Here is a 57,160-nt window from a genome sequence, read left to right as displayed (position 1 = left end):
TGTTGCCGTTGGCGTACGCGGGCAGGCCGAGGCTGCCGACCTGGGCCTTGGCGACCTCGGCCGTGGTGCCCTTGGGCAGCTTCAGCTTGTCGTCGATCTTGACGTAGGTGGCGGCGGCCGTCAGCCCCTCCTGGATGATCAGCTTCTCGCCGCCGTTCGCCTCCACGAGGCTGGTGACGGCGGCCTCGGCCGACATCTCGCGGGGCAGGGTGTAGGTGCCCGGCTGGATGGTGGTGCACTTCGGGTTCTTGTCGCACGCGTTGGTGAAGGCCTCGACGCTCTTCACCACGCCGGCCGCCTTGAGCGCGGCGCCCATCTGCGAGCCCACGGCGCCCTGCTTGATCTCCACCGCCGTCGAGCCGCTGCCCTGGCCGACGAAGTCCGGCGCCGGGCCGAAGTTGTCCTTGTAGAAGCCGTAGCCCCACCAGCCGGCGCCGCCCATGGCGCCGAGCAGCACCAGCGCGACCACCAGGCAGGCGCCGCCGTTGCGGCGCCCGGACTTCTTGCCCTTCTCCTTGCGCTTCTTCTTCGCCTCGCGGGACTGGTCCTCCTCGCCGAGGAAGCCGTCCTGGTCGTCGAAGGTCTCCTCGCCGCCCTCGGAGTACTCCTCCTCGTGGCCGTCCCACTCGTCCTCGGCGTGCTCGGGCGCGGCCTCCGCCCGGTCGGCGCCGGCTTCCAGCGCGGCGGCCTCGGCCTCCCAGTCGATGCCGTCCGGGCCCGGACCTGAGGCCTGCGCGGCGGCGGGCGCCTTCTGCCGGCGCGACCCGGCCTGCGGTGCCCCGCCCTGCGGTGCCCCGCCCTGCTGCGGCACGGGCTGCTGCTGCGGCGCGCCCTGGGGCATCTGCTGCTGCGGGTAACCCTGCTGGCCGCCACCGAACTGCTGCTGCCCCTGCGGGAAACCCTGCTGCGGGTACCCCTGCTGGTGCTCCTGCTGCGGGTAGCCCTGCTGGCCCTGGCCCATCCCCTGCTGGCCCATGCCCTGCTGCTGGCCGCCCATACCGGGCTGCCCCTGCTGCTGCGGGTAGCCCTGCTGCGGCATGCCCTGGGGCATCTGCTGCTGCGGGTAGCCCTGCTGGCCGCCACCGAACTGCTGCTGCCCCTGCGGGAAACCCTGCTGCGGGTACCCCTGCTGGTGCTCCTGCTGCGGGTAACCCTGCTGGCCCTGGCCCATCCCCTGCTGGCCCATGCCCTGCTGCTGGCCGCCCATACCGGGCTGCATCTGCTGCTGCGGGTAGCCCTGCTCACCGCCGCCGTACTGCGCCTGCTGGGGGTGCTGCTGCCACTGCCCGTCCTGCTGGCCGGGGACCGGCTGCTGACCGCCGTACCCGGGATCGCCCGGATTCCACGGCTCGGAGCCCTGGGGGCCGTAGCCCCGACCCAGATCGGTCATTGATCCCCTTATACCGACGGAGACGACCGGAGGATCGGCCCGGCCGTCCGGGACGGTGTCCCGGCTGATTCTCGAACCGGCGTGCTAGCGCAACACCTGGACGGAGACGCTACCGTACCGCAGACGGTCTCCCGGCCGGGCCCTCGGTCGCCCGCCGGGCCCTCCGTACGCGGCCGGTGCACCGCGGGCCGACGCCCGCGGGGCGGCCGCCCCGCCCGCCCGGCGGACCCGCACCGGACCCCCGCCGGACGATCACCCGACCACCGCCGGACCGTCACCGCCCCACCACCCGGCCGGCACCCCGGGGCCGCCGCGGACCGCCCGCAGACCGCCCCCCGGGCCGCCCGCGGACCGCCCGTCAGTGCCCGGCCTCCCCCGACGGCGCCGAAGCGCCCGCCGAAGCCGGAGCCGAAGCCGAGGAGGACTCGGACGCGGAGGCCGACGGGCTCGCCGACACCTGGGTGGCGTTGAACTCCGCCACGTTCTTCTGCTGCACCTCGAAGCTGTCGGTGAACCGGGTGTCCCCGGGCTTCACGGTGACGAAGTAGAGCCAGTCCCCCGCCACCGGGTCGACCGCCGCCATGATCGCCTGCCGCCCCGGGTTGGAGATCGGCGTCGGCGGCAGCCCGGTGTGCCGGTAGGTGTTGTACGGGGAGTCGAGCCGCGTGTCGGTGACGCTGGTGTTCAGCGTGGACCGCCCGAGCGCGTAGTTGATCGTCGAGTCCAGCTGGAGCGGCATGCCCTTCGCAAGCCGGTTGTAGATGACCCGGGACACCTTGCCCATGTCCTCGGTGTTGTCGGCCTCGCCCTGGATCATGCTCGCGATGGTCACCAGCCCGTACAGGCTCTGCCCGAGGTTCTGCGCCACGACCTCCGCGTCGTCCCGGGCGAACTCCTTGCCGGCCCGCTCGACCATCTGCTTCAGCAGGTCGACCGCGGTGGTGTCCTCGGTCACGCTGTACGTCGCGGGGAAGAGGTAGCCCTCGGGGCTGCCGTTGGCGAACTCCGGCAGGCCCAGCTCGGCGGCCTGCTCCTGCGCGGCCTTCTCGGTGCTCCCCTCGGGCAGCTGGAGCTTGCGGTCGATCGCCGCGTAGATCTGGCTGCCCCGCCACCCCTCGGGGATGGTCAGGCCGTTGGCGTTGGACGGGTCGACCAGCACGGCCAGCGCGGCGGCCGCCGACATCTTCTGCCGCAGCGTGTAGGTGCCGGGCTGGATCCGCCCGGCGGCGGCCGCGCTGCCCTTGGCCGCCCGGGTGAAGGCGATCGAGCTGGCGACCACGCCGTTGCGCACCAGGGCCGAGGCGATCTGGCTGAGCCCGGCGCCCTCCGGCACCGAGACCTGGACCGAGCCGGAGCCGCCGCCCGCGTAGTCCGCGGCGGCCGGCGGCTTGCGCTGGCCCTGGACCCAGCTGAACCCTGCCAGCCCGGCCCCGCCGAACACCGCGATCAGCGAGAGCGCGGTGAGCAGGCAGGCCAGCCCGTTGCGCCGGCGGTGCGGGTCCGGCGGCTCGGGGCGCCGGCGGTGCGCGCCCGGCGGGCGGCCCTCCGGTTCGACGGCCGGCGCACCGAGATGGCCGGGGGTGAGTCCGGGCGTGAAGTCCAGGTCGGTCACTGCGCCCCCTCTGCGGGTCCGCGCGGAAAGCGGCACGACGGCAACGGCAGAGGGGCCCGTGCGGACGCGTCCGCACGGGCCCCTCACCGGGACGTTAGATCAGGCCGGTCAGCCGGCCGCCTCGACGCTCTCACCGGGCGGGCGTCCGCTCACCCGTTCGGACTCAAGGGCCGTCTGCAGGATCACCACGGCCGCCGCCTGGTCGACCACCGAGCGGCCCTTCTTCGCCTTGACCCCGGAGGCACGCAGCCCGTGGGTCGCGGTGACGGTCGACATCCGCTCGTCCACCAGCCGCACCGGCACCGGCCAGAGCCGGTTGGCCAGCCGGGCCGCGTACCCGCGGACCTTCTCCGCCGCCGGGCCCTCCTTGCCGCTGAGCGAGCGCGGCAGCCCGACGATCACCTCGATCGCGCCGTACTCCTCGGCGATCGCGGCGATCCGGGCCTGCGACTTCACCCCGGCGGGGACGGTCTCGACCGGTGTGGCGAGCACCCCGTCGGGGTCGCAGGACGCGACCCCGATCCGGGCGTCCCCGACGTCGACGGCGATCCGCCGTCCACGTCGGAAGGGCCGTTCCTCGACCTGCTCGTCCATCAGGAGGCGCGCTCCGCGACCAGGCCGCGCACCGCGGCGATGGCCTCGTCGACCGCGGCCGGGTTGCTGCCGCCGCCCTGGGCGACGTCGTCCTTGCCGCCACCGCCGCCGCCGAGGGTCTTGGCGGCGGTGCGGACCAGCTCGCCGGCCTTGATGCCGCGCCCGCGCGCGTCCTCGTTGGTGGCGATCACGGTCAGCGGGCGGTCGTTCGCGACGGTGAAGGCGGCGACCACGGCCGGACGCGAGCCCAGCCGGCCGCGCACGTCCAGGACCAGCTTGCGCAGCTCGTCCGCGCCGGTGCCGTCGGCGACCCGGGCGGCCACCACGGCGATGCCGCGCACGTCCTCGGCCGAGTCGGCGAGACCCGCGGCGGCCGCGAGCACCTTCTCGGCGCGGAAGCGCTCGATCTCCTTCTCGGCGTCCTTGAGCTTGGCGAGCATGCCGGAGATCTTCTCGGGCAGCTCCTCCGGGCGGCCCTTGACCAGCTCGGTGAGCTGGGCGACCACGGTGTGCTCGCGGGCCAGGAAGCGGTACGCGTCGGCGCCGACCAGCGCCTCGACCCGGCGCACGCCGGAGCCGATCGAGGACTCGCCGAGCAGCTTCACCAGGCCCAGCTGGGCGGTGTTGCCGACGTGCGTGCCACCGCACAGCTCCTTGGAGAAGTCACCGATGGTGACGACCCGGACCTCGTCGCCGTACTTCTCGCCGAACATGGCGATGGCGCCGGCCTTGCGGGCCTGGTCCATCGTCATGACCTCGGCGGTGACCTCCAGCTCGCGGGTCAGCACGTCGTTGATCTTCTGCTCGACGTCGACCAGCACGCTGCCGGGCACGGCGGCGGGCGAGCCGAAGTCGAAGCGGAAGCGGCCCGGCGCGTTCTCCGAACCGGCCTGGGCGGCCGTCGGGCCGAGCGCGTCGCGCAGCGCCTGGTGGGTCAGGTGGGTGGCCGAGTGGGCCCGGGCGATCGCCCGGCGGCGCTCCACGTCGATCGTGGCGTACGCGGACGAGCCGAGCACGACCTCGCCGAACAGCACGCCGCCGGAGTGCACGATGACACCCGGGACGGGCTGCTGCACGTCGCGGATCTCCACGACGGCGCCGGAGTCCAGCCGGAGCCGGCCGTGGTCGGCGAGCTGGCCGCCGCCCTCGGCGTAGAACGGGGTGCGGTCGAGGATGATCTCGACCTCGTCGCCCTCGGACGCGGCCGGCGACGGCACGCCGTCGACCAGCAGGCCGACCACGGTGGCCTCGCCCTCGGTGAGGGTGTAGCCGGTGAAGACGCTGGCGCCGGAGCCGTCGGCGACCTCGCGGTACGCGGCGACGTCGGCGTGGCCCATCTTCTTCGCCTTGGCGTCCGCCTTGGCGCGGTCCCGCTGCTCCTGCATCAGGCGGCGGAAGCCGGCCTCGTCGACCTGGAGGCCCTGCTCCTCGGCCATCTCCAGGGTGAGGTCGATCGGGAAGCCGTAGGTGTCGTGCAGCTTGAAGGCCTGGTCGCCGGAGAGGACGGCGCCGCCGGCCTGCTTGGTCTCGGTGACGGCGGTGTCCAGCAGGCTGGTGCCGGCCTTCAGGGTCTGCAGGAAGGCCGCCTCCTCGCCGGTGACGACCGTCTCGATGCGCTTGCGGTCGCTCTCCAGCTCCGGGTACTGCGGGGCCATCGCCTTGATGGCGGTGTCGGTGAGGTCCTTGGCGACCACGCCGGTGGCACCCAGCAGGCGCATGTTGCGGATGGCGCGGCGCAGGATGCGGCGCAGCACGTAGCCGCGGCCCTCGTTGCCGGGGGTGACGCCGTCGCCGATCAGCATCAGCGCGGTGCGGATGTGGTCGGTGACCACGCGCAGCGAGACGTCCGACTTGTGGTCGGCGCCGTAGGTGTGGCCGGTCAGCTCGGCGGCCCGGTCCAGGATCATCCGGCTGGTGTCGATCTCGAAGAGGTTGTCGACGCCCTGCAGGATGGCGGCGAGGCGCTCCAGGCCGAGGCCGGTGTCGATGTTCTTGCTCGGCAGGTCGCCGAGGATCTCGAAACCGTCCTTGCCGTCACCGTGGCCGCGCTCGTACTGCATGAAGACCAGGTTCCAGATCTCCAGGTAGCGCTCGCCGTTGACGGCCGGGCCGCCCTCCTCGCCGTAGGCGGGGCCGCGGTCGTAGTTGATCTCCGAGCACGGGCCGCACGGGCCGGGGACGCCCATCGACCAGAAGTTGTCCTTCATGCCGAGGCGCTGGATGCGCTCCGAGGGGACGCCGATGACGTCCCGCCAGATCTGCTCGGCCTCGTCGTCGTCCTGGTAGACGGTGATCCAGAGCTTCTCCTTCTCCAGGCCGTAGCCGCCGTCCGCGACGGAGCTGGTGAGCAGCTCCCAGGCGAACTTGATGGCGCCTTCCTTGAAGTAGTCGCCGAAGGAGAAGTTGCCGCACATCTGGAAGAAGGAGCCGTGCCGGGTGGTCTTCCCGACCTCCTCGATGTCCAGGGTGCGGACGCACTTCTGCACGCTGGTGGCGCGCGAGAACTGCGGCTTGACCTCACCCAGGAAGTACGGCTTGAACGGCACCATGCCGGCGTTGACCAGCAGCAGGGTGGGGTCGTCGGCGACCAGGGACGCCGACGGAACGACGGTGTGGCCGCGCTCCTCGAAGAAGCGCAGCCAGCGGCGGCGGATCTCAGCCGACTCCATTAGTGGTCCTTCCGGTTCGTACCGCCCCGCGGCGGAAGCGCACGACGGGGCGTCTTTTCGATGGCTTGGGGGGTTGTGCGGGCACCGTCGGACGATGCGCGGGCACTGCTGGACGGAGGCAGGGCGGCGGCCGGGCTGCCGGGCGCCGCCGAGATAGCTCGGTACTCGGGCTCGCCGCGCAGGACCCGGCGGCGGCGGGGCTCCACGACGGCGGTGCCGTCCAGCCCGAGGTCCTCGCGCAGCTGCTCCTCGCGCTCGGCCATGCCGGCCTTCACGTCCTGCGCGAACCGCTTCGCGGCGTCGCCCAGGTTGAGCGCACCGCGCGCGGCGGTGCCGGAGATGCTGTCGGGGGTGAGCCGGTGGACCGCCTCGTTGGCCTTGTTCATGGCCCACACGGTGGCGCCGGCGCCGACCGCCATCCAGAAGATGCGTCGCACCATGCCGTCAGCTCCTCACCGCGCGCCGGACCCGGGCGAGCAGGCCGCTCTTCTGCACGGTCGCCGCGCGAACCTCGGCCCGGATCAACCGGGCCAGCTCCTCGCGCTCGGACGGCTGGGTGGGCAGCACCGGACCGCCCTGCTGCTTGGCGACGGCCTTGCGCACGCCGTAGCTGAAGGCCGCGACCTTGACCAGCGGCCCGCCCAGGGTGGCCGCGACGGTGGAGGAGAGCGCGTTGGCGTTGGCGGCGGCGTCCTGCACGTTGGCGGTGATCTCGTCCACCCGCTCCAGCTGCTCGTTGGCGCTGCGCACGGCCGCGCCGGCGTCGGTCAGCAGCGGCACAGCCTGCTCGGTGACGGCGGAGACCAGGACGGTGGCCTCCTTGAGCACCCGCGAGAGCCGGACCAGGACGACCGCGAGCAGGGTGACCAGGACCGCCCAGAACACGGCGACGAGCAGACCGGCCAGCTCTCCCACGGACACTTTTACGCGCTCCCTCGCCTTGCTGTTCTCCAGGGGAACCCTATCGCGACCACGACAGGTTTCCGGACCGGGTTATCCGGACAGTCCCGCCCGGCGATCCGGTCGGGTGTGCGATCCGCGCGCGTAACCTACCCGCCGGTCACCTCGTTCTGCCAGGCAGGCCGCCACCCACGCGGCCCGACGGACGCCCGGACCGCAGGCCCGGGCCGGGACACGGGGAGCAGCGCTTGGACGGGGAATCCACACCGCAGCCCGGAGGGGCGGCGCCGGGGCGGCTCCCGGCGGAGGTCACCAGCTTCGTCGGCCGGCAGCGGGAGCTGACCGAGCTGGCCCGGTTGCTGGCCGGGCAGCGGCTGGTGACGGTGACCGGCCCGGGCGGGGTCGGCAAGAGCCGGCTGGCGCTGCGCGCGGCGGCCCGGGCGGCCGGCGCGTTCCCGGACGGCACCTGGCTGGTCGAGGTCGCGCCCGTGCAGGACCGGCAGCTGCTCGGGCACGCGGTCCTGGAGGCGCTGCGGCTGACCGACGGCACGGCCCGGCCGCCGCTGGACGTCCTGGCCGAGCAGCTGGCCGGCCGCCGGCTGCTGCTGGTGCTGGACGGCTGCGAGCACCTCGCGGAGGCCTGCGCGGAGCTGGTCCGGGCGCTGCTGCGGGCACTGCCGGGCCTGCGGGTGCTGACCACCAGCCGGGAGGCGCTGCGGACGGCCGGCGAGCACCTGCTGACCCTGGCGCCGCTGCCGGTCGGCCCGGTGCGCCCGGGGGTGCTGCCGGACGCGGTGCGGCTGTTCACGGACCGGGCCCGGGCGGTGCTGCCGTCCTTCGAGGTGACGGCCGAGGGCGCGGAGGTGATCGCCCAGCTCTGCCGGCGGCTGGACGGCATCCCGCTGGCGGTGGAGCTGGCCGCCGGGCGGCTGCGGGCGCTGTCGGTGGCGCAGATCAGCGCCCGGCTGGACGACCGGTTCCGGCTGTTGACCGGGGGCGACCGGACGGCCCTGCCGCGCCACCAGACCCTGCGCACGACGATCGGCTGGAGTCACGAGCTCTGCACAGTGCAGGAACGTTTACTCTGGGCCCGCCTCTCGGTCTTCGCCGGGGGTTTCGACCTGGACGCCGCCGAGTACGTGTGCGCCGGTCAGGGTGTCGACCCGGACGAACTGCTCGACCTGCTGACCGAGCTGGTCGCCAAGTCCGTGGTGCTGCGCGAGGACTGCGCCTTCGATGTCCGGTTCCGGCTGCTGGACACCGTCCGCGAGTACGGGCTGCAGTGGCTGCGCGCGGCCGGCGAGGAGCACCGACTGCTGCGCCGGCACCGCGACTGGTACCTGGGCGTGGCCACCTGGGGCGAGGTCGAGTGGTTCGGCCCCCGGCAGGCGGAGACCGCCGCGCGCACCGAGCTGGTGCACGCCAACCTGCGGGCCGCGCTGGAGTTCTGCCTCGCCGAACCCGGCGAGGAGCAGCTCGCGCTGCTGCTGGCCGGCACGCTCTGGTTCTACTGGGTCGGCTGCGGCCACCTCGGCGAGGGGCGGCACTGGCTGGACCGGGCGCTGGCGCTCGACCAGGAGCCGACCGAGGCCAGGGCCAAGGCGCTCTGGGTGACCGGCTACATGGCCACCCTCCAGGGGGACCTGGTCGCCGCCCGGCCGGCGCTGGAGGAGTGCCGCCGCCAGGCGCTGGCCACCGGCGACGACCGGGCGCTCGCCTACGCCGTGCACCGGCAGGGCTGCGCGGCCCTGATCGGCGACGAGCCGGCCCGCGCCGCCGAGCTGTTCGAGGAGGCGCTCTGGCACTACCGGACCATCGGCGAGCTGAACAGCAACGTGCTGATGGCGATGTTCGAGCTCGGCATCGCGCACCTCTTCCAGGGCGACCAGGAGAGCGGCGAGCTCTGGCTCGGGCAGGTCCGCGAGCTGTGCGAGGAGCACGGCGAGCAGTGGGCGTACGCGTACGCGCTGTACGCCCTCGCGTACGCGCACTGGCTGGACGGCGAGGTGCGGCCGGCCCGGGCGCTGGCCCGGGAGAGCGTGCGGCTCAACCACCTGTTCAACGACCTGCTCGGGATCGTGCTGGCGATCGACCTGCTGGCGCTGCTGGAGACGGAGCCGGCCGGCCCGGGCGAGCCCGGCGACCTGCGGGAGGCCCGCGTGCTGCAGGGCGCGGCGCACCGGATCTGGCGGACGGTGGGCAAGCCGTTCTTCGGCTCCCGGACCTTCAACGGTCCGCACCGGGCCTGCGCGGAGCGGGCCGGGGCGGGGCTGACCGAGCAGGAGTTCACCGACTTCTTCGCCACCGGCGCCCGGCTCGACCTGGACGCGGCCGTGCACCGGGCGCTCGGCGGCGGGGAGCGCCCGGACGGCCCGGCTCCCGGGGCCGGGCCCGGGCCGGTGCCGCCGACGCCGCAGCCGTCCCCCGTCTGGCGCTGAGCAGACGCCCGGCACCGAGCCGGCGCCCGGCACCGAGCAGACGAAGGCCGCCCCGGACCCGCCGGGATCCGCACCGGGAATAGTTGAAACTTGTCCATTGCTGGAGCGGCCAGAGACACCCGGCCCGTACGGAAGGAGCACCCCGTGGCCACCCACACCGCCGACGAGTACCGCATGGCGACGTTCTACTTCGAGTCCAAGGCGTACACCGACGCCGCCCGGATGCTGGAGGGCGTGCTCGCCGAGGAGCCGGCCAACCTCTCGGTCCGGCTGCTGCTCGCCCGCAGCTACTTCCACTCCGCCCAGCTCTCCCGGGCCGAGGCCGAGCTGCGCCGGGTGCTGGAGGCCGACCCGGCCGAGGACTACGCCCGGCTGATGCTCGGCCGCACCCTGCAGCGCCAGGGCCGCGCCGAGGAGGCCCGCCCGCACCTGCGGCTCGTCGCCGCGATGACCGGCGAGGAGTACTGAGCCGGCGGGGGTGACCCCGGCACCGCACCGGGAAAAGGGGCGAGCCCCCGCCGCCACGAGGGCGACGGGGGCTCGCTGGGTACGGCAGGCGTACCGCTCGCGGGTCAGCGCGAGTAGTACTCGACGACGAGCTGCTCGTCGCAGATCACCGGGACCTCCTTGCGCTGCGGCGCGCGGTCCAGGCGGAAGGCCAGGGCCTTCAGGTTGACCTCGAGGTACTTCGGGGTCTGGCCCTCGCCCGCGTAGCCACCCTCACGGGCGACCTGGAACGGGACCTTCTCCTTGCTGCGCTCGCGGACGGTGACCACGAAGCCCGGCTTCATCTGGTACGACGGCTTGTTGACCTTGCCGCCGTTGACCTCGATGTGACCGTGGACGACCATCTGGCGGGCCTGGTAGATGGTGCGGGCAATGCCCGAACGCAGCACCAGGGAGTCCAGGCGGGTCTCCAGCTCGGCGACGAGCGCCTCACCGGTCTTGCCCTCGGCCTTCTTCGCGCGGTCGAACGCGCGCGCCATCTGCTTCTCGCTCAGGTCGTACTGGGCGCGCAGACGCTGCTTCTCGAGCAGACGGACCTTGTAGTCCGAGTTCTGCTTGCGACCACGGCCGTGCTGGCCGGGCGGGTACGGGCGGGCCTCGAAGTACTTGACGGACTTCGGGGTCAGCGGCACGCCGAGCGCACGCGCGATCTTGACCTTGGGACGCTTCTGGTTCGCCATGAACCAAACCTTCCTTGCTTACGAATACGGCTTCACCAGGTGTTGACGGAGGTTGCTCGTCGCGACCCGGAGAAAACCCCACCGCCCGAAAGGCAGTGCGATCAGCCGCTCTCCGGAGCCGGGCACGGAAGTGCTTGCACACGAGTGGCCCACCGATGCGAGTCAGTGGGCTGCACGCGACACCGAAACGGTGCGCAACGCTCCTGGGCCCCCGCGGAGGAGGGCCTGGCCGGTGTCCCGCTGGTGCGGCCGGTCGGTCGGGGTCTCCCCCTGTCCGCCGTCCCGGGACATGGCACTTCGCACGAGTATACCCGCAGCCGTTCAGCCCCTCGTCCACGGGCCGGGGACCGGAGCACCGGAGCCCGGGGACACCGGACTACGGGGCACCGGAGTACGGGGCACCGGACCGGGGCCCGGCGGATCACTCGCCCCTGAGCCGGCCCCTGGTCCACTCCACGACGTCCGCGTACCGGGCCTCGCCGCCGCGCCGGGTCGGCTGGTAGTACTCCTTGCCGTGCACCGCGTCCGGCGCGTACTGCTGCGTCGCGATGCCCTCGGGCAGGTCGTGCGGGTACTGGTAGCCCTTGCCGTGGCCCAGCTTGCCGGCGCCGCCGTAGTGCGCGTCCCGCAGGTGTGGCGGCACCGGACCGGCCAGGCCCTGCCGGACGTCCGCCAGCGCCGCGTCGATCGCCAGGTAGGCGGCGTTGGACTTGGGCGCCAGCGCCAGCGCGATCGCCGCCTGGGAGAGGATGATCCGCGCCTCCGGGAAGCCGATCAGCGCCACCGCCTGGGCCGCCGCCACCGCCGTCTGGAGCGCCGTCGGATCGGCCAGGCCGACGTCCTCGCTGGCCGAGATCATCAGCCGGCGGGCGATGAACCGCGGGTCCTCGCCCGCCTCGATCATCCGGGCCAGGTAGTGCAGGGTGGCGTCCACGTCGCTGCCCCGGATCGACTTGATCAGGGCGCTGGCCACGTCGTAGTGCTGGTCGCCGTCCCGGTCGTAGCGGACGGCGGCCTGGTTGACGGCGGTCTCGGTGGTGGCCAGCGTGATGCTCGCCTCGCCCTTCTCCAGCGCCGCCCCGGCCGCGGCCTCCAGCGTGGTGAGCGCCTTCCGGGCGTCCCCGCCGGCCAGCCGGACCAGGTGGTCCTCGGCCTCCGCGGTCAGTTCCACCGCGCCCTCCAGGCCGCGCTCGTCGGCGACCGCGCGGCGCAGCAGGGCCCGGACGTCGTCGTCGGTCAGCGACTCCAGGGTGAGCAGCAGCGAGCGGGAGAGCAGCGGGGAGATCACCGAGAAGTACGGGTTCTCGGTGGTCGCGGCGATCAGGGTGACCCAGCGGTTCTCCACCGCGGGCAGCAGCGAGTCCTGCTGGGCCTTGGAGAAGCGGTGGATCTCGTCCAGGAAGAGCACCGTCTCCCGGCCGGACATGCCGACGGCGCGGCGGGCACCGTCGATCACCGCGCGGACCTCCTTGACCCCGGCGGTGATCGCGGACAGCTCGACGAAGCGGCCCTCGACGGCCTGGCTGATCACGTGCGCCAGGGTGGTCTTCCCCGTCCCGGGCGGGCCCCAGAGGATCACCGAGCTGGTCGCGGCCGGGCCGCGCGACCCGGCGACCAGGCGGCGCAGCGGCGAGCCGGGCTTCAGCAGCTGGCGCTGGCCGGCCACCTCGTCGAGGGTGCGCGGGCGCATCCGCACGGCGAGCGGGGCCCGGCCGGGCTCCTTGGCCTGGCGTTCCTCGGCGGCGGCGGTGAAGAGGTCCGGTTCGTCCACACCGGAAGCCTATGCGAGCACGCCGACAGCCCGGCCCGCCCGGACGGCGGGCCCGCCCCGGGACGCCGCCCGGACGCCCGCCGCTCCCGCCTCCCGCTACTGCGGCAGGTCCAGCACGACCGCCTCGAACTCCTCCAGCGAGCGCAGCGTCACCCCGCCGCCGGCCACCGCCCGGGCCCGGGCCGCGGCGACCGCGCCGCGGGAGGCCACCAGGGCGGCCCGGCTCGCGAAGAGCCCGCCCACCGACCCGCGCTCGTCCTCGTCGTTGAACAGCATCGAGCCGCCGAGGAACCCGTCGAGCCGCTGCATGGCGGGCAGCGCCTGCTCGCGGAAGGCGGCGGCGATCCGGTCGCCCTGCGCCCGGTCGAAGTCGAACCGGGCCAGCCGGAACCAGGCCCCCGGGGCGGCCTGGACGGGCCGGGCGGCGACCACGGCCCGCCAGACGTCGGTGGTCACCGTCCCGGCGAAGGGCGCCAGCAGTTCGGCGCGGCGGCCGCGCAGCCGCTCGTCGCTGTCCCGTTCCGCCTCGGCGCTCTCCCACCAGGAGCCCAGGGTGAGGATGCCGAGCTCCCGGTCGGCGAACAGCCCGAAGCCCCGGTACCCGGGCTGCGGGGCGAGCAGCCCGACCGCCTCGGCGCGGAGCCCGTCGAGGGCCTGGTCCAGGGCGGCCGGGTCGCCGGTGGCGTAGACCGTGCGAACGAACATGGGCGGGTCTCCTGACCTCCGGCGGGCGCCGCGACGGGCGCCCGCACCTTCCCGAGCACGTCCATCGGACGCCGTGGGCGGGGGCCCGGCAACGCCGCGCAGCCGTTCGGAGGAGTTGGGGTACCTCCCCCGCCGTGCCCTCGGCCGGGTTCGGGCGCGGGGCGTCTCCCCCGCCCGTGCCTCACTCCCGGCCGAGGCCCGCCGCGTGGTCCGGCACGTACCGCTGCAGGTCGCGCGGGGGGCGCTGGTAGCCGCGGGAGGCGGGCCGGGGCGGCAGCACGATCTTCCGCGGGCTCACCTCCCGGTAGGGGACGGTGGAGAGCAGGTGGGCGATCATGTTGATCCGGGCGCGCCGCTTGTCGTCGCTCTCCACCACGTGCCAGGGCGACTCCGGGGTGTCGGTGTGGAGGAACATCTCGTCCTTGGCCCGCGAGTAGTCCTCCCAGCGGGTGACCGACTCGACGTCCATCGGCGAGAGCTTCCACCGCTTCATCGGGTCCGCCAGCCGGTCCCGGAAGCGCCGTTCCTGCTCGGTGTCGCTCACCGAGAACCAGTACTTGCGCAGCAGCACGCCGGACTCGGTGATCATCCGCTCGAAGGTCGGGCACTGGTGCAGGAACTGCCAGTACTCCTCCTCGGTGCAGAAGCCCATCACCTTCTCCACCCCGGCCCGGTTGTACCAGCTGCGGTCGAACAGCACGATCTCCCCGGCGGCCGGCAGGTGCTCGACGTACCGCTGGAAGTACCACTGGGTGCGCTGGCGCTCGGTGGGCGTGGGCAGCGCGACCACCCGGGCGATGCGGGGGTTCAGATACTCCGTCACGCGCTTGATGGCCCCGCCCTTGCCGGCCGCGTCCCGCCCCTCGAAGACCACCACCAGCCGGGCGCCCTCGGCCCGCACCCACTCCTGGAGCTTGACCAGTTCCTGCTGGAGGCGGAGCAGCTCCCGCTCGTAGGGCTTCCTCGCCAGCCGCTCGGCCGACGCCCCGGCCGGTGACCCGGCCGCGCGGCTACTCCCGCCGGTCCGCCCGCCCGCACCCGGCTTCCCGCCCGGACCGGTCTGCTCGCGTTCGGCCTTGGCTGCCACCTGGGTGCCTCCGTTCGGCGGGGTGCTGATGACCCCTCACGGTAGGCGGTCGGCGCGGTTCCCGCAGGTCCTGGATGTCCGGCGCGGCAGCGGCGGCCCCCTGAACCGCCGCTGCCGGGCTCCCCCGTGGACCGGCCCGAGGGCCGAACGATCAACCTTGACCCAGACCTGCCGGACAGGTCCAATTTCCGGTTCCATAACCTTGGGGCATGGATGTGGACACCCGGCTGCTGCGCAGCTTCGCCGCGGTCTGCGAGGAGGGCCAGCTGACCGCCGCCGCGGCCCGGCTGTTCGTCTCCCAGCCGACGCTGACCAAGCAGATCCGCCAACTGGAGGCGCTGCTGGGGGTGGAGCTGTTCGAACGGTCACGCCGCGGCATGGCACCCACCCGGGCGGGCCGGGCCCTGGCCGCCCACACCGGCGCGATCATGTCCGAGTGGGAGGAGGCGCTGCGCGCCACCCGGGCGGCCGCGGCGGAGCAGGGCTCGACGCTGCGGGTGGGCTTCGAGGGCGGCATCATCAACCTGATGACCCATCGCACGGTCGCCGACTTCACCCGGCGGATGCCTGGCTGGCAGGTGGAGCTGCGGCAGAACAACTGGTTCGACCCGACCTCGGGCCTGGCGACCGGCGAGATCGACCTGACGCTCTGGCACGCCCCGCCGTCGCTGTCCGAGCGGTACAACGTCGCCGTGCTGGGCGAGGAGCCGCGCTGTGCGGCGCTGCCGGCCGGGCACCGGCTGGCCGACCGTGCGGTCATCGACTTCGAGGAGCTGCTGGACGAGCCCTTCGTGGCGATTCCGCACGAGGCCGGGCACTGGCGGGAGTACTGGCTGGCGGTCCGGGAGCGGGGCGGGCGACCTGTGCGGATCGGCGCGGTGGCGCACAACACCGACGAGTGGCTGGCCGCGGTGGTGTGCGGCCAGGGCGTCGGTTTCGCCCCGGAGACGATGAGCCGGCTGGCACCGCGCGAGGATGTCGCGTACCGGCCGGTGCGAGGACTGAGCCCGAGCCAGGTCGGGCTGTACTGGCCGAAGGACCGGAGGCTGACGCCCGCCATGGCCGCGTTCGTGCGCAGCTGTCGGGCCACGGTCGGCTTCGGCACCAGGCCCTAGGACCGTCGGAGCCGGGCCGTGGGACCGTCGGCGCCGGGCCCTGGCGTCAGGCCGTCGGCGGCGGCCCGCAGGCGTCGGCCCCGGGCACCACCGGGCCTCGGACTCGGCGTCCGGAGGCTAGACGGCCTCGAAGGGCTCCGGGTACCGGCACAGGCCCCGCGGGGAGCCGTCGTACCCGGGCAGGGCGAGCACCTGGAAGTAGGCCTCCGGCACCTCGAACGGGCCGGTGACCTCGTGCCGCTGCGCCGGGAGGAAGCCGAACCGCCCGTAGTAGTCGGGATCGCCGAGGACGACGACCAGCTTCTCGCCGGCCTCCTCGGCGGCGGTCAGCGCCGCCTTGACCACCAGTTCGCCGACGCCCTTGCGCTGCCACTCCGGGGCGACCGCGACCGGCGCGAGCGCGAGGCCGTGGCCCTCGCCGACCCGCAGCCGGGTGAGCAGCGCGTGCCCGACCACGAGCCCGGCGTCGTCCACCGCGACCACCGACAGGTCGGGCAGCCAGGCGGGATCGCGGCGCAGCGCGTCCACCAGGTCGGCCTCGTCCGGGCCGGGGAAGGCGGCCATGTGGACGCGTCTGGTGGCGGGTGCGTCCTCGGGACACTCGACCCTGGTACTGACCTTCATGGGGGAACCCTCTCTCTGTCACACACCGTTGTGGACCGGCCCCGGACGACGGTGATGCCGTCCGGGGCCGTGAAAGGTTAGCCGATGTCGGCCGATGCGGCGTCAGGCCTTCGGCTGGGCCTCGGACTTGGCGTCCTCGCGGACCTTCGGCTGGGCGTCGACGCCGGCCTCGCGGCGCTGCGCCGGCGTGATCGGGGTGGGGGCGCCGGTCAGCGGGTCGCCGCCGGTGGACGTCTTCGGGAACGCGATGACGTCCCGGATGGTGTCGTACCCGCCGAGCAGGGTGACGATCCGGTCCAGGCCGAAGGCGACGCCACCGTGCGGCGGCGGGCCGTAGTTGAAGGCGTCCAGCAGGAAGCCGAACTGCGAGGCGGCCTCCTCCTCGGAGAGGCCGATCGCGTCGAACGCCCGCTTCTGGACGTCCCGCTGGTGGATACGGATCGAACCGCCGCCCAGCTCCGAGCCGTTGAGCACCAGGTCGTAGGCGTTGGAGAGCGCCGAGCCCGGGTCGGTGTCGAAGGTGGCCAGCGACTCCGCGGTCGGGGCGGTGAACGGGTGGTGCACCGCGTGCCAGCCCTGGAACTCGCCCTTGTCGTCCTCGATGGGCTCGAACATCGGGAAGTCGACGACCCAGAGGAAGGCCCACTGGGACTCGTCGATCAGCTCGCAGCGGCGGCCGATCTCCAGACGGGCGGCGCCGAGCAGCTCCTGCGAGGGGCGCTGCTTGCCGGCCGCGAAGAAGACCGCGTCGCCGTTCTTGGCGCCGGCGGCGGCGGCCAGGCCGGCCAGGTGCTCCTCGGAGAGGTTCTTGGCGACCGGGCCGCGCAGCTCGCCGGTCTCGGCGTCGATGAGCACGTAGGCGAGGCCCTTGGCGCCGCGCGCCTTGGCCCAGTCCTGCCAGGCGTCGAGCTGCTTGCGCGGCTGCGAGGCACCGCCCGGCATGACCACGGCGCCGACGTACGGGGCCTGGAAGACCCGGAACGAGGTGCCCTGGAAGTACTCGGTGAGGTCGGTGAGCTCCTGGCCGAACCGGACGTCCGGCTTGTCCGAGCCGTAGCGGCCCATGGCGTCGGCGTAGGTCATCCGCGGCAGCGGGTTCGGGACCTCGTAGCCGTGCACCTCGCGCCAGATCGAACCGATGATCTTCTCGCCGAGGGCCAGGATGTCCTCCTGGTCGACGAACGAGGCCTCGATGTCCAGCTGGGTGAACTCCGGCTGCCGGTCGGCGCGGAAGTCCTCGTCGCGGAAGCAGCGGGCGATCTGGTAGTAGCGCTCCATGCCGGCCACCATCAGCAGCTGCTTGAACAGCTGGGGCGACTGCGGGAGGGCGTACCAGTGGCCGGGCTGGAGGCGGACCGGGACGAGGAAGTCGCGGGCGCCCTCTGGGGTGGAGCGGGTGAGGTACGGCGTCTCGATGTCGAGGTAGTCGTTCTCCTCCATCACCCGGCGGATGATGTTGCTGACCTTGGAGCGCAGGCGCAGGCCCTTGGCCGGACCCTCGCGGCGCAGGTCCAGGTAGCGGTAGCGGAGGCGGACCTCCTCGTTGACCGTGCCGGGCTCGTACTCGGCGACCGGGAACGGCAGCGGCGCGGCCTCGGAGAGGACCTCGATCCCGCTGACGACGACCTCGACGGCGCCGGTCGGGATGTCCGGGTTCTCGTTGCCCTCGGGGCGCACGCGGACGTCACCGACCACCTTGACGCAGTACTCGGCGCGCAGGCCGTGCACCGAGTCGAGGTCGCGGACCACGATCTGCACGGTGCCGGAGGCGTCGCGCAGGTCGATGAAGGCCACGCCGCCGTGGTCGCGGCGGCGGGCGACCCAGCCGGCCAGGGTGACGGTGGTGCCTGCGTGCTCCGGGCGGAGCGTGCCCGCGTCGTGCGTGCGGATCACAGCTGCTTCTCCTTCAGGGTGGTGACGAGTGCGTCGAGGGCGACGGGGTTCTGCTCGCCGGTGGTCAGGTCCTTGAGCTGGACGACGCCTTCGGCGAGGTCCCGGTCCCCGGCCACGAGGGCGAAGCGGGCGCCGGACCGGTCGGCGGACTTCATGGCGTTCTTGATGCTCTTGACGCCGAAGGCGAGGTCGGTGGCGACGCCGGCCCGGCGCAGCTCGACGACCTTGGCGAACAGGACGTTCTTGGCCTCCTCGCCGAGCGCGACGGCGTAGACGGAGGTGGCGGCGGGCAGGTCGAGGGCGACGCCCTCGGCCTCCAGCGCCAGGAAGGTGCGGTCCACGCCGAGGGCCCAGCCGACGGACGGCAGCGCGGGGCCGCCGATCATCTCGGAGAGGCCGTCGTAGCGGCCGCCGCCGCCGATCGCGGACTGGGCGCCGAGGCCGTTGTGCACGAACTCGAAGGTGGTGCGGGTGTAGTAGTCCAGGCCGCGGACCAGCTTCGGGTCGTCGGTGAAGGCCACGCCGTTGGCGGTGAGCAGCTCGCGCACCTTCTCGTCGTAGGCCTTGCAGTCCTCGCAGAGGAAGTCGCGCAGCATCGGCGCGCCGGTGAGCTGGGCCTGCACCGACTCGCGCTTGTCGTCCAGGACGCGCAGCGGGTTGATCCCGGCGCGGCGGCGGGTGTCCTCGTCGAGGTCCAGGCCGGCCAGGAACTCGATCAGCGCGGCGCGGTACACCGGGCGGCACTGCTTGTCGCCGAGGCTGTTGAGCAGCAGCGTGTAGTCGCTCAGCCCGAGCGAGCGGAAGGCGTCGTCGGCCAGGATGATCAGCTCGGCGTCCAGCGCCGGGTCCTCCGCGCCGATCGCCTCCGCGCCGACCTGCGAGAACTGGCGGTAGCGGCCCTTCTGCGCCCGCTCGTAGCGGTAGTAGGAGCCGGAGTACCAGAGCTTGACCGGCAGGTTGCCCTGCTTGTGCAGGTTCGCCTGGAGTGCGGCGCGCAGCACCGAGGCGGTGCCCTCGGGGCGCAGCGCGAGCTCGTCGCCGCCCTTGGTGGTGAGGCTGTACATCTCCTTGGTGACGATGTCGGTGGACTCGCCGACGCCGCGGGAGAAGAGCTTCACGTCCTCGAAGACCGGGGTCTCGATGTAGCCGTAGCCGGCCCGGCGGGCGGGCGCGGCGATCGCCTCGCGGATCGCCAGGAACGTCGCGGAGCTCGGGGGCAGCAGGTCGTAGGTGCCCTTGGGGGCGGTGAAGGTGCTCAACTTCTCTTCCGTCACATTCCTCGTCGCGGGAAGGCCGGGGCGCCGGACGCCCCCGCTGCCTCTCGGAGGTAGGGGTTGGTGGCGCGCTCACGGCCGATGGTGGTCTGTCCGCCGTGGCCGGAGAGAACCACGGTGGCGTCGTCGAGGGGCAGGCACACCCGGGCCAGCGACCGCATGATCGCCTCGCTGTCCCCGCCCGGGAGGTCGGTTCGCCCTATGGAGCCGGCGAAGAGCAGGTCACCCGAGAAGAGCACCGGAGGGAGGTCCTCGGCGCCGGGTGTCCGGAACGTCACCGACCCCCCGGTATGGCCGGGGGCGTGGTCGACGGTGAGCGCGAGTCCGGCCAGCTCCAGCACGCTGCCGTCGGTCAGCTCGCGCACGTCGTCGGGCTCGCCGACGGTGAGCTCGCCCATCAGCTGCGTGCCGAGCGAGCGGCCGAGCGCCTTCTCCGGGTCGCTCATCATGTAGCGGTCCTCGGGGTGGATCCAGGCCGGGACGCCCTTGGCGCCGCAGACCGGGACCACCGAGGCGACGTGGTCGATGTGGCCGTGGGTGAGCAGCACGGCGACCGGCTTCAGACGGTGCTCGCGGACCAGTTCCTCGACGCCCCGCGCGGCCTGGTGGCCGGGGTCGACGATGACGCACTCCTCGCCCGGCGCCGGAGCGACCAGGTAGCAGTTGGTGCCCCAGGCTCCAGCGGGGAATCCGGCGATGAACACGCGCGTCCTTCGGGTGTCGGTCTGGCGTCGGGCTTCTGGTGCCGGTCGCGGCGGCGGCCACGGGAGCGGCTACGAACGGTGATGTAGGGGCAGCCTACCGGCGGGGCGGGCCCGGTTGCGAACCAGATGGGCGTGACAGGTTCACCGCGACCTGACAGGTTCACCCCGTTCTTACGGTCGCGGTCCCTACACTTGGCCGCCGATGGATGCGATGATCCGCATCGGCATCCGCACACGAAGCCCCCACATCCGAGACCGCACATCCGTAGGAGACTGAGCCGGTGGTCAGCAGCGAACAGCGGCGGCGGCAGCTCGCCCGTGACAAGTACGAGCGCCAGATGGAGCGCCGGGTCGCCGAGGCGGCCAAGCGCAAGCGCCGCAACACGATCCTCGGCGCCTCGCTCGCCGTGGTCGTGCTGGCCGGCGGCGGCACGCTCTTCGCGACCGGCGCCTTCGACTCGGACGACAAGAAGGACTCGGCCACCGCCCAGGCCGCCCCCACCCCCACCGAGCCCACCGTCCCGACCCGCAAGCCGGTCGAGGGCTGCGCGGACCCGGCGCCGGGCGCGCCGAACGGCAAGCAGTGGCAGGCCGAGCCGGCCATGACCGTCGACACGGAGGCCACCTACACCACGACGCTGGACACCAACTGCGGCAAGGTGACGCTCACCCTGGACGCGGCCAAGGCCCCGCACACGGTGAACTCCTTCGCCTTCCTCTCCGCCGAGCAGTACTTCGACCACACCAAGTGCCACCGCCTGACCACCGGCGGCATCTACGTGCTGCAGTGCGGCGACCCGACCGCGAGCGCCACCGCCCCCGGCGGCACCGGCGGCCCGGGTTACAAGTTCGCCGACGAGAACCTGACCGGCGCCACCTACCCGGCGGGCACCGTGGCGATGGCCAACGCCGGCCCCGGCACCAACGGCAGCCAGTTCTTCCTGGTCTACAAGGACACCCAGCTCGGCCCGAACTACACCCCGTTCGGCAAGATCACCGGCGGCCTGGACGTGGTCCAGAAGATCGCCGCCGCGGGCACCCTGGAGGGCGGCACGGACGGCCACCCGATGGCCGACGTCACGTTCAACACGGTGACCACCGCGAAGGGTTGACCCGCCCCGGGGCCGCCCGCCGCCGCCCGTGCGGCGCGCGCCGGAGCGGCCCCGGCCCGAAATCGCCCGGCCCCGGATGCGGACAGCACCGGGACTGGTCGCCTATGTTGGCGTTGTATAGGGTGCCCAGACCCGCCGGCCGTCACCCTCGGCAGCAGAACACGGCGGACGGGGACGGCGGACTCATCGGTCCGCCGCACATCAACTGTGGACGACGGACGCGGACCGCCCCGGCGCGGACGCGACGTCATGTGGAGGACGCGCTATGAGCAGCGACCCGTGGGGCCGTGTCGACGAGCAGGGCACGGTCTACGTCAGGACGGCCGACGGCGAACGCGTCGTGGGTTCCTGGCAGGCCGGCTCGCCCGAGGAGGCGCTCGCCTACTTCGAGCGCAAGTACCAGGGCATCGAGGTGGAGATCGGCCTGCTGGAGAAGCGGGTGCGCACCACCGACCTGGCCGCCAAGGACGCCCAGGCCGCACTGGAGCACCTGCGCGAGCAGGTCACCGAGGCGCACGCGGTCGGCGACCTGGCCTCGCTGGCCAAGCGGCTGGACACGCTCGCCGGCGAGATCGAGAGCCGCCGCGAGGAGCGCAAGGCCGCCCGGGCCAAGGCCCAGGACGAGACCCGCACCGCCAAGGAGGCGCTGGTCGCCGAGGCCGAGCAGCTCGCCGAGTCCACCCAGTGGCGGGAGGCCGGCGACCGGCTGCGCGCCCTGGTGGACACCTGGAAGGGCCTGCCCCGGCTGGACCGCAAGAGCGACGACGAGCTGTGGCACCGCTTCTCGCACGCCCGCTCGGTCTTCTCCAAGCACCGCAAGTCGCACTTCGCGGCCCTGGACGCCGAGCGCGACCAGGCCCGGGTCACCAAGGAGGCGCTGGTCGCCGAGGCCGAGGCGCTCTCCTCGTCCACCGAGTGGGGCGACACCGCGGCCGCCTACCGCGACCTGATGGCGCGCTGGAAGGCCGCCGGCCGCGCCCAGCGCGACATCGAGGACGAGCTGTGGGCGCGGTTCCGCGGCGCCCAGGACGTCTTCTTCCAGGCCCGCTCCGCGGTGTTCAGCGAGCGCGACGCCGAGCAGGTCGCCAACCAGAAGCTCAAGGAGGCGCTGGCGGCCGAGGCCGAGGCGATCCTCCCGATCACCGACCTCAAGGCGGCCAAGGCCGCGCTGCGCGAGGTGAACGAGCGCTGGGAGGCGATCGGCCACGTGCCGCGCGACGCCCGGCCGAAGCTGGACGGCCGGCTGAACACGGTCGAGCGGGCGATCCGCGAGGCCGAGGACACCGAGTGGAAGCGCTCCAACCCGGAGGCCAAGGCCCGCGCCGCCGGCATGGTCGGCCTCTTCCAGGCCAAGGCCGACAAGATCCAGGCCGACCTGGACAAGGCCCGCGCGGCCGGCAACGCGAGCAAGGTCGCGAAGCTGGAGAACGAGCTGGCCGGCGTCCAGACCCTGCTGGAGCAGGCGCACCGGAGCCAGGAGGAGTTCAGCGGCTGATCCGGGGCCGCCGGACACCAGGTGCCGGACACCAGGAAGGGCCCCCGGGGGATTCCCCCGGGGGCCCTTTCCGTCGCCGGCTACTTGCGGGCCGAGGTGACCCGGTAGACGTCGTAGACGCCCTCGACGCCGCGGACCGCCTTGAGCACGTGGCCCAGGTGCTTCGGGTCGCCCATCTCGAAGGTGAACCGGCTCATCGCCACCCGGTCGCGGGAGGTCTGCACCGCCGCCGACAGGATGTTGACGTGCTGGTCCGAGAGGACCCGGGTGACGTCCGAGAGCAGCCGGGAGCGGTCCAGCGCCTCGACCTGGATGGCCACCAGGAAGACCGAGGACTGGGTGGCCGCCCACTCGACGTCGATCATCCGCTCGGGCTGCTGGCTCAGCGCCTCCACGTTGACGCAGTCGGCGCGGTGCACCGAGACGCCGTTGCCGCGGGTGACGAAGCCGACGATGTTGTCGCCCGGCACCGGGGTGCAGCAGCGCGACAGCTTGACCCAGACGTCCTCGACGCCCTTGACGATCACGCCGGGGTCGCCCTTGGCCCGGCGGCGCACCGCCCGGCGGTTATCGTGGGTCGGCGTCGCCGTCTCGGCGAGGTCCTCGGTGGCGCCCTCCTCGCCGCCCAGCGCCTGCACCAGCTTCTGGACGATGTTCTGCGCGGCGACGTGGCCCTCGCCGATCGCCGCGTAGAGCGAGGAGATGTCCGGGTAGCGCATCTCGTGGGCCAGGGTGACCAGCGAGTCGCCGGTCAGGATCCGCTGGATCGGCAGGCCCTGCTTGCGCATCGCCCGGGCGATGGCCTCCTTGCCCTGCTCGATCGCCTCCTCGCGGCGCTCCTTGGAGAACCAGGCGCGGATCTTGTTGCGGGCCCGCGGCGACTTGACGAAGCCGAGCCAGTCCCGGGAGGGTCCGGCGTTCTCCGCCTTGGAGGTGAAGACCTCGACGGTGTCGCCGTTCTCCAGGGTCGACTCCAGCGGCACCAGCCGCCCGTTCACCCGGGCCCCTATGGTCCGGTAGCCGACCTCGGTGTGCACCGCGAAGGCGAAGTCCACCGGAGTGGCGCCGGCCGGCAGGGCTATGACGTCGCCCTTGGGCGTGAAGACGAAGACCTCGTTGCTGGCCAGGTCGAAGCGGAGCGACTCCAGGAACTCGCTGGGGTCGGCGGTCTCCTTCTGCCAGTCCAGCAGCTGCCGCAGCCAGGCCATCTCGTTGACGGCGCCGGCCTTGTCGTCCTTACGGGTCTGGGTCGGGGTGTCGGTGCGCACCTTGGAGGCGCCGGCCACCGCGCGCTGCTTGTACTTCCAGTGCGCCGCGATGCCGTACTCGGCCCGGCGGTGCATGTCGAAGGTGCGGATCTGCAGCTCGACGGGCTTGCCCCCGGGACCGATCACCGTGGTGTGCAGCGACTGGTACATGTTGAACTTGGGCATCGCGATGTAGTCCTTGAACCGCCCCGGCACCGGGTTCCACCGCGCGTGGATGGTGCCCAGTGCCGCGTAGCAGTCGCGGACGGTGTCGACCAGGACCCGGATGCCCACCAGGTCGTAGATCTCGGCGAAGTCCCGGCCCCGGACGATCATCTTCTGGTAGACCGAGTAGTAGTGCTTCGGCCGGCCGGTGACGGAGGCGGTGATCCGGGCGCCGCGCAGGTCGCCCTGGACCTGGTCGATGACGGTCGCCAGGTACTCGTCCCGCTTGGGGGCGCGCTCGGCGACCAGCCGGACGATCTCGTCGTACATCTTGGGGTAGAGGATCGCGAAGGCGAGGTCCTCCAGCTCCCACTTGATGGTGTTCATGCCCAGCCGGTGCGCCAGCGGGGCGTAGATCTCCAGCGTCTCGCGGGCCTTCTTCTCCTGCTTCTCCCGCTTGAGGTAGCGCATCGTGCGCATGTTGTGCAGGCGGTCGGCCAGCTTGATCACCAGGACCCGGGGGTCCTTGGCCATCGCGACGACCATCTTGCGGACCGTCTCGGCCTGCGCGGCCTCGCCGAACTTGACCCGGTCCAGCTTGGTGACGCCGTCGACCAGCAGGGCGACCGAGTCGCCGAAGTCCTTGCGCAGGGTCTCCAGGCCGTAGTCGGTGTCCTCGACCGTGTCGTGCAGCAGCCCGGCCATCAGGGTCGGGGCGTCCATGCCCAGCTCGGCCAGGATGGTCGCCACGGCCAGCGGGTGGGTGATGTACGGGTCGCCGCTCTTGCGCTTCTGCCCCCGGTGCCACTTCTCGGCGACCGCGTAGGCCTTCTCGATGTCGCGCAGCAGCGCCGGGTCGGCCTTGGGGTCGTTGGCCCGGATCGACCGGAAGAGCGGCTCCAGCACGGGGTTGAGCACGCTGGAGCGCTGGCCGCCGAGGCGGGCGAGGCGGGCGCGCATGCCGCCGGCGCTGGACGGGCGGCCCGCCGGGGCCACCGCGCGCGACGGGGTCGACGCCGGGCGTGCCGGGGTGGCCCCCGAGGGCGTGGGCCGGTTCTCGGGGGCGGCCGCAGCGGCCGTGGGCACAACCTCGTCGGGCAAGGACACTCCTCGGGGCACTCGGCCTGCCCCTCCGCGCGGATCGCTCGACTCGCACAACCGGGAGGGGATGAATCTTCATGGTACCGAGCCGGGCGCCGGGGCGTTCGGTCGGCCGGGCCCGGACACGCACCGGACACACGACCGACACGAACCACGCCCGCCCGCAAGGGCCCCGGGGAGCCCCGCCCGCCGGCCCCGTCGGACGCACCGGACCCGCCGGCCCCGCCGGCCCCGCCGGACGCACCGGACCCGCCCGACCCGCCGGAACGCCGACGAGCGGCGGCCGGAGGAATCCGACCGCCGCTCGTCGCCGCGATGACTCTGGGGGTCCGGGACGCCCCGGGCCACCCCTCAGACCGTGACCAGCGTCTCCAGCGGAGCCGCCCCCAGGTGCGGGGCCAGCCGCTCGCGCCCGTCCAGGAAGCCCAGCTCCATCAGGACCACGACGCCCGCGAGCTCGGCGCCGGCCTCCTTCACCAGGTCCAGCGAGGCGCCGATCGTCCCTCCGGTCGCCAGCACGTCGTCCACCACCAGCACCCGCTCGCCGGGCGCGAAGGCGTCGCACTGGACCTCCAGCGTCGCCGAGCCGTACTCCAGCTCGTACGAACGGCGGAACACCTCGCCGGGCAGCTTGCCCTGCTTGCGGATCGGCACGAAGCCGAGCCCGGCCGCGAACGCCGCCGGGGCCGCCAGCACGAAGCCGCGCGCCTCCAGGCCGACCACCTTCGTCGCCCCGAGCTCCTTGGCCCGGTCCGCCAGCGCCCGGGTGAGCGCCGCGAAGGCCTCGGCGTCGGCGAGCAGCGGCGCGATGTCCTTGAACAGCACGCCCGGCTTCGGGTAGTCCGGGACGTCCCTGATCCGGCTGTTCAGCAGCTGGGCCAGGGTGGTGTCGGCGGTGGTCACGAAGGGTCCTTAGGGTCGACGGGGATCAGCGCTTGGTGGACGGACGGCCCTTGGCACGCGTGGTGCCGGCCGCCCTGCCGCGCTGACCGACCATACCCGCCGGCTGCTCCTCGTCGGAGATCCCCTCGCCGTTCTCGGCGCCGGCGGCCTTGGCCGCCTCCGCCTTGGCCTCCGCGGCACGCCGCTGGGCGACCCGCTTGGCGAGGGCCTTCATCTCCGGCTGCTCCTCCTTCAGCTGCGCGAGCAGCGGGGTGGCGACGCAGATCGAGGAGTAGGCACCGGCGGCGAGACCGATGAACAGCGCGAGCGAGATGTCGTTCAGCGTGCCGGCCCCGAGGAGGCCGCCGCCGATGAACAGCAGCGCCGCCACCGGGAGCAGGGCGACCACGGTGGTGTTGAGCGAGCGGACCAGGGTCTGGTTGAGGCCCGCGTTGGCCGCCTCGCTGTAGGTGATCTTGTTCTGCTTCGTGAGGTCCTTGGTGTTCTCCTTCACGGTGTCGAAGACGACGACCGTGTCGTAGAGGGAGTACCCGAGGATGGTCAGGAAGCCGATCACGGTGCCCGGGGTGACCTCGAAGCCGACCAGGGCGTAGACGCCGATGGTGATCAGGAGGTCGTGGATGAGGGCGACCAGTGCGGCCACCGCCATCCGCCACTCGAAGGCGATCGCCAGGTAGATCGTCACCAGGATCATGAAGATGACCAGACCGGTGAGTGCCTTGTTGGAGATCTGTTCACCCCAGCTGGGGCCGATCACCTGGGCCTCGATCTCCTTGACCGGGATGTTCAGTTCCTTGGCCAGGTTCTCGGTGATGACCGAGGAGGTGATCTTCTCCTCGGAGGAGACCTGGATGCGGATCTTGCCGTTGTCGGTCGACTGCACCAGCGGGTGCGACTCGACGATCTTGTCGACCGTCTCCTGCGCCTGCGAGACCGAGAGCCCGGGCTTGGTCACGGTGTAGACCGAGCCGCCCTTGAACTCGATGCCGAGGTGGAGGCCCATCGCCAGGCCGATCGCGGCGACCAGGACGATCACCCCGGAGATGCTGTACCAGAGCTTGCGGCGCCCGACGAAGTCGAAGCTGACCTCGCCCTGGTAGAGCTTGTGGCCCAGATTGGAGAAGCGTGACACGGTGTCAGGCCTCCTTCACGGCGGCGGAGGACGAGGGGGTACGGCGACGGCTGCTGCGCAGCGGCGGGCGCGCGCCCAGCCGCTTCGGGTCCAGGCCGGACCACGGGTGGCCGTCGGAGAAGAACTTCCGGCGGGCCAGCAGCGTGATCAGCGGCTTGGTGAAGAGGAAGATCACCACGACGTCGAGCGCGGTGGTCAGACCCAGCGTGAAGGCGAAGCCCTGCACCTTGCCGACCGAGACCACGTAGAGCACGGCGGCACAGAGGAAGGAGACGAAGTCCGACACCAGGATGGTGCGCCGGGCGCGCGGCCAGGCCCGCTGGACCGCCGGGCGCAGCGGGGCGCCCTCGCGGACCTCGTCGCGGATCCGCTCGAAGTACACGATGAAGGAGTCGGCGGTGATACCGATCGCGACGATCGCACCGCAGACCGCGGGCAGGTTCAGCGCGAAGCCGATCCCGGCGCCGAGCAGGCTCATGATCGAGTAGGTCAGGGCCGCCGAGACGAGCAGACCGGCGATCGAGACCAGGCCCAGGCCGCGGTAGTAGACCAGCGAGTACAGGACCACCAGGACCATGCCGATCAGACCGGCGACCAGGCCGGCCTTCAGCTGGTCGCCGCCGAGCTGCGGGGAGACGGTGGTGACGTCGCTGGTGGTGAACTCCAGCGGCAGCGCGCCGAAGCTCAGCTGGTTGGCGAGGTTCTGCGCCTCGGTCTGGGTGAAGCTGCCCGAGATCACGGCCGAGCCGCCGGGGATGGCGCCGCGCACGAACGGGTGGGAGACGACCTGGCCGTCCAGCACGATGGCGAACTGGTTGGTCGGGTCGGGCTGAGCGGCCAGCTGGCCGGTGACGGCCGTGAACGCGTCGGTGCCCTTGCCGTTGAACTGCAGCTGGACCTGCCACCCGCCACCCTGCTGGGTGTCGATGGTGGCCTGCGCCTTGGAGACGTCCTTGCCGAAGACCGCGACCGGGCCGAGGGCGAGCTTGTACCAGAGGCCCTTCTCGTCCTTCTGGGTGCAGGCGACGGTCGGCGCGCCCTCGGAGGTCTGGTGGTTCTGGCGCTGCTCGGGCTTGGTGCAGTCGAGCGCGGCGAACTGGGCGGCCAGCTCCGGCGGCACGGTGCCCGAGGTCATCGCCGCGGAGAGGTCCGGCGTGACCGGGGCCGGGGCGGTGGCGGCGGCGCTCGGGGTGCCGGTGGCGGCCGCGGACGGGGTGCCGGTGGCGGCCGCGGACGGGGTGCCGGTGGCCGCGGCGCCGGTGGCGGCGGCGGACGGCGTGACGTCGGCCGCGAGGGCCTCACCGGCCGGCCGGCCCTGCTTGGTGGCGCTGGCGCTGGGCGCGGCGGCCGTGCTGCCGGCCGAGGCCGACGAGGTGGCGCTCGGGGTGCCGGTGGCGGCCGGGGTGCCGGTGGCGCTCGGGGCGGCGCTGCCGCTCGCCGAGGGGGAAGCGGTCGGCTCCGGGGCCTGGAGGCCGCTCGGCGCGAGGGCGAGGACCGGGCGGAAGTAGAGGTTCGCGGTGGATCCGACCTGGTCGGCCGCGGTCTGCTTGTCACCGCCCTTGGGGATGTTGACGATGATGTTCTGGTCGCCCTGGGTCTGCACCTCCGCCTCGGAGACACCCATCCCGTTGACCCGCTGCTCGATGATCCCGGTGGCGATGTCCATGTTGGACTTGTTGATCGCCTTGGGGTCGGTCGACTTCGCGCTCAGCGTGATGCTGGTGCCGCCTGCGAGGTCGATCCCGAGGCGGGGCTTGGTGTGACCCGTCCCGAACATGAGGGCGACCAGTCCGACGGTGACGACCAGGATGAGGGCCAGCGCCCGCCCTGGGTAGCCGTCGCGCGGGCGCGACTTGGGTGTTGCCACCTTGCTCGTTTCTCCCTGTCCATGCCACTTCCCCCCACCGGACCCCGCCCTGCGCGTGGCTGGACGGGGTGTGGCGGAACTGCGGCCCTGAGTCCTGTGGGCTCGCGGCGGTGCGCCGCGCGGCCGGGCGGATGCCCGACCGTACTACTTGCTCGCGGGAGCCCCGCCCTCGGCCTCGGTCTTCTCCGCGCCGTCCTTGCTGAGCGACAGGGGCGTCTCGTCCGCCGGCTCGATCTCGGCGTCCTCGTCGGAGGCCTCGGACAGCTCGTCGTCGGCCGGGCGGCCGTTGATGATCGCGTCGTACTCCGCGGGATCCAGGACCGCCGCGATCGCGCTCTTGGTGAAGTGGCTGACCACGCCGGGCGCGATCTCCAGCTCGACGGTCTCGTCGTTGACCGCCTTCACCTGGGCGTACAGGCCGCCGATGGTGCGCACCCCCGCCCCTGGCTCCAGCGCGGTCTGCATCTGCTGCATCTGCTGCTGGCGCTTCTTCTGCGACCGGAACATGAGCACGATCGCGATGATCGGGAGGAGAAGGATGATGAGGTTCACTGCAGCCAGGGTCCTTTACGGGCCGCCGGCCGGCGGCCTGTGTGGTATTGGTCGTCCCGTCGGGTGAGAGGGGCGGTCCGGCGGAGTCTAGGCGACCCCGAACTGATCGGACAACGCCAAGCATCGCATCCTGCCGCCGAAAGTGGCGAGCCTCGGCCTGCACAGTTTCCCGGGACTTCCCCCACGGCTTCTCCCACCGCCCCCGGAGCGGGCGTGCACGGTATGCACACGCTCCGTTCTCACCCGTTCAGCCCTGTTCGGGGCGGAAAAGCTCCGGTTGGGCCGGTACGGCCCCCCTGGCGGCCTGGACCGGCGGGGTGAGACCGAGGTGCTGCCAGGCGGCGGCGGTGGCGATCCGGCCGCGCGGGGTCCGGGCGAGCAGACCCTCGCGGACCAGGAACGGCTCGGCGACCTCCTCGACCGTCTCGGCCTCCTCCCCCACCGCGACGGCCAGGGTCGACAGCCCGACCGGGCCGCCGCCGAACAGCCGCAGCAGCGCGTCCAGCACCGCGCGGTCCAGCCGGTCCAGGCCGCGGGCGTCGACCTCGTAGACGTCCAGCGCCTGGCCGGCGATCTCCGGGGTGACCACGCCGTCGTGCCGGACCTGCGCGTAGTCGCGGACCCGGCGCAGCAGCCGGTTGGCGATGCGCGGCGTGCCCCGGGAGCGGCCGGCGATCTCGGCGGCACCGGCCGGGTCGATCTCGACGTCCAGCAGGGCGGCCGAGCGGTGCACCACCCGCTGGAGCTCGGCCGGGGCGTAGAACTCCATGTGCCCGGTGAAGCCGAACCGGTCGCGCAGCGGCGGCGGCAGCAGCCCGGCCCGGGTGGTGGCGCCGACCAGGGTGAACGGCGGCAGCTCCAGCGGGATGGCGGTCGCGCCCGGGCCCTTGCCGACGATCACGTCGACCCGGAAGTCCTCCATCGCCATGTAGAGCATCTCCTCGGCCGGCCGGGACATCCGGTGGATCTCGTCGAGGAAGAGCACCTCGCCCTCGGTGAGCGAGGAGAGGATCGCCGCGAGGTCGCCGGCGTGCTGGATCGCCGGGCCGGAGGTGATCCGGATCGGGGCCCCCAGCTCGGCCGCGATGATCATCGACAGGGTGGTCTTGCCGAGCCCGGGCGGACCGCTGAGCAGCACGTGGTCGGGGGCGGTGCCGCGCTGGCGGGCGGCCTGGAGCACCAGGGACAGCTGCTCGCGCACCCGCTCCTGGCCGATGAACTCGTCCAGCTGCCGGGGGCGCAGCGCCGCCTCGACGGCCTGGTCCTCGCCGTCGGCGGCGGCCGTCACCAGCCGGTCGGCCGGGTCGGAGTCGTACGGGCTCATGCCCTCTCCTCGCTCCGCTCGCCGGCGGCTTCGCCGGCGCCCCTCTGGATGGTTCGCGCGCTCACTTGGTGCGGGCTCCAATGTCGACAAGGTGACAGGTGGTCAGATCGGCGGGGTCGGCCCGGGTTCCGCGGCCCGCCGCCGGTACGGGCCGGCGGCGGTCCGCGGTCAGCGGGCCCGGTTGAGGGAGCGCAGGGCGGACCGCAGCAGGGTGCCGACGTCCGGGACGGCCTGCGCCTCGGCCTCCGGGGTGACGACGGTGACCGCCTCGTCCGCCTCGCGCGGCGCGTAGCCGAGGCCGACCAGCGCCGCGTGCAGCTGCTCGCCCCACGGCGCCGGCCCGGTGGCGACCGGCTTCTGGGCCGGGACGCTGCCGTGCGGGGCACCCAGCTTGTCCTTGTACTCCAGCAGCAGCTTCGCGGCCTTGGCCTTGCCGATGCCGGGGACGGCGATCAGCGCCTTCTCGTTGCCGGCGGCGACGGCGGTGCGCAGCTCGTCCGGGCTGTGCACGCCGAGCATCGCCTGCGCGAGCCGGGGGCCGACGCCGGGCGCGGCCTGGAGGATCTCGAAGACCGCGCGCTCGTCGTCGTCGGCGAAGCCGTAGAGGGTGAGCGAGTCCTCCCGCACGACCAGCGAGGTGGCGAGCCGGGCGGGCTCGCCGGGCCGCAGGGCGGCGGCGGTGGCCGCGGTGACCTGGACGGCCATGCCCACCCCGCCGACCTCGACGACGACGGTGGAGCCGCTGATCACGGCCACCGGTCCCTGGACGAACGCGATCATCGGGCGGCTCCTCGGGTGGGACGGGCGGAGTACGGGCGGGCGGCGGGGGCCTTGGCGGGCACCGCCTGCGCGGGGGCCGCCTTGGCCAGCGCGGCGGCGATCCGGTCGGTGGCGCCGCCGCGCCAGATGTGGCAGATGGCCAGCGCCAGCGCGTCGGCGGCGTCGGCCGGCTTGGGCGGGGCGTCCAGCCGCAGCAGCCGCTGCACCATGGCGGTGACCTGGGCCTTGTCGGCCCGGCCGGAGCCCGTCACGGCGGCCTTGACCTCGCTCGGCGTGTGCAGGGTGACCGGTATGCCGCGCCGGGTGGCGCACAGCATGGCGACCGCGCTGGCCTGCGCGGTGCCCATCACGGTGCGCACGTTGTGCTGGGCGAAGACCCGCTCGACGGCGACCAGGTCCGGCCGGTGCTCGTCGAGCCAGCCCTCGATGCCCTGCTCGACCAGGAGCAGCCGGTGCCCGATCTCGGCGTCGGCGGGCGTGCGCACCACCCCGACCCCGACCATCCGCAGCGGCCGGCCGGGCGCGCCGTCGACCACGCCGACCCCGCACCTGGTCAGCCCCGGGTCCACACCCAGTACCCGCACTCCTGCCCCGCCTCTCGGTAGACCACCGCCCGCCTCCGGGCACCGCGACCCGTTGGCCCGGCGACCTGCGAAGGCTACCGCCCGGGTCGGACAACGGCTCGAACGACACCGGCCCGGTGGTCGTGGGACCACCGGGCCGGGACGTCGGTTCGATCACTCGGCGTCGAGCTGCGCACCGACCTCGTCGCTGATGTCGAAGTTGGCGAAGACGTTCTGCACGTCGTCGCTGTCCTCCAGGGCGTCGATCAGCTTCAGGATCTTGCGGGCGCCGTCGACGTCCAGCTCGACCTGCATGCTCGGGAGGAAGTTGGCCTCGGCCGAGTCGTAGTCGATGCCGGCGTCCACCAGCGCGGTGCGGACGGCGACCATCTTGGAGGCCTCGGAGACGATCTCGAAGGACTCGCCGAGGTCGTTGATCTCCTCGGGCTCCTGGTCGAGGACGACCTCGAACAGCTTGTCCTCGTCGACGCCGTCGGCCTTGGGGACGATCACGACGCCCTTGCGGTTGAACAGGTACGAGACCGAGCCCGGGTCGGCCATCGAGCCGCCGTTGCGGGTCATGGCGACGCGCACGTCGGAGGCGGCGCGGTTGCGGTTGTCGGTGAGGCACTCGATGAGCACCGCGACGCCGTTCGGGCCGTAGCCCTCGTACATGATCGTCGAGTAGTCGGCCCCGCCGGCCTCGGCGCCCGAACCGCGCTTGACGGCGCGGTTGATGTTGTCGATCGGGACCGAGCTCTTCTTCGCCTTCTGGATGGCGTCGTAGAGCGTCGGGTTGCCGGCCGGGTCGCCGCCGCCGGTGCGCGCCGCCACCTCGATGTTCTTGATCATCTTGGCGAAGAGCTTGCCGCGCTTGGCGTCGATCACGGCCTTCTTGTGCTTGGTGGTAGCCCACTTAGAGTGGCCGGACATCGCCAGCTCCTTTACGTCGCCAAAGGGAAATGAACAGATGAGATCTTACCGGTGCCGCCACCGGTCGCCCGCACACGGTCGCTCGCAGACGGTCACGCGGCGGCGAGGTGCTCCTCGACCATCCGCACGAAGTAGGCGTGCACCCGGTGGTCGCCGGTGAGCTCGGGGTGGAACGAGGTGGCCAGCAGGTTGCCCTGGCGCACCGCGACGATCCGGCTCTCCGGCCCGTCGGCGGCGGGCAGCTCGGCCAGCACCCGCACGCCCGCGCCGACCGACTCCACCCAGGGGGCGCGGATGAACACGCCGTGCACCGGCGCGTCGTCCAGGCCCTCGAAGCCGACGCCCGACTCGAAGGACTCGTTCTGCCGGCCGAAGGCGTTGCGGCGCACGGTCATGTCTATGCCGCCCACGGTCTCCTGGTCCTCGCGCCCGTCCAGGATCTTGTCGGCCAGCATGATCATCCCGGCGCAGGTGCCGTAGACCGGCATGCCGGCGGCGACGCGCTCGCGCAGCGGGTCCATCACGCCGAACAGCAGCGCCAGCTTGGACATGGTGGTGGACTCCCCGCCGGGGATCACCAGCGCGTCGACCTCGGCCAGCTCCTCGGCACGGCGGACCGGGCGGGCCAGCGCGTCGGCCTCGGCCAGCGCGACCAGGTGCTCGCGGACGTCGCCCTGCAGGGCGAGGACGCCGATCACTGGAGTGGACACTCTTGCTACCTCTTCAGACTCTCGTTCGGACGACGCGCAGCGGCCCGCCGCACCGATGATCACACCGTGCGGCGGGCCGTCCGGCGGGGACTACCAGCCGCGGTTGGCGTAGCGCTCGCTCTCCGGCAGGGTGTCGCAGTTGATGCCGACCATGGCCTCGCCCAGGTTGCGGGAGGCGTCGGCGATGATCTTCGGGTCGTCGAAGAAGGTGGTCGCCTTGACGATCGCGGCGGCACGCTTCGCCGGGTCGCCCGACTTGAAGATGCCGGAGCCGACGAAGACGCCCTCGGCGCCCAGCTGGCGCATCAGCGCGGCGTCGGCCGGGGTGGCCACACCACCGGCGGAGAACAGCACGACCGGCAGCTTGCCGAGCTCGGCGACCTCCTTGACCAGCTCGTACGGGGCGCGCAGCTCCTTGGCGGCGGCATACAGCTCGTTGTTGTCGAAGCCGCGCAGCTTGGCGATCTCGTTCTTGATCTGGCGCAGGTGGCGAACGGCCTCGACGACGTTGCCGGTGCCGGCCTCGCCCTTGGAGCGGATCATGGCCGCGCCCTCGGCGATGCGGCGCAGCGCCTCGCCCAGGTTGGTCGCACCACACACGAAGGGGGTGGTGAACGCGAACTTGTCCGAGTGGTTGACCTCGTCGGCCGGGGTGAGCACCTCGGACTCGTCGATGTAGTCGACACCGAGCGACTGCAGGACCTGGGCCTCGACGAAGTGGCCGATCCGGGACTTGGCCATGACCGGGATGGAGACCGCGGCGATGATCTCCTCGATCATGTTCGGGTCCGACATGCGCGCGACGCCGCCGTCCTTGCGGATGTCCGCCGGGACCCGCTCGAGCGCCATGACGGCGACAGCGCCGGCGTCCTCGGCGATCTTGGCCTGCTCGGCGTTGACCACGTCCATGATCACACCGCCCTTGAGCTGCTCGGCCATGCCGCGCTTCACCCGGGCGGTACCGATCTGCGGCTGGTCTGCGGTGGTGGGGGTGGTGGACACGTGAGACCTCACTCGAAGATGAACCAGTGCTATCGCCCTATGGTAGGCGGAAGAAACGGCGCCTCCATGCGCCACCAAGTCCAGCCCGACCGACGGGTTACGACAAACAGGACGGATCCGGACCCCCGCCCCGAGGGATGAAACCAGCGGACACCGGGACGTGTCCGACACGCTCCGGGACGGCGTGTCCGAGCGGGCGCACCCCCTGGGACACGCGGTCCGTGAAGGCACACCCTACGAGGGCGCGCCCTCCGGGGTCAGCGCCGGCGGCGGCGCGTCGTCCATCTCGAAGGCCATCGGGAACGGCGCCTTGCCCGCCAGCCGGAAGTAGCGCACCAGCCGGTGCTCACGCACCGCCCGGGCCGCCCGCACCGCGTCGTTGTGGAACCGCCGCGCCATCGGCACCCGCCGCACCGCCGCCGTCAGGTCCTTCACGGCCTCCTCGCCGCCCGGCTCGGCCACCAGCACCTCGACCTGCTCCGGCTCGGCGAACACCGCCCGCAGCGCGAGGCTCAGCTGGCTCTCCGCCACCTCGCGCTGCTCGTCCTCCGCCTGCCGCGCCGCGTGCGCCGCGTCCAGCAGCAGCAGCGACGCCGCCGGATCCAGCAGCGAGGAGGTGGCCAGCTCCATCGCCACCGACGCCCGGCGGACCAGCTGCGCGTCCAGCGCCGCACGAGCGGCGTCGATCCGGGCGTGCAACCGGTCCAGCCGGCCGGCCGTCCAACTCAGGTACATGCCGAACAGCACCACGGCCACGCCGGCCCAGATCCAGGTAGTCACGGGGCGCTACGCTACCGGGTGCCCCCGGTTCACCCCTCGATCGCCGTGTTCCGGTAGGCCTCGCGGTCGATGTCCCGGACGTCCACCGCCAGGTGCAGCCGCTCCCCCGGCGCCGGCGCCAGGTGCTCGGCCAGCAGCGCCAGCACCCCCTCGGTCAGCGCCGCCTTCGCCTCCCCGCTGCGCCCCGGGAAGATCTCGAACTGCACGAACACCTGGGCCTCGGGGCGCTCGCTCTCCCCGACCACGACCTCGGGCTCGCTCCGGCGGAAGATCGTCTTGCACGCCTCGGACTGCGCGGCGATCGTCTTCACCGCCAGCCGGTTGATCGCCAGGCCCAGCGCCCGGCGGTCGAAGGAGCCGTCCAGGCTCGGTGAGTAGTCGACGGAGATCTGCGGCATCGGATGCCTCCAGTTGCGCGGAAACGGGTCTGGCAGACCCTAACCACGGCAGCCCCGCGGTCCATCCCGGCTCCGAGCCCGCAATTTCGCTCCCGGACCGCAATCGGACGCGTCCCCGCCCCCGGCCCCGGTCCCGGTCCCGTCCCCGGACCCGGTCCCGTCCCCGGCCCGCTCCCGGTTCAGTCCCGGGCCAGCCCGAACCGGCCCCGCCGGCCGCCGCGCTCGTCCTCCTCGACCACCGCCGCCGCACCCGACGCCACCGTCTCGTACACCGCCAGGATGTCCGCGCCCACCGTCGACCAGTCGAACCGCCGCACGTGCCGGGACGCCGCGCCGCTCAGCTCCCGCAGCCGCCGCGGATCCGCCAGCAGCCGCAGCGCCGACCGGGCCAGCGCGTCCGCGTCCTCCACCGGGAACAGCTCGCCCGCGTCCCCGCCGTCCAGCACCTGCTTGAACGCGTCCAGATCGCTGGCCAGCACCGGCGCGCCCGCCGACATCGCCTCGACCAGGATGATCCCGAAACTCTCGCCGCCGGTGTTCGGCGCCACGTACAGGTCGACGCTGCGCAGCAGCCGGGCCTTGTCCCGGTCGCTCACCATGCCGAGGAACTCCACCTGGGCCCGGACCTCCGGCGCCAGCCCGGCGACCGCCTCCTCCTCGTCGCCCTTGCCCGCCACCAGCAGCCGCACCCCCGGCCGCTCGGCCAGGATCCGCGGCAGCGCCGCCAGCAGCGTCGGCAGGCCCTTGCGCGGCTCGTTGATCCGGCCGACGAAGCCGATCGTGCCCGGCTCGCCGTCCGCCGCCCCGCCCGTCCAGCGCTCGTCCGGCTCGGCCTCCGCGAAGAACCCCACGTCCACGCCGTTCGGGATCACCACGGCGTCCCCGCCCAGGTGCTCCACCAGCGTCCGCCGCGCGTACTCGCTCACCGCGATCCGGGCCCGCATCTTCTCCAGCCCCGGCTGCAGGATCGGCGAGGCCGCGATCATCGCCCGCGACCGCGGATTGGAGGTGTGGAACGTGCCCACCATCGGCCCGGACGCCGACCAGGCGGCCAGCATCGACAGGCTCGGCGCGGCCGGCTCGTGCACGTGCAGGATGTCGAACCGCTCCTCGTGCAGCCACCGCCGCACCCGGGCCGCCGACAGCAGGCCGAAGCTCAGCCGGGCCACCGAGCCGTTGTACGGCACCGCCATCGCCCGACCCGCCGAGACCACGTACGGCGGCAGCGCCTCGTCGTCCTCGGCCGGCGCCAGCACCGACACCGCATGACCCAGGCCGATCAGATGCTCGGCGAGGTCCCGGATGTGGAACTGCACCCCACCGGGAACGTCCCAGTCGTACGGGCAGACGATGCCGATCTTCACAGGTCTCCTCATGCTCCTTCGGGTGGGCCGTCAGGCCCCGGAGGCCTCGGCGGCCGGCTCCTCGGCAGGGCGGCCCGCCACACGCTCCGCCGCCTCCACCGTCTCACGGACCGGGAGGTCGGCCAGCCAGAACCGTTGCAGCATGTGCCAGTCCTCCGGGTGCTCCCGGATCGCGTCCTCCCAGACCGCCGCCATCGCCTGCGTCATGACCCGGGTCTTCTCCTTGCGGTCCCCCTCGGCCGGCACCGGGACCTCCGGATGGATCTGCGCCCGCAGCATCCGGCCCTCGTACCAGAGCGACACCGGCATCAGCGCCGCACCGGTCCGCTGGCAGAGCGCCGCCGGACCGGCCGGCATCCTGGTCGCCTCACCGAAGAACGACACCTCGACCCCGGCCTCCGACAGGTCGCGGTCCCCCACCAGGCAGACCAGCTTCCCCTCCCGCAGCCGCCGCGCCAGCGTGCCGACCACGTTCACCGAGCCGCCGGTCAGCGCCAGCACCTCCATGCCCAGGCCCTCGCGGAACGCCACGAACCGGTCGAACAGCCGCTCCGGCTTCAACCGCTCCGCGACCGTCGTGAACGGGTACCCCTCCAGCGCCACCCAGGCGCCCGCCAGGTCCCAGTTGCCCATGTGCGGCAGCGTGATCACCGCGCCGCGCCCCGACTCCAGCGCCTCCCGCAGCTGCTCGAAGCCGTCCACCCGGACGTCCCGGGCCACCCGCTCCCGCCCCCACACCGGCAGCCGGAACGACTCCAGCCAGTACCGCATGTACGAGCGCATCCCGGCCCGCGACAACTCCCGCAGCCGCGCCTCGTCCGCGCCCGGACGCACCCGCAGCAGGTTCGCCTCCAGCTGCAGCACCCGCGGGCCGCGCCGCCGCCACGCGTAGTCCGCCAACCGGTCGAACAGCCCGCGCGCGACCGGCTCGGGCAGGTGCTTGAGCACCCCCCAGCCCACCGCGTACGCCGCGTACACCAGCCGGTCCTTCAGGTCCTTCACCGCAGGCCCGCCCCTTCAGCTCCCGGCCGCCACGCGGTCCGCCTCGAACGCCTCGCGGCGCACGGTCACCATCCGCTGGACCACCGTCACCAGGCTGCCCGCCGCGACCAGCCACAGCGCCACCGGCAGCAGCCACTCCACGTACGGAACCCCGAACGTGGCCAGACCCGCGACACCGGCCGCCACCAGGCTGATGACCAGCCGCTCGGCCCGCTCCACCAGCCCCGACACGTCGCACGGCAGCCCCTGGCTCTCCGCCCGCGCCTTCGTGTACGACACCACCAGCCCGCTCGCCAGGCAGAACACCGCCACCGCGCACAGCAGGTTGTTGTCGCCCTTGCCCGCGTACCACAGGGCCAGGCCGCCGAAGATCGCCGCGTCCGCGACCCGGTCCAGCGTGGAGTCCAGGAACGCCCCCCACTTGGTGGACCGCCCCAGCTGCCGGGCCATGTTCCCGTCGACCAGGTCCGAGAAGATGAACAGCGTGATCGTGACGGTGCCCCAGAAGAACTCCCCGCGCGGGAAGAACACCAGCGCACCCGTCACCGAACCGGCCGTACCGACCAGCGTCACCGTGTCCGGACTCACACCCAGCCGGATCAGGAACGCGGCGAACGGGGTCAGGACACGTGTGAAGAAGGCACGCGCGTATTTGTTGAGCATGGCCTTCCGGACCGCTCCGATCTGGCTGGTACCCGCCTGCGGCCAGAGAACGCGGCAGACGACCGAATGGATCAGCCCACCCGGCGCACCCATGGTAGCCACGCCGGGGAACCGACCCCGCCCACGCACCGCCCGACCCCGCCCCGCGCGCCCCGGTACCGGCCTCACCCGCCCCCGGCGCCGGCCGCACCCGCACCCGCACCCGCGCCCGCCGACCCGGCGCGCGCGGACCACCGCACCTAGACTTTCACCGACAGCCTCGGCGCGACGGGAGGAGACCCCGATGCCCGACCGCAGCACCGCCCGAGCCGGCCAGGCACCCGCCGTCACCGGACCAAGCGACCTTCGCAACGTCGTCCTCATCGGCTGCGCCGGCGTGGGCAAGACCACCCTCGCCGAATCCCTCGCCCACGCCGCCGGCGCCGTCGGCCGCCCCGGCCGCGTCACCGACGGCACCACCGTCGCCGACCACGAACCCATCGAGCACCAGCAGCAGCGCTCCGTCCAGCTGTCGGTCCTCCCCCTCGCCTGGAACGGCGTCAAGATCAACCTGATCGACCCGCCCGGCCACCCCGACTTCGCCGCCGAACTGCGCGCCGCCCTGCACGCCGCCGACGCCGCCGTCTTCGTCGTCTCCGCCACCGACCCGGTCACCGCCCCCACCCGCGCCCTCTGGCGCGAGTGCGCCGCCGAAGGCATCCCCCGCGCCATCGCCGTCGCCAAGCTCGACATCGCCCGCAGCAGCTTCGACGACATCCTCACCGCCTGCCACGACGCCTTCGGCCTCGGACCCGACACCCTCCGGCCGCTCTACGTCCCCGTCCACCACGACGGCCACCCCGACGGCAGCGTCGACCTGCTCACCGGCCACACCTACGGGCAGACCGACCCCCTCCCCGACACCGCGACCGCCCGCGAGAGCCTCGTCGAGGCCATCTCCGGCCAGGACGACACCCTCATGGAGCGCTACCTCTCCGGCGACCCCCTCGACACCGACTCCCTCGAAGCCGGACTCCGCCGCGAAGTCCTCACCTGCGCCCTCCACCCCGCCGTCCCCACCAGCGAGAACGGCCTCGGCGCCACCGAACTCCTCGACCTCATCGCCACCTCCTTCCCCGACCCCACCGAGCGCACCCGCCCCGCCCCCGAGTGCGACCCCGAGGCCCCGCTCGCCGCCCAGGTCGTCCGCGTCACCGGCGACGCCTACGTCGGCCGGATCAGCCTCCTGCGCCTCTACGCCGGCACCCTGCGCCCCGACACCCGGATCCACCTCGCCGGCCCCGACCACCCCGCCGACCAGGACACCGAGGAACGCGTCACCGGCCTCACCAGCCCCTTCGGAAAACTCCAGCGCCCCGTCCCGCACGCCGTCGCCGGAGACCTCGTCTGCGCCGCCAAACTCACCACCGCCCGGGCCGGCGACACCGCCCACGACCCCGGCCACCCCGTCAAACTCGACGGCTGGACCCTCCCCGAACCGCTGCTCCCGATCGCCGTCGAGGCCCACAGCAAGGCCGACGACGACAAGCTCTCCCAGGCGCTCACCCGGCTCGCCGCCGAGGACCAGGCCCTCCGCCTGGAACAGAACCCCGACACCCACCAGCTCGTCCTCTGGTGCACCGGCGAGGCCCACGCCGAGGTCGTCCTCGACCGCCTCCGCACCCGCCACGGCGTCCACGTCGACACCGTGGAGCACCGGGTCGCCCTGCGCGAGACCTTCGGCACCGCCGCCGCCGGCCACGGCCGCCTGGTCAAACAGTCCGGCGGCCACGGCCAGTACGCCATCTGCGAGCTGGAGGTCGAGCCGCTGCCCGCCGGATCCGGCTTCGAGTTCCAGGAACACGTCGTCGGCGGCGCCGTCCCCCGGCACTTCATCCCCTCCGTGGAGAAGGGCATCCGCGCCCAGCTCGACAAGGGCGTCGCCACCGGCCACCCGCTCGTCGACATCCGGGTCACCCTCACCGACGGCAAGGCGCACTCCGTCGACTCCTCGGACTCGGCGTTCCAGACCGCCGCCGCCCTCGCCCTGCGCGACGCCGCCGAGCACGCCGTCATCCGGCTGCTCGAACCCGTCGCCGCGGTCGGCATCCTGCTCCCCGACGACTACCTCGGCGCCGTCCTCGGCGACCTCTCCGCCCGCCGCGGCCGTGTGCTCGGCACCGAGACCGCCGGCCCAGGCCTCACCCTGCTCCGCGCCGAGGTCCCCGAACTCGAACTCGCCCGCTACCCCGTCGACCTGCGCTCGCTCACCCACGGCACCGCCGAGTTCAGCCGCGCCCACCTGCGGCACGAACCGATGCCCGCCGCACTCGCCGCCCGCTTCACCGAGAAGGACTGAACCCCGGGGAGCACCGGCCCGGCCCGGCCGCGGGCCCGGTGCTCCCGAGCGTCACGCGTCGGCCGGACCCGCCCCGGCCGCCGGCCGCTGCGGCAGCGCACAGGCCGGCGTCCCGCCCGGCATCCGGTGCCGGTTCTTCGCCACCCACCGGTACACCAGGGCCGCCACCGGCCGCACCGGCGCCAGCGCCAGCAGCCCGCCCGCGTACGCCCACGCACCGCCCGACCGCAGCAGCAGCCGCGCCACCGCCTGGGCCCCGCCGTACACCCGGCCGGCCGGCGTCACCCAGAGCAGTTCGCGCTCCGCGCGCTCCCAGGACACGTCCCCGCGCCCCCCGGCCAGCGCGTCCAGCCCCTCCAGATCCGCGAACTGGAACGGCACCGCGTCCCAGCCACCCGACGCCAGCGTCTGCCGCAGGTACCGCTCGGCCCAGTTCTTGCACGTCGTGCAGAAGGCGCAGTCCCCGTCGAAGACCAGCACCGGGTCCCTCATCACCGCGTTGTCCATACCGCCATCGTGCACCATCCGGCACCGCCCGATCCGGCCAGGGCGACCCGGCGTCCGTCCGGGCGCATCGCACTGACGAAACGTGGGCATCATGCCCCACAGGTCCACCGTGGCCCGTTCGTGACGGCACTTCAGACGATCATCCACACGACGGCGCCGGGGCACGGTAACCTGCCGCAGGACAAGGGGAGGAGGGGACGCCACCGTGACCACACTCGACATGACCCCGGGTGCGCAGATACCCCGGACCGATGCCGGCCCGCAGACCGCCGGCACGCAGGCGCTCTCCTCGGCCGCGTACCGCGACGGCAAGCTCACCGACGACGCCGGCAAGCTCGACGGGGCCACCGCGAAGAAGGGCCGCTTCGCCCTCTTCGCCCCCAACTTCGGCGAGGCCTTCAGCAAGGCGCTCATCTCCCGCGCGCTCGGCGGCGACCGCAAACCCCTGGTCCCCGCCTTCGGTGTCGACACCCGCCAGGTCGTCGAGCACTGCCTCGCCGCCGAGGAGATCCGCCGGAACCGCGACCGGCAGCTGTCCACCATCTCCGTCGTCACCGGCGTGCTCTGCCTCCCCGGCACCCTGGTCTGGCTCGGCGCCTTCCAGCTCCGCGCCTGGCTCAGGCGCGACAACCCCAAGAACGCCGCCGTCTACGGCGCCGTCGTGCTCGTCCTCGCCGTCGCCCTCGCCGCCCTGTTCGCCGTCAAGCCCCCCGTCGGCGGGATCCTCGGCCTCTACCTGCGCATCGTCATGCTGGCGCCCGTCATCGGCTGGTACCTCGCGAAGCGCATCGTCGTACGCACCGCCGTCGACCTGCGCGCCCGCTGGCTGCAGCTGGTCGAGGGCAACGCCGTCGCCGCGACCGTCCCGATGGCCGTCCCCCGCGACGACCTCGACAAGAAGGCCGCCGACCTGCGCGCCAAGCTCGGCCGACTGGAGTCCGAGCAGGAGACCAACGTCCAGCACTACGCCGGCCCCAAGGGCATCCTCGGCGCCGGCCGCCGCTGGGGCGAGTGGAAGCTCATCGACACCCTGCGCCCCGCCGAGGGCCAGATCGACTTCCGCCAGTTCCACCCCTGGGACCTCGTCCGCAAGATCGCCGGCCACCTCAAGGCCCTCGGCATCAGCGAGGTCGCCAACAGCGGCATGCCCGGCGTCCGCGTCAAGCAGTGGGTCGTCTTCGAGGTCGGCGAGAGCGCCGACGAGATCAGCCGCCCCGGCAACGCCGACATGGACGGCGACCACATGCGCGACTTCGCCGTCCAGGCCATCGCCGACAAGCAGACCTTCGGCGGCGGCCCCCGCCACTACCTCGCCACCCAGTTCATCACCCACGACGGCAAGCTCGTCCTGACCTTCACCGTCACCGTGGTGCTGCTCGCCAACACCCTCAACATCACCGTCGCCGGCTACGCCCTCGGCCCGATCAACGGCTACTTCTTCGACAAGCCCAAGGACAAGGAGAAGTCGGTCGCCAAGACCGTGCGGTTCTGGGAGGAGCGCACGGTCAAGCTCCCGCTGATCGACAACGACGAGGTCGTCCGGCAGGCCGTCCGCGCCCCCTTCTACCGGATGCCGGGCCTGCTCTCCTGGCTCGGCGGCGGCCTCGGCCTGCCCGAGCCCTTCGGCCTGCGGCACATCTGGGCCGGCCCGCCGTGGGGCACCCGCACCATGGCGGACAACGCCCTCAACTCCTCGCACCCGGTGCTCGGCGCCGTCCACACCGCCACGCTGGAGTTCCTCGCCGAGCACGACCTGGACACCGAGCGCGCCTTCAAGGGCCGCGCCGCCGGGCTCAAGGCCGAGGCCCAGGGCAGCCGCCCGTTCAAGGTCGACAGCTACGACGCCTGACACCCGCGCCGCGCACGACGAGGGCCCCGCCGACCACGGTCGGCGGGGCCCTCGTCCGTTCCGGCTCAGTCCTGCGGCCAGGCCTCGGCCAGCATCTTGCGGGTGTCCGCCAGCAGCTGCGGCAGCACCTTGGTGTGGCCGACCACCGGCATGAAGTTGGTGTCCCCGCCCCAGCGCGGCACCACGTGCTGGTGCAGGTGCGCCGCGATCCCGGCACCGGCCGCCGTGCCCTGGTTCATCCCGATGTTGAAGCCGTGCGCGCCCGAGGCCGCGCGCAGCGCCGTCATCGCCTTCTTGGTGAACACCGCCAGCTCGGCCGTCTCCGCCCCGTCCAGCTCGGTGTAGTCCGCCGCGTGCCGGTACGGGACCACCATCAGGTGGCCGCCGTTGTACGGGTAGAGGTTGAGCACCGCGTACACGGAGCCGCCGCGCGCGACGACCAGCCCGTCCTCGTCACTCAGCGACGGAATCGAGCAGAACGGGCAACCGTCGTCCGGAGCCGGGCCGGTGGGCTTGTTCTCGCCCTGGATGTAGGCCATCCGATGGGGGGTCCACAGGCGGCGGAAGCCGTCCGGCTCGCCGACGCCCCGCTGCAGTTCCGGCTCAGTCGTCATGCTGATCAGCATATTCGCCCGCACGTGCTTGCAAAGCAGCGCGGGGCAGACTCCCCAGGAGCCCGCCCCGCGCTCACGCGTGCCCGCGGCGTCACACCTGGATGCGGCGCTCCACGGCGTCGACGATCTCGGCGACCGCGTCGGCCACCGGGACGCCGTTCTTCTGCTCGCCGTTGCGGTAGCGGAAGGACACCGCGCCCGCCTCGACGTCGTCGTTCCCGGCGATCAGCATGAACGGGGTCTTGCTCTTCTGGGCGTTGCGGATCTTCTTCTGCATCCGGTCGTCCGAGGTGTCGACCTCGACCCGGATCCCGCGCTTCTTCAGCTCGGCCGCGACCTCCAGCAGGTACGGCACGTGCTCGTCGGTGATCGGGATGCCGGTCACGGTGACCGGGGCCAGCCACGGCGGCATGGCGCCGGCGTAGTGCTCCAGCAGCACCGCGAAGAAGCGCTCGATCGAGCCGAACAGCGCCCGGTGGATCATGACCGGCCGCTGGCGCGAGCCGTCCGCCGCCGTGAACTCCAGGTCGAAGCGCTCCGGCAGGTTGAAGTCCAGCTGGATGGTGCTCATCTGCCAGGTACGGCCGATGGCGTCCTTCGCCTGCACCGAGATCTTCGGGCCGTAGAAGGCCGCGCCGCCCGGGTCCGGGACCAGCGGCAGGCCCTGCTTCTCGGCCACCGCGGCGAGGACGGCGGTGGCCTCCTCCCACGCCTCGTCCGAGCCGACGAACTTCTCCGGGTCCTTGGTGGACAGCTCCAGGTAGAAGTCGGTCAGGCCGTAGTCGCGCAGCAGGTTGAGCACGAAGGTGAGCGTCGAGTCGAGCTCGTCGGCCATCTGCTCGCGGGTGCAGTAGATGTGCGCGTCGTCCTGGGTGAAGCCGCGGGCGCGGGTCAGGCCGTGCACCACGCCGGACTTCTCGTACCGGTAGACCGTCCCGAACTCGAAGAGGCGCAGCGGCAGTTCACGGTACGAGCGGCCGCGCGCGTCGAAGATCAGGTTGTGCATCGGGCAGTTCATCGGCTTGAGGTAGTAGTCCACGCCCTCGTCGAGCTGCATGGGCGGGTACATACCGTCCGCGTACCAGTCGAGGTGGCCGCTCTTCTCGAAGAGCTTCCCCTTGGTGGCGTGCGGGGTGTAGACGAACTCGTAGCCCTCCTCCTCGTGCCTGCGGCGCGAGTAGTCCTCCATGGCGCGGCGGATGATGCCGCCCCTGGGGTGGAAGACGGCGAGGCCGGAGCCGATCTCCTCGGGGATGGAGAAGAGGTCGAGCTCGTTGCCGAGCTTGCGGTGGTCGCGCTTGGCGGCCTCCTCCAGGAACTCCAGGTGCGCCTTGAGCGCGTCCTTGGTCGGCCAGGCGGTGCCGTAGAGGCGCTGGAGCATGGGGTTGCGCTCGCTGCCGCGCCAGTACGCGGCGGCCGAGCGCATGATCTTGAACGCCGGGATCATCCGGGTCGACGGCAGGTGCGGGCCGCGGCAGAGGTCGCCCCAGCACAGCTCGCCGGACTTCGGGTCCAGGTTGTCGTAGATGGTCAGCTCGCCGGCGCCGACCTCGACGTCGGCACCCTCGCCGGCGGTGGCGGCGGAGCCCTTGAGGCCGATCAGCTCCAGCTTGTACGGCTCGCCGGACAGCTCCTCGCGGGCGGCCTCGTCGGTGACGACGCGGCGCGAGAACCTCTGCCCCCGCTTGATGATCTCCTGCATCTTCTTCTCGATGGCCTTGAGGTCATCGGGGTGGAACGGCTTCTCGACGTCGAAGTCGTAGTAGAAGCCGTCCTTGACCGGCGGGCCGATGCCGAGCTTGGCCTCCGGGAAGAGCTGCTGCACGGCCTGCGCCATCACGTGCGCGGTGGAGTGGCGCAGGATGTCGAGGCCGTCCTTGCTGCCGATCTCGACCGGCTCGACCTCGTCGCCGTCCAGGACGGCGTACGCGAGGTCCTTGAGCTGGCCGCCGACGCGGGCGGCGATGATCGAGCGGTCGTCGGCGAAGAGCTCGGCGGCCGTAGTGCCCGTGGTCACCACGCGCTCTTCCCGATCGGGTTCGCGGTTGATGATTACCCGGACGTCCGTCACCGGTCTCTCCTGACGTGCTGGATTCATAGGACGCAACACTGCGCTGCGCGTGACGATGGTACCGAGACCGGTGGCCCCACCGTCACCTCCGTACCCTCCCTACCCGCCGCCCAGGGTCTTGAGCAGCCGCTCCCGCTCGGCCTCCTCCAGCCCGCAGGGCTCCAGGCCGGTGGGCCGGGTGAGCCGGCGGAAGCCGCCGCGCCGCTCCAGCCGGCCGCTGACCCGGACCGGGGTGCCGGCCAGGTGGGCCTCGGCGGCCAGCCGGTAGGCGGGGTCGGGGAGGCGGACCTTGACCTCGTCGACCTCGGCGCCGCCGAGCACCCGCAGGCGGACGGAGCCGGTGCCGGCCGGGTCGGCGCGCTTGAGCCGGACGACGACGCCGACCACGGTGACGGCGACGGCGGGTTCGATGCGTTCCAGCAGTTCGGCGGCCTCGGCGAGGGCGGGCAGGTCGCCGGGCGAGAACTCCAGGGCGATCCGGCGGTCGCCGAAGCCGCCGGGGGTCCCGGCCGCGGCCGACCAGACGACGGTGAGCTGGGCGGCGGTGGCGCCGCGCACCAGTTCCTCGACGGAGTCGACGAGCTCGCGGCTGACGCCGGACTGGACGGCGTTCTCGAAGGCCTCGGCGCCGCCGCTGACCCGGCGGTAGTCGACGGCGTCGCGCAGCGCCTCCAGGGCGCGGACGAGTGTGGTCACCGCCGCCCGGCCCTCGGGGGCGGGGGTGTAGGCGGTGAGGCCGGGACCGCCGGAGACGACCAGGACGCGGTCGAGGAAGTCCCCGGCCCAGCTGTCGAGCCGGGCGCCGAAGTAGGCGGCCCGGGTGCGGCCGGCCTTGGCGCCGGCCGCCAGCATGGCGCGGGCCGCCCGCTGGAGCCGTTCGGTGTCGTCCCAGGGCACGGTGGCGGGGGCGGCGGCGGTCGCCGTGCCGGAGGGTCCGGCGAGGTCGCGCCGCCACTGGAGCTCGTCGCCGGGGACGGCGAGCGCGAGCAGGATGGCGCGGGCGGAGGGGCTGGCGGAGCGGGAGAGCGCGGTGACGGCGTCGCCGAGGAGGTCCACGGCGTCGTCGAAGCCGTCGCCGGCGGGGACGATCAGGCTGGTGCCGGGGTCGGCGCCGTCCGGTGGCGTCCACCGGCCGTACCGGGCGGCGGGCCCCCCGCGCCGGACCCAGCCGTGACGGGCCAGCAGGGTGGCGAGCACGGCGGGGTCGACGGCGGCCGGGTCGGGCAGTGCCCGGGCCTGCGGCTCGCCGGGACCGGGGCGCAGTGGCCCGTGGGGCAGTGTCATGGTGCGGCTCCTCCCGGCCGGGGGCCGGGCCGTCACGGGCTGCCGCCCGCGCCGACCCTGGCCATGATGTCGCACAGTGCGCGGTCGTCGAAGACCTTCGCGGTGGGTACCCGGACGTTGGTCCGGCGCTGCCCGGTGACCGGGTGGCCTGCCAGGTTGACCCAGTAGCAGCAGTGCCGCAGCTCCAGCGCGTCCGGCCGGGCCGCCAGCCAGCGGTCGACCCGGCGGGGCAACAGCATGACGACGAGGATGCGGGGCACCGCGACCCGGGGGCGGGCCAGCTTCCGCAGGTGGTCGTTGTCGAGGGTGAAGCTGAAGTACGGGCCGCGCGGATCGGGGGCGATCTGCTGGGTGGCCTTCAGCTGGATCTTGACGGTGACCTCGTCGTCGATCTCGTGGGTCCGGGAGCCGTGGCTGACCTGCCAGTCGATGCCGTTGTCGGGGAACGGCTGGGAGAGCGAGCAGCCGGCCGCGGCGGCGACCGCGTGCAGGTAGCCGACCTGCAGGGTCTCCATGCAGGCGGTCACCGCCAGGTCGCCCCGCAGGGCGGCCGCCGCCTCCTCGGGCTGCGGCTGGGTCAGCGCCATCGCCGGGTTCCCCTCCCCCGTCCCCCGGGGCCCGTCCCGATTCGAACAGGGCACCTGTCGGCAGGGTGCCCGGCCGGTGTTGCGCCAAACGGTTGAGGGGGCGTCAGGAGCGGGTATCACCGGGGCGGGAACGCGCTGTATCCGAGGGGCAGTCATGCAGCAGCACTGGTTCACCGGCCCGATCGCCTCCTTCGACACCGAGACCACCGGCGTGGACGTCGAGACCGACCGCATCGTCTCGGCCGCGCTGGTGGTCCAACTCGCCCCGGGCACGGCCCCGCAGGCGACCACCTGGCTGGCCGACCCGGGGGTGCCGATACCGGACGGCGCCCGCGCGGTGCACGGGATCAGCGACGAACGCGTCCGGGCGTTCGGCCGCCCCGCACGGACGGTGGTGGCGGAGATCGCGGCCGCCCTGGCGGTGCAGGCCCGGGCCGGCCGCCCGGTGGCGGTGATGAACGCGCCCTACGACCTGACGCTGTTGGACCGCGAGTTGCGCCGCCACCAGGGCGTGACGCTGATCGACGCGGTGGGCCCGGCGGGCCTGCTGGTGCTGGACCCCAGGGTGCTGGACAAGCACGTCGACCGGTACCGCAAGGGCCGCCGGACGCTGACCGACCTGTGCGCGCACTACGGCGTGGAGCTGACCGGGGCGCACGACGCGGCGGCGGACGCGGCGGCGGCGCTGGCGGTGGTCCGGACGATCGGGTCGCGCTACCCGGCCGCGCTGGGCGGGCTGACGGTGGCGGAGCTGCACCTGCGGCAGGCGGTCTGGCACGCGGCGCAGGCGCGGGGGCTCCAGGCGTGGTTCAACCGGTCGGGGGCGGACGAGCGGGTGGACCTGTCCTGGCCGCTGCGGCCGGCCCGGTGCGGTTGCGGCCGCCGGCTGTCGCCGGAGCACAGCTGCGGGGTGGCGGCGTAGCGCGGGCCCGGCCGGGGTGCCCGGCGCCCCGGTGCGTGCGCGAACGCCGCAGGCCCTGACCGGTATCCCGATCAGGGCCTGCGTGCTGTCCGGTGGGCGATACTGGGATCGAACCAGTGACCCCTTCGGTGTGAACGAAGTGCTCTCCCGCTGAGCTAATCGCCCGGGCAACGAGAAGAACTGTAGCACCATTCGGGGGGTGCGGTACAACTCGGTTCCCCGAGGTGGCGGCCGACACATCCGCAGAACTCGCACTCCGCACGGAAGGTGACTGCGCCTCAGTCCATTCCCGGGCACTGTTCGCGGGATTGTGGAAATACATGTGAGGCCCAGCCGATAATCGGCTGGGCCTCACATATCACAATGCATTCCGGTGGGCGATACTGGGATCGAACCAGTGACCCCTTCGGTGTGAACGAAGTGCTCTCCCGCTGAGCTAATCGCCCGGGTGCAGGGAAAACATTACCGCATCCCGCGGGGTGGTCCGAACACGCTCACCCCCGGCCCCCGGACCGGCCGCCTCACCCGGACGGCGCACCTCCGGCACCGCTCCCCCCGGACGGACCGCGGACGGGCCGCGGACCGTCCGCGGGCGGACCGCGGACCGTCTGCGGGCGGACCGTGCCCGGCCCTCGCCCGACCCTCGGCCGGTTCCCGCCCGGCCCCGCTCAGTCCTCGTTGATCTTCCAGGGCATGACCAGCCCGTACTTCCACAGGTACCAGCCGCCGATCCCCGCGATCACCGCCAGGCCGATCACGGTGAGCGTGATGTTGCGCCGGCGGACCCGCGGGTCCATGGCCTTCTGGGCCGCCTCGGCCACCTTGCGGCGGGTCCAGCGCAGCGCCAGCTGGGCCCAGACGAACTCGGTCGCCCAGACGCCCATGCCCAGGAAGATGACCACCCAGCCCGGGCCGGGCAGCGGCAGCATGATCACTCCGAGCACCACCACCGCCAGGCCGGCCAGAAAGACGGCCACCTGCCAGCTCAGGTGCAGCGGGCGGGAGCGGCGGATGAAGTGCGGCGCCCGCGAGCCGAGCGGCCGGCCGCCGTCCGCGTCCGCCCCGGACCCCGCCTCCCCGCCGTCACCGTTCCCCGGCCCCGTCGGCGCCCCCGTGTCGTCCGGCACGATCACATCCCCCGTTCCCGTGTTCCCGCCCGCGTCACCGCGTGCCTTGTCGCTTCGCACAGTCATGCCAGGAAACTAACCGAGAAGCGGCCCGGTAATGCCCCGGCGGGCAGTCTGTGGCGATTCCGCAATGCGCCGTAAGGGGTACGACTCGCGCCCGAATCGGGACAGAGGGGTTTACATCGGTCGTGGAGGTGGGATGGTCCGTTCGCCGACGTGCGATTCCCCGAGCGCACACTGAGCGAAAGGCCATGGCGCTTATGAACACCACGGTCAGCTGCGAGCTGCACCTGCGCCTCATCGTGTCCAGCGAGTCCTCACTGCCCGTCCCCGCGGGCCTGCGCTACGACACCGCCGACCCCTATGCCGTGCACGCCACGTTCCACACCGGCGCCGACGAGACCGTGGAGTGGGTGTTCGCCCGAGATCTCCTTGCGGAGGGGCTGCACCGACCCACCGGTACCGGCGACGTCCGGGTCTGGCCGTCGCGCAGCCACGGGCAAGGGGTGGTCTGCATCGCGCTGAGCTCTCCGGAAGGAGAAGCCCTGCTGGAGGCCCCGGCCCGGGCGCTTGAGTCGTTCCTCAAGCGGACGGACGCCGCCGTACCCCCCGGCACCGAACACCGTCACTTCGACCTCGACCGGGAGCTGTCCCACATCCTCGCCGAAAGCTGACCCCGACCGGAGGCGGTCACGCCCCGCTGTCGGCGGGGTCGTACCTCCTGCCGTCACCGCAGCCGTCCTACTCGGGGGCACGGCAGCAGACTCAGCCGCGCACGACGCGGTCTCGGGGCCGGTGAAACGATTCGCCCCCATCAGGGGCGGGTCACCGCACCGAAAGCGCCCGGCAGTGAGGCCGGCCACCCGCACGGGTGGCCGGCCTCACTGCCGGGCGCAGGCATCCGGCCGGGCGGCCCGTCGCCCGCCCTCCCCACCTGCCCTTCCCGCCCGCCCTTCCCGCCCGCCCTTCCGCGCACTCCCCGCACCCTCCTCCGCGCACTTCCCCGCACGCACTGACGAGATCCGTACGCACCTTCGAGGGAAGCCGGCACCGTGTGCCGCGCGGCCCGGTAAGGTCTGGAAGTGACCGTAGTCGCGGGGCGCCGACGGCCCCCTCCGCGCGAGGAGCCCCCACGTGCTGATCACCCATGACACCGAGTGCGCGCTGAGCATCCTCGTCGAGCTGCTCAACACCGCACCCGAGGTGTGCGGCACCGAGCTGCTGCCCGACGTGGCCGCGCTCGACGCCTTCGTGGTCCGCCAGGAGATCAGCGAGGTCGACTCCCTCACCGACGACGACCTACGCCGGGTGCAGGAGCTGCGCTCGCGGCTGCGCGAGGTCTTCGGGACGGAGTCCACCGAAGAGGCCGCCGAACTGGTCAACGCGCTGGTCGCCGCCGCCGGGACGACACCCCGGCTCACCAACCACGACCACCACGGGTGGCACATCCACTACTTCGCGCCGCACGCCGCGCTCGGCGACCACCTGGCGGCCGAGCTGGGCATGGCGCTGGCCTTCATCCTCACCGCCGGCGAGCGCGAGCGGCTGCGCCGGTGCGAGGCGCCGGACTGCGCGCGGGTCTTCGTCGACCTCTCGCGCAACCGGTCGCGCCGCTACTGCGACAGCCGGACGTGCGGGAACCGGCTGCACGTGGCCGCCTACCGGGCGCGCCAGCGGTCCGCCGAGACGGTGCCCTCGGCCTGAAGCCCCGGCGCAGGCCCGCCGGGCCCCGGCACCGCGCGAACCGGCCGTACGGGCGTGCCCGGGGCGCCGGTCCCGGCCCCGGGGCTCCGACCCCGGGGCTCCGACCCCGGGCACGCCGAGACCGCCGGACCGGTCCCGGTCCGGCGCGGATGGGCCGCTTCCGGTCAGATGCCGCGGCGGCGCAGGATCTCCTCGATGTCGGCGAAGTCGCCGAGGCCGTCGTCCCCCTTGGACTGCTTCGCCGGCCCGGCCTGCTTGCCCTGTTTCACCGGGTTCGCCCGGCTCGGCTCGCCCGGCTGCTTCGACGGCCCCACCCGGCCGGCCGCCGCGGCCGCCGCCGCACCCCCCGGCGTCGCGCCGACCGCCGGACGCCCGGGAGCCGGGCCGGCCGCCGCCGGACGGGCCCCGCCCTCGGCGACCGCACCGCGCCGGGCCGCCCAGCGGGTGGTGACCAGCAAGCCCGCCGAAACGCCCAGCAGCGCGATGCCGGTCCAGACCCGGGGATCGAAGACCAGCTTGGTCGCCCAGTCGGCCAGCTCGCTGCCGATGGTCCGGGCCACCGGGAACAGGCCCGTCAGGTAGAGGCCGACCGGCAGCAGCGCCACCGCGAACCAGCGGGTCGCGGAGAGGAAGCGCCGCCGGTACGCGCGCAGGCCCGCGACGGCCACCCCGGCCGCCGTGAGCGCGAAACTCACCGCCGCCGTCAGCACGGCCGCATCCCGTCCTCGGCCGCCCGCCCGCCGCGCACCGCCCTGCCGGTCGGCCTGTCAGTCGTACCGATCATCTCGTCGGACCTCCCGTCGCTCCGGTTCGGCCGGACCCGGCCGCCGGAACGGCACGGGACCCACTAGTGGAACACTGGGGGCATGATCGAAGGTTCCCTCCCCCGTCTCGAGTTCTGGTGCGAGCTCCAGTGCCCGGACTGCCGCACCGCCCTGGACGACGTCCGGACGCTGCGCGCCCGGTACGGCGACGCGCTCCGGATCGAGCTGCGCCACTTCCCGCTGGAGAAGCACAAGCACGCCTACGCCGCGGCGGAGGCCGCCGAGGAGGCGTTCGCGCAGGGACTGGGGTGGCCGTACGTCGAGGCACTGCTGGCCCGGGTCGAGGAGCTGGACGCGCGCGGCACCGAGGTGCTGCTGGAGGTCGCCCGGGAGGTCGGGGTGGACGCCGAGGAGGTGGACACCGCGCTGGTGGACGGCCGGCACATGCTGATCGTCGACGCCGACCAGGCCGAGGGCAAGGCGATCGGCGTGCAGGGCACGCCGACCTACGTGATCGGCGGGCAGCGGCTGGACGGCGGGCAGAGCCAGGACGGCCTGCTGGAGCGGATCTCCGCCGCCGTCGAGGCGGCCAAGGCCTCCTGACGGACCATCGGCGCACGGTGCGTCAGATCAGCGTCTTCCCGTAGACGCGGTTGGTCACCCGGTAGCCGAGTGACTCGTAGAGGCGGATCGCGGCCTCGTTCCCGCTGAAGACGTTCAGCCCGAGGTCGCGGACGCCGGCGAGCAGGCACTCCTGTTCGGCGAGCAGCATCAGCGCCCGCCCGTGCCCGCGGCCCCGGTGCGCCTCGGCCACCTCCACCACCATCACCCAGGCCAGCGGCGCGCCGTCGGGCAGCTCGCGGACCCGCAGGGCCAGCCAGAGCGAGCCCAGCGGGTCCGGCCCCGCGCCCCGCAGCCGGCGCAGCGCGACGCCCGGCGTGGCCGCGCCCCGGGGCAGCAGGTTCACGTGGTCGGCGTCGGACTTGGCGCGGGCCTGCTCCTCAGCGAGACCGGAGGAGACCAGGTCCCGCAGGTAGCCCTCCTTGGCGTCCGCGAGCCAGCCCGGGAACTCTTCGGCGCCGATCGGGCGCGCGACGACCCCGGACGGCAGCGCGGGCGGCTCGGTGAGGTGCTTGGCCATGTTCCGCATCCGCTCGGCGTAGCCGAGGGTGGCCGCGAGCGAGCGGGCGAGCTGCGACTCCTCCGGGATGTCGGCGTCCACCCGGGTGCAGCCCCAGCCGCGCAGCACCTCCTCGGCGGCCAGCGCGCCGAACGTCCCGCGCCCCCGGCCGCGCCCCTCATGGACTTCCAACTCGGATATCTCACCCCAGAGTTGCCCACCGCGCGGCAGGGCGCTGGTGCGCAGCGCGCCGACCGGGCGGCCGTTGGCGCAGATCCGCCAGCGTCTGGTGCGGCCGCCGCCGGCGGTGGGTGTCTCCGGGCCCTCAGGGCGCAGCGTGGTGGTCATGTCGGGGTCCCTTCCCGCCGCCCGGGTGTTCTACCCGCCGGGTGCGCGGTGCCGGGAGCCGCCGGCGGCGCGGGCCGGAGCCCGGCGGCGCTCAGGGGTCCAGGTCGTCGCCGCTGCGCTCGGCGAAGACGGCCATCGCCTTGGCGGTCACCGCGCCCGGTCCGGGCAGTTCGCGGCCGTCGACGCGGGTGACGGCCTGGACGTCGCGCAGGGTGGAGGTCAGGAAGACCTCCTCGGCCCGCTGGAGCGCGTCGAGCGGCAGGTCGGCCTCCTCGGCGCCGCACCACTCGATGACGAGTCGGCGGGTGATGCCGGCCAGGCAGCCCGAGGAGAGCGGCGGGGTGAGCAGGGCGCCGTCGAGGACGACGAAGACGTTGGAGCCGGTCCCCTCGCAGAGCCGCCCGGCGGTGTTGGCGAAGACGGCCTCGGAGGCGCGGGCGCGGTGGGCGGCGGCGAGGGCCACGACGTTCTCCGCGTACGAGGTCGTCTTGAGGCCGGCGACGGCGCTGTGCTCGTTGCGGCGCCAGGGGACGACGGCGACGGCCGTGGTGTCGGGGCGGCGGGCGGCGGCGCCGAGGGAGACGACCAGGGTGGGGGTGTCGTCGCCGCGCTCGGAGCCGAGCGGGGCGGTGCCGCCGGTGTAGGTGATGCGCAGCCGGCCGAGCGGCATCGTGTTGGCGGCGAGGACCCGGGCGCAGGCCTCGCGGACCAGGTCGTGGTCGGGGTCGGGCAGGCCGAGGCCGCGGGCCGAGCGGGTGAGCCGGTCGAGGTGGCGGGTGACGGCGAAGGCCCGGCCGTCGACGGCCTTCAGGGTCTCGAAGACTCCGTCACCGGTGGTGAGTCCGTGGTCGAGGACGGACAGGGCGGGGTCGGCGGAGTCGACGAGGGACCCGTTGACCCAGCTGGTGGTGGGGTGCTGCATCGAGGGCTGCTCCTCGTCGGTGGGGCGTGGGCGGGTCGGTTCCCGTCGCGGTCCGGTGACGGCGACGGGCGCGTGCCCGCTCTCAGTCGGTGTGGGTTTCGGTGCCCGACGCTATCGCGACCAGGCGGGCGGCCTTCAGTTCGGTTTCCGCCCACTCGCGGTCGGGGTCGGATCCCCAGGTGATGCCGGCGCCCGTGCCGAAACGGAGTTCGGGTGCGGCCGGGTCGGTCCGGTCGATCCAGAAGGTGCGGATGCCGACGGCGAGTTCGCCCTCGCCGCGGTCGGCGTCGACCCAGCCGACGGCTCCGCAGTAGGGGCCGCGCGGGGCGGTCTCCAGGGCTTCGATGATCCGCAGCGCGCTGGACTTCGGCGCGCCGGTGACCGAGCCGGGCGGGAAGGTGGCGGCGAGCAGGTCGGGCCAGCCGGCGCCGTCGCGCAGGGTGCCTTCGACGGTGGAGACCAGGTGGACCAGGCCGGGGTGCTTCTCGACGGCGCAGAGGTCGGGGACGGTGACGGTGCCGGTGGCGCAGACCCGTCCGAGGTCGTTGCGGACCAGGTCGACGATCATCACGTTCTCGGCGTGGTCCTTGTCGAGGAGATCGTGCTCGGTGCGGCCGGTGCCCTTGATCGGGCCGGAGGAGACGGTGCGGCCGGTGCGGCGCAGGTAGAGCTCGGGTGAGGCGGTGGCGATCTCGACGCCGTGGCCGGGCAGCCGGACGGTTCCCCCGTAGGGGGCGGGGTTGCCGTGGGCGAGCAGTCCGGTGAGGGCGTCGATGTCGGTGCGGTCCGGGTCGGGCAGCGGTGCGGACAGCACCCGGCAGAGGTTGGCCTGGTAGACCTCGCCGGCCGCGATGTGCTCGCGGATCCTGCGGACGCCCGCGGTGTAGGCGGCGCGGTCGAGCGAGCTGCGCCAGCGGCCGGCGGCCGGGCCGCGCCAGCCCTCGCCGGACGGCGGGGCGGGGGCCGGGCGGACGTCGTCGAAGCGGGCGCAGGTGAGCCGGCCCTCGAAGTCGTAGGCGACGGCCCAGTAGCCGGCGGAGTCGAGGGCCGCCGGATCCGAGGTGACGTCGCGCAGCCCGGTCGCGAGGCGGCCGCCGAAGCGGGCGAGCGGGGTGTGGGGGGCGGGGTGGCCGGACACGGTTCTCCTGCACGGGCTTGCTCGGGGTTGCGGTGCCTGAAGTGTAGGTCGGGGGGCGTGAGCAGAGTCGGGCGTCACGCGGGCGTGCGCCAGGTGACCTGCGGGTGTCACTCAGGGTGCCGTTCCACCCCCGGCGCGGCCGTCCGCCGAGGTCGGCGCGGGGCTCGTCCGGCACCGCCCGGCGGGCACCCCGGCGGCACGCTGCGGGAACGGATTTTTAGCTGGCCCGGGAATCCGCTAGAGTTCAACACGTCGCCAGGGAGCGCAGCCGAGAAAAACGGTGAAGATCCCGGGAGACAGGCGGACGTGGCTCAGTTGGTAGAGCATCACCTTGCCAAGGTGAGGGTCGCGAGTTCGAATCTCGTCGTCCGCTCGATGGAGAACAGTGTAAGATCGTTCTTCGAGTGTTGCCTGGTGGAGTGGCCGAGAGGCGAGGCAACGGCCTGCAAAGCCGTCTACACGGGTTCAAATCCCGTCTCCACCTCCAAGAGGGCTCCCGGTTCCACCGGGTGACCTCCCCGCGCGATTAGCTCAGCGGGAGAGCACTACCTTGACACGGTAGGGGTCACTGGTTCAATCCCAGTATCGCGCACGTCGGGCCCTTCGGGGTCTGCTGCAGGACCGCCACACCAGGCGCGATTAGCTCAGCGGGAGAGCACTACCTTGACACGGTAGGGGTCACTGGTTCAATCCCAGTATCGCGCACGTCGGATCCTTCGGGGTCTGCTGCAGGACCGCCACACCAGGCGCGATTAGCTCAGCGGGAGAGCACTACCTTGACACGGTAGGGGTCACTGGTTCAATCCCAG

At 73.0% G+C, this 57,160-nt stretch carries 51 protein-coding genes and 6 tRNA genes (1 of these 57 running past the window's edge); 15 read left to right on the top strand and 42 right to left on the bottom strand.

Annotated features, from left to right (window positions below; genetic code table 11):
* From mltG (AC067J_RS17035) to AC067J_RS17010, 6 genes are all read right to left on the bottom strand, one after another.
* A protein-coding gene (gene mltG, locus AC067J_RS17035; RefSeq protein ID WP_478299882.1) for an endolytic transglycosylase MltG crosses the window boundary here: on the bottom strand, positions 1–1,390 show its 5' portion. The gene continues 581 nt to the left of window position 1, outside the view; only the first 1,390 of its 1,971 coding nucleotides appear in the window; the start codon lies at positions 1,388–1,390; the stop codon falls past the left edge of the window.
* Between the two features lie 358 nt (positions 1,391–1,748).
* Positions 1,749–3,002, bottom strand: coding sequence for an endolytic transglycosylase MltG (gene mltG / locus AC067J_RS17030; protein ID WP_478299880.1), 1,254 nt, complete (start codon positions 3,000–3,002; stop codon positions 1,749–1,751).
* Between the two features lie 108 nt (positions 3,003–3,110).
* A complete protein-coding gene (ruvX, locus tag AC067J_RS17025; protein ID WP_478299878.1) occupies positions 3,111–3,596 on the bottom strand; it encodes a Holliday junction resolvase RuvX in 486 nt (161 codons plus the stop codon).
* Positions 3,596–6,265, bottom strand: a complete 2,670-nt coding sequence (gene alaS, locus AC067J_RS17020) for an alanine--tRNA ligase (RefSeq protein ID WP_478299876.1) — start codon at positions 6,263–6,265, stop codon at positions 3,596–3,598. Before alaS ends, ruvX begins: the two co-directional genes overlap by 1 nt.
* Complete coding sequence (locus AC067J_RS17015) at positions 6,265–6,705, bottom strand: DUF6167 family protein (protein ID WP_478299874.1); 441 nt, start codon at positions 6,703–6,705, stop codon at positions 6,265–6,267. Before AC067J_RS17015 ends, alaS begins: the two co-directional genes overlap by 1 nt.
* 4 nt (positions 6,706–6,709) lie before the next feature.
* Positions 6,710–7,186 carry a DUF948 domain-containing protein gene (locus AC067J_RS17010; RefSeq protein ID WP_478299871.1) on the bottom strand — a complete coding sequence of 159 codons (477 nt, stop codon included), beginning with the start codon at positions 7,184–7,186 and terminating at the stop codon, positions 6,710–6,712.
* A gap of 227 nt (positions 7,187–7,413) precedes the next feature.
* On the opposite strand from AC067J_RS17010, the gene AC067J_RS17005 reads away from it, so the two are divergent.
* Together AC067J_RS17005 and AC067J_RS17000 are read left to right on the top strand one after the other, a co-directional pair.
* Entirely contained in the window at positions 7,414–9,603 is a 2,190-nt protein-coding gene (locus AC067J_RS17005; protein ID WP_478299869.1) for an ATP-binding protein, read from the top strand.
* A gap of 174 nt (positions 9,604–9,777) precedes the next feature.
* On the top strand, positions 9,778–10,071 hold the full coding sequence (locus AC067J_RS17000) for a tetratricopeptide repeat protein (protein WP_478300103.1): 294 nt from the start codon (positions 9,778–9,780) through the stop codon (positions 10,069–10,071).
* A 104-nt stretch (positions 10,072–10,175) separates the two neighbouring features.
* Here the strand turns inward: AC067J_RS17000 and rpsD are convergent, their stop codons facing one another.
* The 4 genes from rpsD to ppk2 all read right to left on the bottom strand — a co-directional run bounded on the left by rpsD (position 10,176) and on the right by ppk2 (position 14,236).
* Complete coding sequence (rpsD, locus tag AC067J_RS16995) at positions 10,176–10,790, bottom strand: 30S ribosomal protein S4 (protein ID WP_063346792.1); 615 nt, start codon at positions 10,788–10,790, stop codon at positions 10,176–10,178.
* Positions 10,791–11,211: 421 nt separating this feature from the next.
* A complete protein-coding gene (locus AC067J_RS16990) occupies positions 11,212–12,561 on the bottom strand; it encodes a replication-associated recombination protein A (RefSeq protein ID WP_478299867.1) in 1,350 nt (449 codons plus the stop codon).
* A 96-nt stretch (positions 12,562–12,657) separates the two neighbouring features.
* On the bottom strand, positions 12,658–13,266 hold the full coding sequence (locus AC067J_RS16985; RefSeq protein ID WP_478299866.1) for a hypothetical protein: 609 nt from the start codon (positions 13,264–13,266) through the stop codon (positions 12,658–12,660).
* A 181-nt stretch (positions 13,267–13,447) separates the two neighbouring features.
* Positions 13,448–14,236: a polyphosphate kinase 2 gene (gene ppk2 / locus AC067J_RS16980; RefSeq protein WP_478300101.1), complete on the bottom strand. Its 789-nt coding sequence runs from the start codon at positions 14,234–14,236 to the stop codon at positions 13,448–13,450.
* Positions 14,237–14,562: 326 nt separating this feature from the next.
* Between ppk2 and AC067J_RS16975 the strand changes: the two genes are divergently transcribed.
* A complete protein-coding gene (locus AC067J_RS16975; protein ID WP_478299865.1) occupies positions 14,563–15,468 on the top strand; it encodes a LysR family transcriptional regulator in 906 nt (301 codons plus the stop codon).
* A 117-nt stretch (positions 15,469–15,585) separates the two neighbouring features.
* Here the strand turns inward: AC067J_RS16975 and AC067J_RS16970 are convergent, their stop codons facing one another.
* From AC067J_RS16970 to AC067J_RS16955, 4 genes are all read right to left on the bottom strand, one after another.
* Positions 15,586–16,092, bottom strand: a complete 507-nt coding sequence (locus AC067J_RS16970) for a GNAT family N-acetyltransferase (RefSeq protein ID WP_478299863.1) — start codon at positions 16,090–16,092, stop codon at positions 15,586–15,588.
* Positions 16,093–16,194: 102 nt separating this feature from the next.
* Positions 16,195–17,985: an aspartate--tRNA ligase gene (gene aspS / locus AC067J_RS16965; protein ID WP_478299862.1), complete on the bottom strand. Its 1,791-nt coding sequence runs from the start codon at positions 17,983–17,985 to the stop codon at positions 16,195–16,197.
* Positions 17,982–19,244, bottom strand: coding sequence for a histidine--tRNA ligase (hisS, locus tag AC067J_RS16960; protein ID WP_478299860.1), 1,263 nt, complete (start codon positions 19,242–19,244; stop codon positions 17,982–17,984). Before hisS ends, aspS begins: the two co-directional genes overlap by 4 nt.
* Positions 19,245–19,255: 11 nt before the next feature.
* Positions 19,256–19,963 (bottom strand): MBL fold metallo-hydrolase, encoded by a 708-nt coding sequence (locus AC067J_RS16955; protein ID WP_478299858.1) that lies wholly within the window; start codon positions 19,961–19,963, stop codon positions 19,256–19,258.
* A 281-nt stretch (positions 19,964–20,244) separates the two neighbouring features.
* Between AC067J_RS16955 and AC067J_RS16950 the strand changes: the two genes are divergently transcribed.
* Positions 20,245–21,075 carry a peptidylprolyl isomerase gene (locus AC067J_RS16950; RefSeq protein ID WP_478299857.1) on the top strand — a complete coding sequence of 277 codons (831 nt, stop codon included), beginning with the start codon at positions 20,245–20,247 and terminating at the stop codon, positions 21,073–21,075.
* Positions 21,076–21,340: 265 nt separating this feature from the next.
* Positions 21,341–22,570, top strand: coding sequence for a DUF349 domain-containing protein (locus AC067J_RS16945; RefSeq protein ID WP_478299855.1), 1,230 nt, complete (start codon positions 21,341–21,343; stop codon positions 22,568–22,570).
* Positions 22,571–22,650: 80 nt separating this feature from the next.
* On the opposite strand, the gene AC067J_RS16940 is transcribed toward AC067J_RS16945, so the two are convergent.
* The 16 genes from AC067J_RS16940 to pgsA all read right to left on the bottom strand — a co-directional run bounded on the left by AC067J_RS16940 (position 22,651) and on the right by pgsA (position 39,056).
* Positions 22,651–25,089: a RelA/SpoT family protein gene (locus tag AC067J_RS16940; RefSeq protein WP_478300099.1), complete on the bottom strand. Its 2,439-nt coding sequence runs from the start codon at positions 25,087–25,089 to the stop codon at positions 22,651–22,653.
* 345 nt (positions 25,090–25,434) lie between these two features.
* Positions 25,435–25,986 carry an adenine phosphoribosyltransferase gene (locus tag AC067J_RS16935; RefSeq protein ID WP_478299853.1) on the bottom strand — a complete coding sequence of 184 codons (552 nt, stop codon included), beginning with the start codon at positions 25,984–25,986 and terminating at the stop codon, positions 25,435–25,437.
* A gap of 25 nt (positions 25,987–26,011) precedes the next feature.
* On the bottom strand, positions 26,012–27,118 hold the full coding sequence (gene secF, locus AC067J_RS16930; protein WP_478299851.1) for a protein translocase subunit SecF: 1,107 nt from the start codon (positions 27,116–27,118) through the stop codon (positions 26,012–26,014).
* 4 nt (positions 27,119–27,122) lie between these two features.
* Positions 27,123–28,985, bottom strand: a complete 1,863-nt coding sequence (secD, locus tag AC067J_RS16925) for a protein translocase subunit SecD (RefSeq protein WP_478299849.1) — start codon at positions 28,983–28,985, stop codon at positions 27,123–27,125.
* Positions 28,986–29,129: 144 nt separating this feature from the next.
* On the bottom strand, positions 29,130–29,537 hold the full coding sequence (gene yajC / locus AC067J_RS16920) for a preprotein translocase subunit YajC (protein WP_478299847.1): 408 nt from the start codon (positions 29,535–29,537) through the stop codon (positions 29,130–29,132).
* Between the two features lie 247 nt (positions 29,538–29,784).
* Complete coding sequence (ruvB, locus tag AC067J_RS16915; RefSeq protein WP_478299845.1) at positions 29,785–30,861, bottom strand: Holliday junction branch migration DNA helicase RuvB; 1,077 nt, start codon at positions 30,859–30,861, stop codon at positions 29,785–29,787.
* Positions 30,862–31,029: 168 nt separating this feature from the next.
* Entirely contained in the window at positions 31,030–31,641 is a 612-nt protein-coding gene (ruvA, locus tag AC067J_RS16910; RefSeq protein WP_478299843.1) for a Holliday junction branch migration protein RuvA, read from the bottom strand.
* On the bottom strand, positions 31,638–32,225 hold the full coding sequence (ruvC, locus tag AC067J_RS16905) for a crossover junction endodeoxyribonuclease RuvC (RefSeq protein WP_478299841.1): 588 nt from the start codon (positions 32,223–32,225) through the stop codon (positions 31,638–31,640). The genes ruvA and ruvC overlap by 4 nt, the downstream gene beginning before the upstream one ends.
* A 153-nt stretch (positions 32,226–32,378) precedes the next feature.
* A complete protein-coding gene (locus AC067J_RS16900; RefSeq protein ID WP_478299840.1) occupies positions 32,379–33,137 on the bottom strand; it encodes a YebC/PmpR family DNA-binding transcriptional regulator in 759 nt (252 codons plus the stop codon).
* A 92-nt stretch (positions 33,138–33,229) separates the two neighbouring features.
* On the bottom strand, positions 33,230–33,847 hold the full coding sequence (gene pdxT / locus AC067J_RS16895) for a pyridoxal 5'-phosphate synthase glutaminase subunit PdxT (RefSeq protein ID WP_478299839.1): 618 nt from the start codon (positions 33,845–33,847) through the stop codon (positions 33,230–33,232).
* A gap of 90 nt (positions 33,848–33,937) precedes the next feature.
* Positions 33,938–34,849 (bottom strand): pyridoxal 5'-phosphate synthase lyase subunit PdxS, encoded by a 912-nt coding sequence (pdxS, locus tag AC067J_RS16890; RefSeq protein ID WP_327675744.1) that lies wholly within the window; start codon positions 34,847–34,849, stop codon positions 33,938–33,940.
* Positions 34,850–35,083: 234 nt separating this feature from the next.
* Positions 35,084–35,584, bottom strand: a complete 501-nt coding sequence (locus AC067J_RS16885; protein ID WP_478300097.1) for a hypothetical protein — start codon at positions 35,582–35,584, stop codon at positions 35,084–35,086.
* A gap of 74 nt (positions 35,585–35,658) precedes the next feature.
* Positions 35,659–36,027, bottom strand: a complete 369-nt coding sequence (locus tag AC067J_RS16880) for a 5-carboxymethyl-2-hydroxymuconate Delta-isomerase (protein WP_478299837.1) — start codon at positions 36,025–36,027, stop codon at positions 35,659–35,661.
* A gap of 179 nt (positions 36,028–36,206) precedes the next feature.
* Positions 36,207–37,391, bottom strand: a complete 1,185-nt coding sequence (locus tag AC067J_RS16875) for a glycosyltransferase family 4 protein (protein WP_478300096.1) — start codon at positions 37,389–37,391, stop codon at positions 36,207–36,209.
* Positions 37,392–37,421: 30 nt separating this feature from the next.
* Positions 37,422–38,393 carry a phosphatidylinositol mannoside acyltransferase gene (locus AC067J_RS16870; protein ID WP_478299835.1) on the bottom strand — a complete coding sequence of 324 codons (972 nt, stop codon included), beginning with the start codon at positions 38,391–38,393 and terminating at the stop codon, positions 37,422–37,424.
* A gap of 15 nt (positions 38,394–38,408) precedes the next feature.
* Positions 38,409–39,056 carry a phosphatidylinositol phosphate synthase gene (gene pgsA / locus AC067J_RS16865; RefSeq protein WP_478299833.1) on the bottom strand — a complete coding sequence of 216 codons (648 nt, stop codon included), beginning with the start codon at positions 39,054–39,056 and terminating at the stop codon, positions 38,409–38,411.
* A gap of 283 nt (positions 39,057–39,339) precedes the next feature.
* Here pgsA and AC067J_RS16860 point away from each other — a divergent pair, with 283 nt between their 5' ends.
* A complete protein-coding gene (locus AC067J_RS16860; protein WP_478299831.1) occupies positions 39,340–41,394 on the top strand; it encodes an elongation factor G-like protein EF-G2 in 2,055 nt (684 codons plus the stop codon).
* Positions 41,395–41,445: 51 nt separating this feature from the next.
* On the opposite strand, the gene AC067J_RS16855 is transcribed toward AC067J_RS16860, so the two are convergent.
* Positions 41,446–41,901, bottom strand: coding sequence for a thiol-disulfide oxidoreductase DCC family protein (locus tag AC067J_RS16855; RefSeq protein ID WP_478299829.1), 456 nt, complete (start codon positions 41,899–41,901; stop codon positions 41,446–41,448).
* A gap of 205 nt (positions 41,902–42,106) precedes the next feature.
* Between AC067J_RS16855 and AC067J_RS16850 the strand changes: the two genes are divergently transcribed.
* Positions 42,107–43,750, top strand: a complete 1,644-nt coding sequence (locus AC067J_RS16850) for a hypothetical protein (RefSeq protein WP_478299827.1) — start codon at positions 42,107–42,109, stop codon at positions 43,748–43,750.
* A 65-nt stretch (positions 43,751–43,815) separates the two neighbouring features.
* Here AC067J_RS16850 and AC067J_RS16845 read toward each other — a convergent pair whose 3' ends face one another.
* The 4 genes from AC067J_RS16845 to AC067J_RS16830 form a co-directional block, all read right to left on the bottom strand.
* The gene (locus AC067J_RS16845; RefSeq protein WP_327675758.1) at positions 43,816–44,376 is read right to left on the bottom strand and encodes an HIT family protein; all 561 of its coding nucleotides are present in this window, start codon (positions 44,374–44,376) and stop codon (positions 43,816–43,818) included.
* A gap of 79 nt (positions 44,377–44,455) precedes the next feature.
* Positions 44,456–46,435, bottom strand: a complete 1,980-nt coding sequence (gene thrS, locus AC067J_RS16840; protein ID WP_478299825.1) for a threonine--tRNA ligase — start codon at positions 46,433–46,435, stop codon at positions 44,456–44,458.
* A 99-nt stretch (positions 46,436–46,534) separates the two neighbouring features.
* Positions 46,535–47,719 carry a hypothetical protein gene (locus AC067J_RS16835; protein ID WP_478299824.1) on the bottom strand — a complete coding sequence of 395 codons (1,185 nt, stop codon included), beginning with the start codon at positions 47,717–47,719 and terminating at the stop codon, positions 46,535–46,537.
* Positions 47,720–47,751: 32 nt separating this feature from the next.
* Complete coding sequence (locus AC067J_RS16830) at positions 47,752–48,306, bottom strand: DUF4365 domain-containing protein (protein WP_478299822.1); 555 nt, start codon at positions 48,304–48,306, stop codon at positions 47,752–47,754.
* Positions 48,307–48,460: 154 nt separating this feature from the next.
* Between AC067J_RS16830 and AC067J_RS16825 the strand changes: the two genes are divergently transcribed.
* A complete protein-coding gene (locus AC067J_RS16825; RefSeq protein ID WP_478299820.1) occupies positions 48,461–49,228 on the top strand; it encodes an exonuclease domain-containing protein in 768 nt (255 codons plus the stop codon).
* A gap of 93 nt (positions 49,229–49,321) precedes the next feature.
* Here the strand turns inward: AC067J_RS16825 and AC067J_RS16820 are convergent.
* The 3 genes from AC067J_RS16820 to AC067J_RS16810 form a co-directional block, all read right to left on the bottom strand.
* Positions 49,322–49,393: transfer RNA gene (locus AC067J_RS16820), tRNA-Val, on the bottom strand.
* A 209-nt stretch (positions 49,394–49,602) separates the two neighbouring features.
* A tRNA-Val gene (locus AC067J_RS16815) sits at positions 49,603–49,674 on the bottom strand.
* A 222-nt stretch (positions 49,675–49,896) separates the two neighbouring features.
* Positions 49,897–50,421, bottom strand: coding sequence for a TIGR02611 family protein (locus tag AC067J_RS16810; protein WP_478299818.1), 525 nt, complete (start codon positions 50,419–50,421; stop codon positions 49,897–49,899).
* Positions 50,422–50,615: 194 nt separating this feature from the next.
* On the opposite strand from AC067J_RS16810, the gene AC067J_RS16805 reads away from it, so the two are divergent.
* Positions 50,616–51,029, top strand: coding sequence for an SsgA family sporulation/cell division regulator (locus AC067J_RS16805; RefSeq protein ID WP_030056266.1), 414 nt, complete (start codon positions 50,616–50,618; stop codon positions 51,027–51,029).
* Positions 51,030–51,489: 460 nt separating this feature from the next.
* Positions 51,490–52,059, top strand: coding sequence for a CGNR zinc finger domain-containing protein (locus AC067J_RS16800; RefSeq protein WP_478299816.1), 570 nt, complete (start codon positions 51,490–51,492; stop codon positions 52,057–52,059).
* A gap of 164 nt (positions 52,060–52,223) precedes the next feature.
* Here AC067J_RS16800 and AC067J_RS16795 read toward each other — a convergent pair whose 3' ends face one another.
* Complete coding sequence (locus AC067J_RS16795) at positions 52,224–52,769, bottom strand: hypothetical protein (protein ID WP_478299814.1); 546 nt, start codon at positions 52,767–52,769, stop codon at positions 52,224–52,226.
* A 156-nt stretch (positions 52,770–52,925) separates the two neighbouring features.
* Here AC067J_RS16795 and AC067J_RS16790 point away from each other — a divergent pair, with 156 nt between their 5' ends.
* Positions 52,926–53,426: a DsbA family protein gene (locus AC067J_RS16790; protein WP_478299812.1), complete on the top strand. Its 501-nt coding sequence runs from the start codon at positions 52,926–52,928 to the stop codon at positions 53,424–53,426.
* A gap of 22 nt (positions 53,427–53,448) precedes the next feature.
* Here AC067J_RS16790 and AC067J_RS16785 read toward each other — a convergent pair whose 3' ends face one another.
* From AC067J_RS16785 to AC067J_RS16775, 3 genes are all read right to left on the bottom strand, one after another.
* Positions 53,449–54,291, bottom strand: a complete 843-nt coding sequence (locus AC067J_RS16785) for a GNAT family N-acetyltransferase (protein WP_478299810.1) — start codon at positions 54,289–54,291, stop codon at positions 53,449–53,451.
* 91 nt (positions 54,292–54,382) lie between these two features.
* The gene (locus AC067J_RS16780) at positions 54,383–55,213 is read right to left on the bottom strand and encodes an aminotransferase class IV (RefSeq protein WP_478299808.1); all 831 of its coding nucleotides are present in this window, start codon (positions 55,211–55,213) and stop codon (positions 54,383–54,385) included.
* Positions 55,214–55,295: 82 nt separating this feature from the next.
* A complete protein-coding gene (locus AC067J_RS16775; protein WP_478299806.1) occupies positions 55,296–56,351 on the bottom strand; it encodes a chorismate-binding protein in 1,056 nt (351 codons plus the stop codon).
* Between the two features lie 300 nt (positions 56,352–56,651).
* Between AC067J_RS16775 and AC067J_RS16770 the strand changes: the two genes are divergently transcribed.
* From AC067J_RS16770 to AC067J_RS16755, 4 genes are all read left to right on the top strand, one after another.
* A tRNA-Gly gene (locus AC067J_RS16770) sits at positions 56,652–56,724 on the top strand.
* Positions 56,725–56,764: 40 nt separating this feature from the next.
* Positions 56,765–56,838, top strand: a tRNA-Cys gene (locus AC067J_RS16765).
* A gap of 33 nt (positions 56,839–56,871) precedes the next feature.
* A tRNA-Val gene (locus tag AC067J_RS16760) sits at positions 56,872–56,943 on the top strand.
* 41 nt (positions 56,944–56,984) lie between these two features.
* A tRNA-Val gene (locus AC067J_RS16755) sits at positions 56,985–57,056 on the top strand.
* The last annotated feature ends 104 nt before the right edge of the window (positions 57,057–57,160 follow it).

The organism is Kitasatospora sp. NPDC042419, from assembly GCF_056437345.1.
Note: the sequence above shows the minus strand (reverse complement) of the source record. Positions and strands in the feature narration are given on the sequence as shown.

Bases quoted from the DNA above. Each gene is read 5' to 3' on its own strand.
- ruvX (WP_478299878.1), bottom strand. From the start codon at position 3,596: ATGGACGAGCAGGTCGAGGAACGGCCCTTCCGACGTGGACGGCGGATC.
- alaS (WP_478299876.1), bottom strand. From the start codon at position 6,265: ATGGAGTCGGCTGAGATCCGCCGCCGCTGGCTGCGCTTCTTCGAGGAG.
- AC067J_RS17015 (WP_478299874.1), bottom strand. From the start codon at position 6,705: ATGGTGCGACGCATCTTCTGGATGGCGGTCGGCGCCGGCGCCACCGTG.
- AC067J_RS17000 (WP_478300103.1), top strand. From the start codon at position 9,778: ATGGCGACGTTCTACTTCGAGTCCAAGGCGTACACCGACGCCGCCCGG.
- rpsD (WP_063346792.1), bottom strand. From the start codon at position 10,790: ATGGCGAACCAGAAGCGTCCCAAGGTCAAGATCGCGCGTGCGCTCGGC.
- AC067J_RS16985 (WP_478299866.1), bottom strand. From the start codon at position 13,266: ATGTTCGTTCGCACGGTCTACGCCACCGGCGACCCGGCCGCCCTGGAC.
- AC067J_RS16975 (WP_478299865.1), top strand. From the start codon at position 14,563: ATGGATGTGGACACCCGGCTGCTGCGCAGCTTCGCCGCGGTCTGCGAG.
- AC067J_RS16970 (WP_478299863.1), bottom strand. From the start codon at position 16,092: ATGAAGGTCAGTACCAGGGTCGAGTGTCCCGAGGACGCACCCGCCACC.
- AC067J_RS16945 (WP_478299855.1), top strand. From the start codon at position 21,341: ATGAGCAGCGACCCGTGGGGCCGTGTCGACGAGCAGGGCACGGTCTAC.
- ruvB (WP_478299845.1), bottom strand. From the start codon at position 30,861: ATGAGCCCGTACGACTCCGACCCGGCCGACCGGCTGGTGACGGCCGCC.
- ruvA (WP_478299843.1), bottom strand. From the start codon at position 31,641: ATGATCGCGTTCGTCCAGGGACCGGTGGCCGTGATCAGCGGCTCCACC.
- AC067J_RS16900 (WP_478299840.1), bottom strand. From the start codon at position 33,137: ATGTCCGGCCACTCTAAGTGGGCTACCACCAAGCACAAGAAGGCCGTG.
- AC067J_RS16885 (WP_478300097.1), bottom strand. From the start codon at position 35,584: ATGTACCTGAGTTGGACGGCCGGCCGGCTGGACCGGTTGCACGCCCGG.
- AC067J_RS16880 (WP_478299837.1), bottom strand. From the start codon at position 36,027: ATGCCGCAGATCTCCGTCGACTACTCACCGAGCCTGGACGGCTCCTTC.
- pgsA (WP_478299833.1), bottom strand. From the start codon at position 39,056: ATGCTCAACAAATACGCGCGTGCCTTCTTCACACGTGTCCTGACCCCG.
- AC067J_RS16860 (WP_478299831.1), top strand. From the start codon at position 39,340: ATGCCCGACCGCAGCACCGCCCGAGCCGGCCAGGCACCCGCCGTCACC.
- AC067J_RS16855 (WP_478299829.1), bottom strand. From the start codon at position 41,901: ATGGACAACGCGGTGATGAGGGACCCGGTGCTGGTCTTCGACGGGGAC.
- AC067J_RS16845 (WP_327675758.1), bottom strand. From the start codon at position 44,376: ATGCTGATCAGCATGACGACTGAGCCGGAACTGCAGCGGGGCGTCGGC.
- AC067J_RS16835 (WP_478299824.1), bottom strand. From the start codon at position 47,719: ATGACACTGCCCCACGGGCCACTGCGCCCCGGTCCCGGCGAGCCGCAG.
- AC067J_RS16830 (WP_478299822.1), bottom strand. From the start codon at position 48,306: ATGGCGCTGACCCAGCCGCAGCCCGAGGAGGCGGCGGCCGCCCTGCGG.
- AC067J_RS16825 (WP_478299820.1), top strand. From the start codon at position 48,461: ATGCAGCAGCACTGGTTCACCGGCCCGATCGCCTCCTTCGACACCGAG.
- AC067J_RS16810 (WP_478299818.1), bottom strand. From the start codon at position 50,421: ATGACTGTGCGAAGCGACAAGGCACGCGGTGACGCGGGCGGGAACACG.
- AC067J_RS16805 (WP_030056266.1), top strand. From the start codon at position 50,616: ATGAACACCACGGTCAGCTGCGAGCTGCACCTGCGCCTCATCGTGTCC.
- AC067J_RS16790 (WP_478299812.1), top strand. From the start codon at position 52,926: ATGATCGAAGGTTCCCTCCCCCGTCTCGAGTTCTGGTGCGAGCTCCAG.
- AC067J_RS16785 (WP_478299810.1), bottom strand. From the start codon at position 54,291: ATGACCACCACGCTGCGCCCTGAGGGCCCGGAGACACCCACCGCCGGC.
- AC067J_RS16780 (WP_478299808.1), bottom strand. From the start codon at position 55,213: ATGCAGCACCCCACCACCAGCTGGGTCAACGGGTCCCTCGTCGACTCC.